Source organism: Amycolatopsis sp. NPDC005961, assembly GCF_040629235.1.
Classification (GTDB): domain Bacteria; phylum Actinomycetota; class Actinomycetes; order Mycobacteriales; family Pseudonocardiaceae; genus Amycolatopsis; species Amycolatopsis camponoti.
Genome location: NZ_JBEXVF010000054.1, coordinates 1 through 55080, shown reverse-complemented (window position 1 = coordinate 55080; position 55080 = coordinate 1). Strand labels below are relative to the sequence as shown.

General features: G+C 72.4%; 54 protein-coding genes (1 of these 54 only partly in view). 26 read left to right on the top strand and 28 right to left on the bottom strand.

Features of this window, described 5'->3' with window-relative positions:
• Both ABZ342_RS35545 and ABZ342_RS35540 read right to left on the bottom strand, forming a co-directional pair.
• A protein-coding gene (locus ABZ342_RS35545; RefSeq protein ID WP_360482650.1) for a TetR/AcrR family transcriptional regulator crosses the window boundary here: on the bottom strand, window positions 1-501 show its 5' portion. Its footprint begins 36 nt before the window's first position; 501 of the gene's 537 nt are visible here — the first part of the coding sequence; the start codon lies at window positions 499-501; its stop codon lies beyond the left edge, outside the window.
• Between the two features lie 76 nt (window positions 502-577).
• Complete coding sequence (locus ABZ342_RS35540) at window positions 578-937, bottom strand: VOC family protein (protein ID WP_360482610.1); 360 nt, start codon at window positions 935-937, stop codon at window positions 578-580.
• Between the two features lie 140 nt (window positions 938-1077).
• On the opposite strand from ABZ342_RS35540, the gene ABZ342_RS35535 reads away from it, so the two are divergent.
• A complete protein-coding gene (locus ABZ342_RS35535; RefSeq protein ID WP_360482607.1) occupies window positions 1078-1575 on the top strand; it encodes a sigma-70 family RNA polymerase sigma factor in 498 nt (165 codons plus the stop codon).
• Between the two features lie 20 nt (window positions 1576-1595).
• Window positions 1596-1898, top strand: coding sequence for a cupin domain-containing protein (locus tag ABZ342_RS35530; protein WP_155541539.1), 303 nt, complete (start codon window positions 1596-1598; stop codon window positions 1896-1898).
• Window positions 1899-1901: 3 nt separating this feature from the next.
• Here the strand turns inward: ABZ342_RS35530 and shbA are convergent, their stop codons facing one another.
• The gene (gene shbA / locus ABZ342_RS35525; protein WP_196425415.1) at window positions 1902-2531 is read right to left on the bottom strand and encodes an RNA polymerase sigma factor ShbA; all 630 of its coding nucleotides are present in this window, start codon (window positions 2529-2531) and stop codon (window positions 1902-1904) included.
• Between the two features lie 360 nt (window positions 2532-2891).
• Here shbA and ABZ342_RS35520 point away from each other — a divergent pair, with 360 nt between their 5' ends.
• Entirely contained in the window at window positions 2892-5423 is a 2532-nt protein-coding gene (locus ABZ342_RS35520) for a hypothetical protein (RefSeq protein WP_360482604.1), read from the top strand.
• A 3-nt stretch (window positions 5424-5426) separates the two neighbouring features.
• Here the strand turns inward: ABZ342_RS35520 and ABZ342_RS35515 are convergent, their stop codons facing one another.
• The gene (locus tag ABZ342_RS35515; protein WP_360482601.1) at window positions 5427-6218 is read right to left on the bottom strand and encodes a hypothetical protein; all 792 of its coding nucleotides are present in this window, start codon (window positions 6216-6218) and stop codon (window positions 5427-5429) included.
• Window positions 6219-6641: 423 nt separating this feature from the next.
• Complete coding sequence (locus ABZ342_RS35510; protein ID WP_360482598.1) at window positions 6642-7274, bottom strand: helix-turn-helix domain-containing protein; 633 nt, start codon at window positions 7272-7274, stop codon at window positions 6642-6644.
• Window positions 7275-7344: 70 nt separating this feature from the next.
• Between ABZ342_RS35510 and ABZ342_RS35505 the strand changes: the two genes are divergently transcribed.
• Both ABZ342_RS35505 and ABZ342_RS35500 read left to right on the top strand, forming a co-directional pair.
• Window positions 7345-8196 (top strand): SDR family NAD(P)-dependent oxidoreductase, encoded by an 852-nt coding sequence (locus tag ABZ342_RS35505; RefSeq protein ID WP_360482595.1) that lies wholly within the window; start codon window positions 7345-7347, stop codon window positions 8194-8196.
• 280 nt (window positions 8197-8476) lie between these two features.
• Window positions 8477-10783: an EAL domain-containing protein gene (locus ABZ342_RS35500; RefSeq protein WP_360482592.1), complete on the top strand. Its 2307-nt coding sequence runs from the start codon at window positions 8477-8479 to the stop codon at window positions 10781-10783.
• 39 nt (window positions 10784-10822) lie between these two features.
• Here the strand turns inward: ABZ342_RS35500 and ABZ342_RS35495 are convergent, their stop codons facing one another.
• A complete protein-coding gene (locus ABZ342_RS35495; RefSeq protein ID WP_360482589.1) occupies window positions 10823-11647 on the bottom strand; it encodes a cyclase family protein in 825 nt (274 codons plus the stop codon).
• 97 nt (window positions 11648-11744) lie between these two features.
• Here ABZ342_RS35495 and ABZ342_RS35490 point away from each other — a divergent pair, with 97 nt between their 5' ends.
• Window positions 11745-12167: a DUF5709 domain-containing protein gene (locus ABZ342_RS35490; protein ID WP_360482586.1), complete on the top strand. Its 423-nt coding sequence runs from the start codon at window positions 11745-11747 to the stop codon at window positions 12165-12167.
• Window positions 12168-12331: 164 nt separating this feature from the next.
• The gene (locus ABZ342_RS35485) at window positions 12332-13288 is read left to right on the top strand and encodes a LuxR C-terminal-related transcriptional regulator (protein ID WP_360482583.1); all 957 of its coding nucleotides are present in this window, start codon (window positions 12332-12334) and stop codon (window positions 13286-13288) included.
• 51 nt (window positions 13289-13339) lie between these two features.
• Here ABZ342_RS35485 and ABZ342_RS35480 read toward each other — a convergent pair whose 3' ends face one another.
• On the bottom strand, window positions 13340-13534 hold the full coding sequence (locus ABZ342_RS35480; protein ID WP_360482580.1) for a hypothetical protein: 195 nt from the start codon (window positions 13532-13534) through the stop codon (window positions 13340-13342).
• A 276-nt stretch (window positions 13535-13810) separates the two neighbouring features.
• On the opposite strand from ABZ342_RS35480, the gene ABZ342_RS35475 reads away from it, so the two are divergent.
• Window positions 13811-13945, top strand: a complete 135-nt coding sequence (locus ABZ342_RS35475; RefSeq protein ID WP_277875373.1) for a hypothetical protein — start codon at window positions 13811-13813, stop codon at window positions 13943-13945.
• Window positions 13946-13964: 19 nt separating this feature from the next.
• Here the strand turns inward: ABZ342_RS35475 and ABZ342_RS35470 are convergent, their stop codons facing one another.
• Window positions 13965-14333, bottom strand: a complete 369-nt coding sequence (locus ABZ342_RS35470) for a MerR family transcriptional regulator (protein WP_360482577.1) — start codon at window positions 14331-14333, stop codon at window positions 13965-13967.
• A 54-nt stretch (window positions 14334-14387) separates the two neighbouring features.
• Here ABZ342_RS35470 and ABZ342_RS35465 point away from each other — a divergent pair, with 54 nt between their 5' ends.
• Window positions 14388-15527: an MFS transporter gene (locus tag ABZ342_RS35465; protein WP_360482574.1), complete on the top strand. Its 1140-nt coding sequence runs from the start codon at window positions 14388-14390 to the stop codon at window positions 15525-15527.
• A gap of 51 nt (window positions 15528-15578) precedes the next feature.
• On the opposite strand, the gene ABZ342_RS35460 is transcribed toward ABZ342_RS35465, so the two are convergent.
• Window positions 15579-16811, bottom strand: a complete 1233-nt coding sequence (locus tag ABZ342_RS35460; RefSeq protein ID WP_360482571.1) for a glycoside hydrolase family 18 protein — start codon at window positions 16809-16811, stop codon at window positions 15579-15581.
• Window positions 16812-16958: 147 nt separating this feature from the next.
• Between ABZ342_RS35460 and ABZ342_RS35455 the strand changes: the two genes are divergently transcribed.
• Window positions 16959-17351: a hypothetical protein gene (locus ABZ342_RS35455; RefSeq protein ID WP_155541526.1), complete on the top strand. Its 393-nt coding sequence runs from the start codon at window positions 16959-16961 to the stop codon at window positions 17349-17351.
• Here ABZ342_RS35455 and ABZ342_RS35450 read toward each other — a convergent pair.
• Window positions 17345-18688 carry a pyridoxal-dependent decarboxylase gene (locus tag ABZ342_RS35450; protein WP_360482646.1) on the bottom strand — a complete coding sequence of 448 codons (1344 nt, stop codon included), beginning with the start codon at window positions 18686-18688 and terminating at the stop codon, window positions 17345-17347. The genes ABZ342_RS35455 and ABZ342_RS35450 overlap by 7 nt on opposite strands.
• Window positions 18689-18706: 18 nt before the next feature.
• Window positions 18707-19291, bottom strand: coding sequence for a YdeI/OmpD-associated family protein (locus tag ABZ342_RS35445; protein ID WP_360482567.1), 585 nt, complete (start codon window positions 19289-19291; stop codon window positions 18707-18709).
• Window positions 19292-19375: 84 nt separating this feature from the next.
• On the opposite strand from ABZ342_RS35445, the gene ABZ342_RS35440 reads away from it, so the two are divergent.
• The gene (locus ABZ342_RS35440; RefSeq protein ID WP_155541524.1) at window positions 19376-19909 is read left to right on the top strand and encodes a GNAT family N-acetyltransferase; all 534 of its coding nucleotides are present in this window, start codon (window positions 19376-19378) and stop codon (window positions 19907-19909) included.
• Here the strand turns inward: ABZ342_RS35440 and ABZ342_RS35435 are convergent.
• Both ABZ342_RS35435 and ABZ342_RS35430 read right to left on the bottom strand, forming a co-directional pair.
• The gene (locus tag ABZ342_RS35435) at window positions 19899-20366 is read right to left on the bottom strand and encodes a nitroreductase family deazaflavin-dependent oxidoreductase (protein WP_360482643.1); all 468 of its coding nucleotides are present in this window, start codon (window positions 20364-20366) and stop codon (window positions 19899-19901) included. The genes ABZ342_RS35440 and ABZ342_RS35435 overlap by 11 nt on opposite strands.
• Window positions 20367-20392: 26 nt before the next feature.
• Complete coding sequence (locus ABZ342_RS35430; protein ID WP_360482563.1) at window positions 20393-22369, bottom strand: glycosyl hydrolase family 28-related protein; 1977 nt, start codon at window positions 22367-22369, stop codon at window positions 20393-20395.
• A 142-nt stretch (window positions 22370-22511) separates the two neighbouring features.
• Between ABZ342_RS35430 and ABZ342_RS35425 the strand changes: the two genes are divergently transcribed.
• From ABZ342_RS35425 to ABZ342_RS35410, 4 genes are all read left to right on the top strand, one after another.
• The gene (locus ABZ342_RS35425) at window positions 22512-23141 is read left to right on the top strand and encodes a class I SAM-dependent methyltransferase (protein WP_360482560.1); all 630 of its coding nucleotides are present in this window, start codon (window positions 22512-22514) and stop codon (window positions 23139-23141) included.
• Between the two features lie 104 nt (window positions 23142-23245).
• Window positions 23246-24424, top strand: a complete 1179-nt coding sequence (locus ABZ342_RS35420; protein WP_155541520.1) for a PucR family transcriptional regulator — start codon at window positions 23246-23248, stop codon at window positions 24422-24424.
• A gap of 50 nt (window positions 24425-24474) precedes the next feature.
• The gene (locus tag ABZ342_RS35415; protein ID WP_360482556.1) at window positions 24475-24954 is read left to right on the top strand and encodes a DUF2975 domain-containing protein; all 480 of its coding nucleotides are present in this window, start codon (window positions 24475-24477) and stop codon (window positions 24952-24954) included.
• The gene (locus tag ABZ342_RS35410; protein WP_155541518.1) at window positions 24954-25160 is read left to right on the top strand and encodes a helix-turn-helix transcriptional regulator; all 207 of its coding nucleotides are present in this window, start codon (window positions 24954-24956) and stop codon (window positions 25158-25160) included. Before ABZ342_RS35415 ends, ABZ342_RS35410 begins: the two co-directional genes overlap by 1 nt.
• Here ABZ342_RS35410 and ABZ342_RS35405 read toward each other — a convergent pair.
• Window positions 25157-26272: an NAD(P)/FAD-dependent oxidoreductase gene (locus ABZ342_RS35405; protein WP_360482553.1), complete on the bottom strand. Its 1116-nt coding sequence runs from the start codon at window positions 26270-26272 to the stop codon at window positions 25157-25159. The two genes, ABZ342_RS35410 and ABZ342_RS35405, sit on opposite strands and share 4 nt — an antisense overlap.
• A gap of 60 nt (window positions 26273-26332) precedes the next feature.
• Here ABZ342_RS35405 and ABZ342_RS35400 point away from each other — a divergent pair, with 60 nt between their 5' ends.
• Window positions 26333-26764, top strand: coding sequence for a MarR family winged helix-turn-helix transcriptional regulator (locus ABZ342_RS35400; protein WP_360482550.1), 432 nt, complete (start codon window positions 26333-26335; stop codon window positions 26762-26764).
• Between the two features lie 18 nt (window positions 26765-26782).
• Here ABZ342_RS35400 and ABZ342_RS35395 read toward each other — a convergent pair whose 3' ends face one another.
• Window positions 26783-27286 carry a hypothetical protein gene (locus ABZ342_RS35395; RefSeq protein ID WP_196425188.1) on the bottom strand — a complete coding sequence of 168 codons (504 nt, stop codon included), beginning with the start codon at window positions 27284-27286 and terminating at the stop codon, window positions 26783-26785.
• A gap of 254 nt (window positions 27287-27540) precedes the next feature.
• On the opposite strand from ABZ342_RS35395, the gene ABZ342_RS35390 reads away from it, so the two are divergent.
• Entirely contained in the window at window positions 27541-28608 is a 1068-nt protein-coding gene (locus tag ABZ342_RS35390) for a DUF3068 domain-containing protein (RefSeq protein WP_155541515.1), read from the top strand.
• Between the two features lies 1 nt (window position 28609).
• On the opposite strand, the gene ABZ342_RS35385 is transcribed toward ABZ342_RS35390, so the two are convergent.
• Window positions 28610-29359: a class I SAM-dependent methyltransferase gene (locus ABZ342_RS35385; protein ID WP_360482546.1), complete on the bottom strand. Its 750-nt coding sequence runs from the start codon at window positions 29357-29359 to the stop codon at window positions 28610-28612.
• A gap of 97 nt (window positions 29360-29456) precedes the next feature.
• On the opposite strand from ABZ342_RS35385, the gene ABZ342_RS35380 reads away from it, so the two are divergent.
• Window positions 29457-30596, top strand: a complete 1140-nt coding sequence (locus ABZ342_RS35380; protein ID WP_360482640.1) for a glycosyltransferase family 4 protein — start codon at window positions 29457-29459, stop codon at window positions 30594-30596.
• Here ABZ342_RS35380 and ABZ342_RS35375 read toward each other — a convergent pair.
• From ABZ342_RS35375 to ABZ342_RS35365, 3 genes are read right to left on the bottom strand one after another with little or no spacing between them, the layout of a single operon-like run.
• Window positions 30563-31621, bottom strand: coding sequence for a hypothetical protein (locus ABZ342_RS35375; protein ID WP_360482543.1), 1059 nt, complete (start codon window positions 31619-31621; stop codon window positions 30563-30565). The two genes, ABZ342_RS35380 and ABZ342_RS35375, sit on opposite strands and share 34 nt — an antisense overlap.
• Before the next feature lie 4 nt (window positions 31622-31625).
• Window positions 31626-31808: a hypothetical protein gene (locus tag ABZ342_RS35370; RefSeq protein ID WP_155541512.1), complete on the bottom strand. Its 183-nt coding sequence runs from the start codon at window positions 31806-31808 to the stop codon at window positions 31626-31628.
• A gap of 3 nt (window positions 31809-31811) precedes the next feature.
• Window positions 31812-33494 (bottom strand): hypothetical protein, encoded by a 1683-nt coding sequence (locus ABZ342_RS35365; protein ID WP_360482540.1) that lies wholly within the window; start codon window positions 33492-33494, stop codon window positions 31812-31814.
• Window positions 33495-33564: 70 nt separating this feature from the next.
• On the opposite strand from ABZ342_RS35365, the gene ABZ342_RS35360 reads away from it, so the two are divergent.
• On the top strand, window positions 33565-34800 hold the full coding sequence (locus ABZ342_RS35360; protein ID WP_360482537.1) for a polysaccharide biosynthesis protein: 1236 nt from the start codon (window positions 33565-33567) through the stop codon (window positions 34798-34800).
• Between the two features lie 35 nt (window positions 34801-34835).
• Here ABZ342_RS35360 and ABZ342_RS35355 read toward each other — a convergent pair whose 3' ends face one another.
• Window positions 34836-38834 carry an alpha-(1->3)-arabinofuranosyltransferase gene (locus ABZ342_RS35355; RefSeq protein WP_360482534.1) on the bottom strand — a complete coding sequence of 1333 codons (3999 nt, stop codon included), beginning with the start codon at window positions 38832-38834 and terminating at the stop codon, window positions 34836-34838.
• Between the two features lie 109 nt (window positions 38835-38943).
• Between ABZ342_RS35355 and ABZ342_RS35350 the strand changes: the two genes are divergently transcribed.
• Entirely contained in the window at window positions 38944-39648 is a 705-nt protein-coding gene (locus ABZ342_RS35350; protein WP_360482531.1) for a class I SAM-dependent methyltransferase, read from the top strand.
• On the opposite strand, the gene ABZ342_RS35345 is transcribed toward ABZ342_RS35350, so the two are convergent.
• Both ABZ342_RS35345 and ABZ342_RS35340 read right to left on the bottom strand, forming a co-directional pair.
• The gene (locus ABZ342_RS35345) at window positions 39642-41384 is read right to left on the bottom strand and encodes a hypothetical protein (RefSeq protein ID WP_360482637.1); all 1743 of its coding nucleotides are present in this window, start codon (window positions 41382-41384) and stop codon (window positions 39642-39644) included. The two genes, ABZ342_RS35350 and ABZ342_RS35345, sit on opposite strands and share 7 nt — an antisense overlap.
• 11 nt (window positions 41385-41395) lie before the next feature.
• Window positions 41396-42976, bottom strand: a complete 1581-nt coding sequence (locus tag ABZ342_RS35340; RefSeq protein WP_360482528.1) for a substrate-binding domain-containing protein — start codon at window positions 42974-42976, stop codon at window positions 41396-41398.
• Window positions 42977-43235: 259 nt separating this feature from the next.
• Between ABZ342_RS35340 and ABZ342_RS35335 the strand changes: the two genes are divergently transcribed.
• From ABZ342_RS35335 to ABZ342_RS35325, 3 genes are all read left to right on the top strand, one after another.
• Window positions 43236-44036, top strand: coding sequence for a hypothetical protein (locus ABZ342_RS35335; RefSeq protein ID WP_360482525.1), 801 nt, complete (start codon window positions 43236-43238; stop codon window positions 44034-44036).
• 65 nt (window positions 44037-44101) lie between these two features.
• Window positions 44102-44455, top strand: a complete 354-nt coding sequence (locus tag ABZ342_RS35330) for a VOC family protein (protein WP_360482522.1) — start codon at window positions 44102-44104, stop codon at window positions 44453-44455.
• On the top strand, window positions 44440-44961 hold the full coding sequence (locus ABZ342_RS35325; protein ID WP_360482520.1) for a GNAT family N-acetyltransferase: 522 nt from the start codon (window positions 44440-44442) through the stop codon (window positions 44959-44961). Before ABZ342_RS35330 ends, ABZ342_RS35325 begins: the two co-directional genes overlap by 16 nt.
• Here the strand turns inward: ABZ342_RS35325 and ABZ342_RS35320 are convergent.
• Window positions 44956-46359 (bottom strand): PLP-dependent aminotransferase family protein, encoded by a 1404-nt coding sequence (locus tag ABZ342_RS35320; RefSeq protein WP_360482517.1) that lies wholly within the window; start codon window positions 46357-46359, stop codon window positions 44956-44958. The two genes, ABZ342_RS35325 and ABZ342_RS35320, sit on opposite strands and share 6 nt — an antisense overlap.
• Before the next feature lie 47 nt (window positions 46360-46406).
• Here ABZ342_RS35320 and ABZ342_RS35315 point away from each other — a divergent pair, with 47 nt between their 5' ends.
• Together ABZ342_RS35315 and ABZ342_RS35310 are read left to right on the top strand one after the other, a co-directional pair.
• Entirely contained in the window at window positions 46407-46865 is a 459-nt protein-coding gene (locus ABZ342_RS35315) for a carboxymuconolactone decarboxylase family protein (RefSeq protein ID WP_155541504.1), read from the top strand.
• On the top strand, window positions 46862-48226 hold the full coding sequence (locus ABZ342_RS35310) for an MFS transporter (RefSeq protein WP_360482514.1): 1365 nt from the start codon (window positions 46862-46864) through the stop codon (window positions 48224-48226). The genes ABZ342_RS35315 and ABZ342_RS35310 overlap by 4 nt, the downstream gene beginning before the upstream one ends.
• A 104-nt stretch (window positions 48227-48330) precedes the next feature.
• On the opposite strand, the gene ABZ342_RS35305 is transcribed toward ABZ342_RS35310, so the two are convergent.
• Complete coding sequence (locus tag ABZ342_RS35305; protein WP_155541502.1) at window positions 48331-49791, bottom strand: MFS transporter; 1461 nt, start codon at window positions 49789-49791, stop codon at window positions 48331-48333.
• A gap of 86 nt (window positions 49792-49877) precedes the next feature.
• Between ABZ342_RS35305 and ABZ342_RS35300 the strand changes: the two genes are divergently transcribed.
• A complete protein-coding gene (locus ABZ342_RS35300) occupies window positions 49878-50252 on the top strand; it encodes a MarR family transcriptional regulator (RefSeq protein ID WP_155541501.1) in 375 nt (124 codons plus the stop codon).
• 1 nt (window position 50253) lies between these two features.
• Here the strand turns inward: ABZ342_RS35300 and ABZ342_RS35295 are convergent, their stop codons facing one another.
• The 4 genes from ABZ342_RS35295 to ABZ342_RS35280 form a co-directional block, all read right to left on the bottom strand.
• Complete coding sequence (locus ABZ342_RS35295) at window positions 50254-51615, bottom strand: trypsin-like peptidase domain-containing protein (protein WP_360482510.1); 1362 nt, start codon at window positions 51613-51615, stop codon at window positions 50254-50256.
• A 112-nt stretch (window positions 51616-51727) separates the two neighbouring features.
• Window positions 51728-52258, bottom strand: coding sequence for a cyclodeaminase/cyclohydrolase family protein (locus tag ABZ342_RS35290; RefSeq protein WP_360482507.1), 531 nt, complete (start codon window positions 52256-52258; stop codon window positions 51728-51730).
• A 15-nt stretch (window positions 52259-52273) separates the two neighbouring features.
• Window positions 52274-54709, bottom strand: coding sequence for an FAD-dependent oxidoreductase (locus ABZ342_RS35285; RefSeq protein ID WP_360482504.1), 2436 nt, complete (start codon window positions 54707-54709; stop codon window positions 52274-52276).
• Between the two features lie 13 nt (window positions 54710-54722).
• On the bottom strand, window positions 54723-55080 hold a 358-nt coding region (locus ABZ342_RS35280), incomplete at its 5' end, for a formyltransferase family protein (RefSeq protein WP_360482501.1).

Genomic DNA, 55080 nt, shown 5'->3' with positions numbered 1-55080 from the left:
CAAATGCGCCGTGCGCGCTTCCCGGTCGGCCCCGAAATCGGTGCGCCAGAGGAAACCCACGAGCTGCAGGATATCTTCGGCGTCGACGTCCGGCCGCAGTGTCCCGGCCCGCTTCCCCGCGTCCAGCAGGAGCGTGATCGCCGCGCACGTCGGCGCGTAGTACTCCCCCGAGAGATCGGCGCGCGTCGCGGCTTCGACCGCTTCGCCGACGCCGTGCTTGATCCGGCCGTACGCCGCGAGCCGCTCGAACCACTGTCGCAGCGCTTCGGCCGGCGGATGCTCGGCCAGCAGCGCCGGGGCCACGTCGATCAGCTCCTCGACGTCGTGGCGGTAGACGGCCAGCAGCAGCGCCTCACGCGTGGGGAAGTGCCGGTAGAGCGTGCCCTGGCCGACGCCCGCCGCCTTCGCGATCGACTGCAGCGAGGCCGCGCTCGACGCCTTGAGCGCGACGCGCGCGACCTCGAGGATCCGCTCACGGTTCTGCTCGGCGTCGGCTCGCATCGGGGTCACGTCGCCAGCGTAACCAAGCGGACAAGTGTCCGGGTTGACCCGGCGCTGTTCGGCCACCACCGCACGATCACGCCGGCGTGAGGAACTCCAGCCGGTTGCCGAGCGGGTCGTGGGTATAGAAGCGGCGGTGGCCGGGGAAGCCGTCGTCCCATTCGACGGCCACGCCGTGCTCGTGGAGGCGTTCCGCCAGCGCGTCGAGGTCGTCGGCGAGGATGCCCGGGTGGGCCTTGCGGGCGGGCCGGAAGCCCGGCTCGACGCCGAGGTGGAGTTCGAGGCCGCCGGCCCGCAGCCAGAGCCCGCCGCGCCCGGCGAGCGCGGGCGGCTTCGGGATCTCCGTCAGGCCGAGGACGCCGGTGTAGAAGGCGCGGCAACGGTCTTCGCTGCCCGGTTCGATGGCCAGCTGGACGTGGTGCAGCCCGAAGGTCATGGTCCCAGCGTGCCACCCCGGCCACGGGATCGACGTTCCCGGCACCGGTTTTCCGGAAATAGCGGGGAGTTCGCCGCCGGCGGGGATGTCCGGGCGGAAAGTGGGTAGTTCCCCTCCCTGACGCGGAAGAGGGGAACTCCATGACCACCGCAGTGGAAGCTCCGGAGCGGCTGCTGGTCGCGGCGCGGCCGCTCGTCGTGCGCTACTGCCGCGCGCGGCTCGACGCGGGGCTGGCCGACGACGTCGCTCAGGAGGTCTGCATCGCGGTCCTCCGTGCGTTTCCCCGGCGGCCACCGGAACGGTCGCTTCCCGCGTTCGTGTGCGGCATCGCCCGGCAGCACGTCGGCCTCGCCCGCAAGGCCGCCGCGCGACCGCACGACGAACCGGTGGCCGAGATCCCCGACGAGGCCGACCCCTCGATGGACCCCGAGCACCACGCGCTGCAGCGCGAACTGGGCGAGCGCATGGGCCAGCTGCTGCGGGTGCTGCCGGAGAAGCAACGGGAGATCGTGGTCCTGCGCGTGGTCGTCGGCCTCTCCGCGGAGGAAACCGCCGACGTGGTCGGCTCGACGGCGGGCGCCGTCCGCGTCGCCCAGCACCGGGCCCTCGGCCAGCTGAGGAAGGCCGTCGTGGGCTGAACCGGCGCTACGCTGGTGGGGTGAGCGACAGCGAGAACTTCGAAGGACGCGACGTCGGGTCCGGGATCTCCGTCATCCGCGAAAGCAGCGACGTCGTCGGCTCCGGGCCGCGCCTGCACCGGCACCCGTACGCCGAGACGTTCGTCATCATCCGCGGGCGGGCCCGGTTCACCATCGGTGCCGAGGAGCGCGACGGCGGCGCCGGGGACGTGCTGGTCGTCCCGGCCGGCACCGCGCACAAGTTCGCGGTGCTCGGCCCCGGCGTCTACGAGGCCGTGCACATCCACGAGAGCGACCACTTCATCACCGAATGGCTGGAGTGACGCTCAGAGACCGCCGGCGGGGATCATCCCGCGCAGCTTCGTCAGCGCGCGGTACTGCGTGATGCGGACGTTGCCGGCGGAGATGCCGAGCGCGTCCGCCGTCTCGTTGGCCGACAGGCCGACGACGATCCGCAGGGTCAGGATCTCCTGGTGCAGCGGCGGCAGCGTCGCCATCAGCCGGCCCAGCCGGGCCCCGAGGTCCATGTCCAGCACGTGGCTCTCCGGCTCGTTGCCGCCCAGCGGCCGGTCCGGCAGCTCCGACACGGGCTTCGACCGGTCGCGCGCCACCGAGCGGAACGCGTCGGCGACCTTGTTCGCGGCGATGGCGCGCACCAGGTACAGGAACGAGCCGCCGCGGTCCTGGTAGCCGGGCAGCACCTTCAGCACGGCCAGGCAGACTTCCTGCGCGACGTCGTCGGCCGACAGGTACGACAGGTCGCGCCCGCCGATCCGGGCGCGGCAGTAGCGCGTGACCGTCGGCTTGATCAGCCGCAACAGCGCCTGGATCGCGTCCGGGTCGCCGGTGCGCGCCGCCGCCACGACCGGGTCGAGCTGCTCCTTCGTCAGCTTGCCGTCCGGACGCGGCAGCTCGTCGAGCACGACGTAGCCTTCGACCGCCGTCTCCGCCATCATGGTGTCCACGGGTTCCCTCCTCGCATCGTCCACCGGACCGCTGTCGGGTAACCCGTCGCCCTCGGAAGACCACACTGGTCCTCGGACGATTCTCCTGACGCTTCCCACGATTTCCCGGTCCGACAACCGGAGTAATCGAGGCGCTGACCAGCAACGTTGCAGGGGTGTGGTTCTTGTCCAGATATTGTCCGTTAATCAGAAACGGCCCAGTGGTGTTACCCGGCGGTCGTCCCCCGCGGGCGGGTCAAATAGTGGACAGATCCTGCCGTTCCGGGGTGTCCGGTAGCGAATTCGCGTTCCGTTCCGATCCTTGGCGCGTGACCCGATCCGACCGTCAGGAACCGAAGCCATGATCACCCATTGAACGCCACCGGGACCCCTGTGGAGGCCGCCGCCCGGTTCGACGTGTTCCTGTGTTCCGCGGCGGCCGATGAGGTGGAGAAAGCGCTGCGCGCCGGCGGGCTGCGCGTTTTCCGGGGTAATCCGTTCGACGATTTCGACCGCGGTGCGGCAGAACTGGCGGCCTCGCGCGTTCTGCTCGCCGATCTTCCGCCCGGTCTGGGCACCGAGAAGGTGCTGGCGATCCGTCCGGATGAATCGCTCCCGGAGCTCGTCGAACGGGTGCGTGCCGCCGCTTTCGGAAATCCCGGTTTCCCTTTGCTGCGGACCATCCACGCCGAGCTCGTCGCCCGGCGGGCGGTGCTGGTCCGCGGGCCGGCGGGCATCGGTAAGACGACGGTGGCCGAGCAGTACGCGTGCCTGGCCGGCCGGGTGTGGCGGACGGGCCCGTTCGGCCACCTCGACCCGGACGACTTCCTCCCCCAGTTCCACCTGGCCCTCGCGACGGCGGCGGGCACGTCCGGGCTCGCCCTGGCCCGGTTGCGCAAGCGGCTCGCGAGCCGCGTCGACGCGGCGGGCGAGCGGGTGCTGCTGCTGGTCGACGACGTCCCGGCCGGGCTGCCACCGGGCGTGCTGAACGGGGTGGTGCTGCCGTCGGACCGGATCCGCACGCTGCTGACGAGCCGAGCCGCCCGCTGGCCGGGGGCGACGGTGGAGGTGCCGGGCTTGGCGCTCGAGGAGGGGCTGCGCCTGCTCGGGATGCCGGACGCGAGTTTCGTGGCCCGCTGCGACGGCCATCCGATGACGCTGCGGGCCACGGCGAGGCACCGGGCCGGTGCCGCACCGGACACGGCGCCGCACGCGATCCGGGAGGTGCTGGTCCGGATGAGCCACCCGGCACGCGAGCTGCTGCGGCTGGGCACGGTGCTGGCCCCGGCACCGATCCCGCTCGCGGTGGCGCGGGCGGCTTCGGACGACACCGGGTTCGAGGCGGCGGTGGAGGAGCTGGTGTCGCTGGGGTTCGCGGCTTCGGTGGGCGAGGGTCTGCGGTTGCAGGGCCTCGCGGTGGAGGTGGCCGGCGGCGAGTTCGGGGAGCCGGCGGCGGAGCGGGTGGCGGAGGCGGTGCTGGACGCACTGACCGACAGTGCCGCGCCCGGCCGCGCCGACCCGGGCGAAAGTCGGCCGGCGCAGGACCGGGCGGCAGACGCCTTGCCGCACGAACCAGCCCACGGCGCCCCACCCGACCGCGCGGACGCGACTCAAGACTCACCGGCTCAAGACCGGGCGGCAGACGCCCTGCACCACGAACCAGCCGGCGGTGCGTCGCCCGGTCGCGCGGGCGCGGCCGAAGACCCGTCGGCTGGCGTCTGGATCGGCCGACCCCGGCCGCCAGCCGGAGACCTCCCGCCGTCCGCTCACGACACCGCGGCCCGGCGTCACCTCCTGCTTCACCACGCCCGCGCGCTCGCCGACCGCTGCCCCACCCACCGGGTCGCCCTCCTACGCCCCCTCGCGGCCGCTCACGAGGCCCACGGCGATCCCGCCACCGCCGGTGAAATCCACGCCGCCATCCTCTCGACCGGCGAAGCGACCTCAGCGGACTTCACCGCCGCGGCCCGGGTCGAACTCGCCTGTGGGTTCGATGCCGAAGCCCTCGGTCACGCCCGGCAAGCCCTCGGCTCGCCCGAAGCCGCCGTGATCGCCGCCCAAGCCCTGGACAGCCAAGGCGACTACGCCGAAGCCGACCGGACCTTCTGGGCCACCCACCGCCCCACCTCCGGCGAAGAACGGTGCCGGGCCGCGAAAGCCCGTCGTCTCCGCGGCCGCCCGCGGGAAGCCATCGCCCTTCTCGAACCCGCGCTCAGCGGCTCCGTCAGCGACGCGCTGACCCTCGAATACGCCCGGAACCTCTTCCAGGACGGGCAGCATCAGCGAGCCCGGGACGTCGCCGCCGGGATCGAAGACTGCCCGGACGCCGAGCTGATCCAAGCCGACGCCGACCTCGTGCACCGCGACGCTGCCGACCTCGAGAAGACCTACGCCCACCGGTACGGCGTCGAGAGTCCCCGCACCCTGACCGCGTCCGTCCACACCGGTCGGGCGCTGCTCGCGCGAGGGCGTCCGCGAGAAGCGCTGGCCGCCCTCGCCGAGACCGAGCGGACCGTCCGCCGCGTTCTCGGTGACGAACACCGGCTGCACCACCGGGTCCGCCACGCCATGGGGCTCGCGCACGCCCGGCTGCGCGCATTCGACCGTCAGGCCGAGCTGCTCGAGACCATCCGGGAACCGCAGCTCCGGATGCTGGGCCGGACCCACCCGGAGACCCTCGAGACCCAGCTCGACCTCGGGCTCGCGCTCGCCCTCGGCGGCCGCGGCCCGCTCGGGCGCGCCACCGGGCTCGTCGACGATGCCGCCCGCGACGCCGAAACCGCGCCCGGGATCAGCCCCGGGCTGTCCGCCAAGGCCCGCGCCGCCAAGCAGGTCGTGCGGCTGCCCGAGCCTTTCGTGTCCGCGCTCCACGCCCTCGAGCTCCTGGTCTGGCCCCGGGACTGAGGCTCACCCGGCGCCGACCGGCTGCCAGCGGATCCCGTACGCGAAGCCGGGCGCGAGATGGCGGAACCGGACGTGCACCTCGCCCGCGTCGTCGGTCTCCAGCACCGCGCCGCGCGGTGAGCGCGTGTCGTTCTGGAACGCCTTCTCCAGCAGCACGATCCGGTCCGGCACCCGGTCGCCGAACCGGACGTGCAGGTCGAACAGATCGCACGGGTGCCGCGGCACGCAGATGTAATGCGGTTCCCGCATGTTCGCCCGGAATCGCAGTCCGACGTCATGACGTTGACCGCGTCGCAGCGGCCCCGGCAACCGCAACGACAGCCCGATCCGGTCACTCGACTCCATCGCGCGGCCGGCGAGCACTCCGCCGTGGAACACATCGACGACGAGATCGGACTCGTGCACCGAATCGCCGGATTCACCGGCCGCCGTCAGCGTCAGTGCCAGGTCCAGCTCGGCGATTTCGTCCGCGTCCGCCACCACCCGGCGGAATTCGAACGCCTCGGCCACCGGCTGGTCGAGTGCGAGCGTGACGCGCAGTTCTTCGGTGTGCCAACTCCGGCTCGGATAGCCCGGCCGGAGATCCGGCGGACCGGCCGCCACGGCCATTGCCGCGACCTGCTCGATTCCTTCGTCGATCCGCCGTCGCACGGTCCGGTCGTCGCGGTCGAGCGTGATCGCCGCCCAGTGCACCCGTTCCTGGTAGAACGGCTTCCGCGCGCGCTCGTCCAATGCGAACGCGGCCCGCAGCGCGATCTTCAGATCATCCGGCAACGACTCGACGAGCGGGCGCAATCGGTCCGTGAGTTTACGCCGCACCTCCACGGAGTCGTCATCTTCCAAAATGCCACATGTGGCGCGCAAAGCGGGTCCGACGCGATCCGCGAGCGGTGTGGTGAAAATTCCCCTCCCTTTGCGCAAGACCTTCAGCTCGCCGACCACGTCCGCTGCACTGAGGTCCACCGTTCCTCCCTCGCCGTTCCCGCACGGGCATCAATATTCGTCAGCCCTGACGCCGCTGTCCAGTCGATCATGCGGCGGCAAACGGATCGTTATCCCGCGGTTTCCGGACCTGTCGTCACGCGAAACGGGAAACCTCTTCCCGGCGGCCGCATTCTTGGTGGCCGCACCGATTCCGCAACGGATAACGAAGAGCCGCACCACCCTCGCGCACCGGGTGTCGAAGTAGTCGAATGCGGGCAGTGGAACGGGACGGAGTCAGGCCGCCACGATGCGCGTCAGCACCGAGGGGACGGCCCGTTCGAGCTCGGCCGCGGCTTCCTCCTCGCCGGCCAGGTGCCGGAGCAGCGCCTGCTGGAAGAGGCCGTCGAGCACCGCGTACGCGACGGCCTTCGGCACGACGACCGGCACGGCGGCCAGCTCGGCGTAGCGCGCGACGACGTGGTGGATCATCTCCTCGCGGCGCCGGTCGATCTCGAGCACGTCGGCGCGGAAGGACTCCTCGAACAGGCTCTGGTTGCGCAGGTCGTACCAGAGCCGGTGCATCTTGGCGTCCGCGCGCAGCGTCGCGGCCATCGCCGCCGCGAAGTCGCGCTCCAGCTCGGCCGCCGTCCGCGCGCGGGCGACGAGCTCGTCGTACCGGGTGACGCACACTTCCTCGAACTGCCGCACGCAGTGGGTCAGCAAGTCGACCTTGTCGGCGAAGTAGTAGTGCAGCACGCCGTGCGAGAACTCCGAGTTCTGCGCGATCTCCCGCAGGCTGGTGCGCGCGTAACCGAGCTCGGCCAGCGTCCGCAGCGCCGACTCGGCGAGCTGGGCCCGCCGGTCGGCGAACTTGTCCACCCCGCGGCGCGAGATCCGGTCCCGGGTCCGCTCCTTGGCCTCTGTCACCTGCACCGTCCGTCACGTCGTGGTTGCCGGGTTCAGCATATCGAGCACTTGACCAGCTTTTCCTTGACGAGTGTCCAAGAGACTCTTGACGACCGTCCAGACCCCGGTGATGCTGGGCGCCGACCGGCTCGAGGAGGAGATGTCGATGGGGCGGCACGACCTGTCCGGGCGCGCGGCGCTGGTCACCGGCGGCGCCGGGGGTCTCGGCGCCGAAATGGCCGCGGCGCTGGCCGAAGCCGGGGCCGCGGTGGTGATCGCCGACGTCCGGGAGGACCAGGGCCGCGCGACTGCGGACGCGCTCAAGCAGACCGGCGCCGCCGCTGTCTTCGTCCGGCTCGACGTCACCGACGACGCGAGCTGGGAGCGGGCCGTCGGCGAGACCATCGCCGAACTCGGCGGCCTGGACATCGTGGTCGCCAACGCCGGCGTCGAGATCTCCGGCCTGATCGCCGACCTCGACCCGGCCGGTCTCCGGCGGATGCTCGACGTCAACGTCCTCGGCACCGCGCTCGCCGTCAAGCACGCGTTCCGCGCGATGCGCCCGGGCGGCCCGGCCGGGAAGGGCGGCGCGGTCGTCACCGTGGCGTCGGTCGACACGACCGTCGGCGGCGCCGGCTACTCCGCGACGAAGTCCGCGGTCGACCGGCTGACCCGCGTGGCCGCCTTGGAAGCCGGGAAGCTCGGCTACGACGTGCGCGTCAACTGCCTCTACCCCGGGCCGGGACCCACCGGGACGGGCCCGCGGCCCGCCCTCGGCGAGGTCACCGACCTGGCCGGCGCCGTCGTGTTCCTCGCCTCCGACGCCGCCCGCTTCGTCACCGGCGCCGGCCTGCCGGTCGACGGCGACCTGGGTCCCGTGACCGCTGAGCCGGTTGCCGGGGCCGGAGCTTCTCCGGGTTTCGCACCGCCCGGATCCGCCTGATCACACCGCCGCGCTCCGCCACCAGCTCGGGGCGGCCATTCACCGTCTGCTCGGCCGGCGTCATCGCCGGAACCCTGACCGGAGGGACCGATCATGCTGCGTGACATCCGGGCCGAGCTGACCAAGCAGGTCCGCCGCCCCGCGAGCCGGCTGCTGCACCGCCGCGACATCGCCTGATGAGGCGGTACCGGCCACCGGTGCGGTGAGCCGGTACCGCCGTGCGCGCGGTGTAGTGTTTGCCGGTCCGACCGGTGGGTGACCCACGTGAGGTGCCATGACAGTGCGGCGGTACCCAGTCGCGGCCCTGCTCGTCTTCCTCACGGTGGCCCTGGTCGTGGTCAACGGCTTCGCGTTTTGGGGCGACACCTTCGCCTTGTGGATCGACGACGCCATGCAGCTGAGCGCCGGGGTCGCGGCGGTCGTCTGCGGCGTCCTGGTCGCGCGCCGCGTTCGCGGGCACCAGCGCTGGTGGCGCGAGCTCGTCGCGGTCGGCATGGCCGGCTGGTCGCTCGGCCAGTGCGCCTGGTCGTATTACCAGCTGATCGACGGGCGCGGGCTGCCGTCGCCGTCGCTGGCCGACGTCGGCTACCTGAGCTTCCCGGTGTTCGCGCTCGCCGCCCTGTTCGTCCTGGCGCGGGCGCGGGTCCGGCCGGACCGCGAACGCTTCCAGCCCGCCCAGTGGACGGCGCACTTCGGCGTCGCGGTGGTGCTCGACGGCCTGATCGTCACCGGCTCGCTGTTCATCCTCACCTGGACCGCGGCGCTCGGGCAGCTGGTGCGGGCCACCGCACCGGACAAGCTGACCTGGGCCGTCGCCATCTCCTACCCGTTGTCGGACCTGGTGATCGTGGTCGTCGCCGTGCTGCTGGTCGTGTTCGACCGGGTGGACCGGCCCTACCGCACGAACCTGCTGCTGGCCGCGGTCGGGATCGTCGCGTTGGCCGCGTCCGACAGCGTGTTCGCCTACCTGGTCAGCATCGGCGCGGAAAGCATGAAGCCGTGGTCGGACGGCGGGTTCGTGCTCGGGCCGCTGTTCATCGCCTTCGCCCTGCTGGTGACGCCCGGCCAGCGGCGGCGCGACGAGGCCGGCTCGCCGGGCGGGGTCGACTGGTGGCAGCTGGCGCTGCCGTACGTCCCGGTGACGGCGGTGGCGCTGCTGATCACGGCGCAGCTGCTGGCGGGCGCCGGGCCGGACGGCGTCGAGGTGTTCGTCGGCGTGCTGGTGGTGTTCCTCGTGCTCGCCCGGCAGCTGCTTTCCTTGCTGGACAACAGGTTGCTGCTGCGCCGGGTCTACGACGGGCAGCAGCAGCTGACCCACCAGGCCTACCACGACCCGCTGACCGGCCTCGCCAACCGCGCGCTGTTCGCCGACCGGCTGGACCGGGCCGTGGAGTCCACCGATCGCACCCTCGTGCTGATCTTCGTCGACCTGGACGACTTCAAGGAGGTCAACGACCGGTTCGGGCACGCGGGCGGCGACGTCCTGCTGCACGCCGTCGCCCAGCGGCTGCTGAGCTGCGTGCGCGCGGGCGACACGGTCGCGCGCCTGGGCGGCGACGAGTTCGCGATCCTCCTGGAAGGCGAGCTGGACGCGCCGCAGGCGGTCGCCGACCGGATCCAGGGCGTGCTGCGGCGGCCGTTCGCGGTGCACGGCACGCTCGTCCCGGTCCGCGCGAGCATGGGCCTGGTGGTGCCGGACCCGGCGGAGCCGCTGGTGACGTCGGACGTGCTGCTGGGCCGCGCGGACACGTCGATGTACGCGGGCAAGCGGCTGGGCAAGGACACGACCGTCGTCTACCGGCCGTCGCAGGACGGCCCGCCGGACTTCCCGTCGGCCCTGCGCCGGGCTTCCGGCGGTATCCCGGAAGGCTTCGGCCTGGTGTTCCAGCCGATCGTCCGGCTGGCCGACGAGGTCCCCGTGGCGGTGGAGGCACTGGCCCGCTGGAGCACGCGCGACGGGACGGTGGTGTCGCCGGAGACGTTCGTCCGCTCGGCCGAAAGCGCCGGCCTCGGCGCCGAACTGGACGCGCTGGTGCTGGACCTCGCGTGCCGGGAGATCAGCGAGGCCGGGCTGGACCTGACGGTGCACGTGAACGTGTGCGCGAGCCGCCTCGGCGCGGCGGCGCTGGAGCAGAGCGTCGGATCGGCGCTGGAACGCTACGGGCTGCCGGCGTCCCGGCTGGTCGTCGAGATCACCGAGACGGTGCCGGTGCCGGACCTGGCGGCGGGCGCGGCGGCGATCCGGCGGTTGCAGGAGCTGGGCGTGCGGGTGGCGCTGGACGACTTCGGCGCGGGGTACAGCTCGCTGACGGTCCTGCACGCGCTGCCGGTCGACCTGATCAAGCTGGACCGGGCGCTGACGACGGGAGTCCAGCCCGAGCGGGACGCGGCGCTGTGCCGGTCGCTGGTCGGGCTGTGCGCGGACCTGGAGCTGGACGTGGTCGCGGAGGGGATCGAGACGGCCGAGCAGGCGTCGCTGGTCATCGCGGCGGGGTGCACCACGGCGCAGGGCTACCTGTACGGCCGCCCCGCGCCGCTTTCGGCGCTGCGCCTGCCGACGATCCCCGCCGCGGCTGGTCGTGAGTGAGAAACAGTGTTCTAACCCTGTTTCTCACTCACGACCTCCTCAGCCCACGCCGGGTGGGAGGACGCCGAAGATCGTCGCCGTCGAGCCGGCGCCCTTGCGGTTGATCGGGCCGCCCGCCAGCACCCACGCCCCGGTCGTCGGCAGGGCCTTCAGGTTCGCCAGGATCTCCAGGCTGATCCGGTGCCGCTGGTAGACGAGCTTCGACACCGTGTACGTCTCGTCGGTGCCGACGTCCGGGCTGAACGTGTCGGTGCCGGTGCCGCCTCGGCGGCCGAGCCGTCCCGTGTCGATCAGCCACTTGACCGCCGGGATCGAGAACCCGGGCTGGTGCAGCACCCCGTCGGCGTCGGTGTTCGGGTAGGCCGGGGTGCCCCACTTGGCGTCCCAGCCGGTCCAGAGCACGACGACGGCCTCGTCCGGGATGCGGCCGTGGCGTTTCTCCCACGCCTTGAGGTCGTCGATCGTGACGCCATAGTCGGGGTTCGCCGCGGCCTTCGCTCTCACGTCGATCTTCACCGCGGGCCGGAATAGATCCGCCGGGTCCATGTCGTCGGCCAGCGGCTGACCGGTGTTGAAGTGGCCGGGCGCGCCCCAGTGCGTGCCGGTGTGCTCGCCTTCGCGAACGAACTGGAGGTAGTAGCCGTCGTCGGGGATCGTGGCGATGGTTTCCAGCGTGAAGGCCGGGTCGCCGGGGAACACGTTGGTCGTGGCGGGGTCGTTGACGTGCGAGAGGTTGACCAGGTTCAGCTGGTCCAGCCGCACCGGCGGCGTCGCCGGTTGCGCGGCCTGGGCCGTCCGCCCGGACAGCGCGGCGCCGAACACCCCGGCCAGCCCCGCGGCCAGCACCCTGCGTCTCATCGGCATGGGGATCACCTTTCACCGGAACACCGCCCGTACGGCGGCCTGCACGGTGATATCACCCGAGCCGCGCGGGGCCAAGGAGTTGCGCGAGGATGAACGCATGGACGACGACATCGAAGACCACGCCGACGAAGGCATCCTGGACCCCGAAGACACTTTGGACGACCGCGACGAGCTGGCGGAGGGTTATTCACCGCCGGAACGCCCGCGGGGCACCGAAGAATGGGGCACCACCGCGCGCGAGGCCGCCGAAGGCGAGAGCTGGGAAGGCCGGCTGGCCCGCGAGGAACCGGACGTCGCGGACGAGGAGGGCGACGGTCTCGGCGACAGCGAGGACTCCGACGGCGAGCTGATCGACGACGAGGTCGGCGACGTCCGCGCGGGCCGCCTGGTGGCGACGGACGAGGGCTTCGGCGCGGACAGCGACGAGGAGCTGTACGCGTCCGACGCGGGCATCGACGGCGGCGCGGCGTCGGCGGAGGAAGCGGCCGTCCACGTGATCGACCCGTCGCGGCGCTGGTGACGTGACCGGCGCCCGCCACGGGGCCGGACCCACCCCCACGACGGGTCCGGCCCCGATTTCGCGAGCGGCCTAATCCTTTCCCCCGACCGGCGCGTGGGGTAGGCGGCAGAGCGGTCATGTCCGGATCCGGCCGGACCCGCCCGCGCTGCCGGAAGGGGACACCGATGCTCGAAGGGCTGCTGACACCCGGCGCCGGCGCGCTGTACGACGCGATGGTGCGCACCGGGCCGCTACCGCTGGACGACCCGCGGGCCGAGGGCCCGGAGATGCGGGAGCTGTTCGACCGCGGGTTCGTGCGCCGCGACTACCGCGACGACCCGGTGATCGCGCCGATGGAGCCGGTGCGCGCGGTCGACCACGCCATTCTCGGCGCGCAGCAGCAGCTGCTGGAGCAGCAGCGGCAGATCGTCGCCGCGCGCCAGCAGCTCGACGTGCTGCAGGCGGTGTACCGGGCGGCGAACGGTTCGGGCGGCAACGCGGCCGTCGAGGTGCTGACCGACCCGCGGCGCATCGGCTCGCTGTCGCTGGAGCTCTGCCTGTCCGCGCGCGAGGAGTTCCTGACGTTCACGACGCGCCACTTCAAGCGCAAGCCGGACGCGAGCACGGTGATGCGGCTGCCGGAGGCGGTGACCGAGCGCGGAGTCGCCTTGCGCAACGTGTACGAGCGGGCGGCGCTGGAGTTCGAGGGCGCGAAAGAGGTCGTCGACGCGAGCGTGGCCGCCGGCTGGACCATGCGCGTGGCGCCGGAGCTGCCGATGAAGATGGTGATCGCGGACCGCCATTCGGCGCTGGTCCCCCTCGACCCGAGCGGCATGGAGGGCGCGCTGTTCGTCCGAAGCCCGACGATCGTGGCGTCGTTGCGGATGCTGTTCGAGCTGGTCTGGAGCCAGGCGGTGGCGGTGCACGGCCCGGCGTCCCAGCCGCGCCACGGGCTGACGCCGACCCAGGCGAAGGTCTTGGACCTGCTGGCCACGGGCATGACGGACGGTGCGATCGCCCGCCACCTGGACGTGAGCGAGCGGACGGTTCGCAGACACGTCCAGGGGCTGCTGGAGGCCCTGCAGGCGGACAACCGGGTGGCGGCGGTCTTCGCGGCGACCCGGCTGGGCTGGCTGGGCTGAGCGACCGCGCGGGTGGGTTTGACCAGAGCCGCCCGGCTTCGGCCCGCGGTGCTACTCCAGCTTCTTGCACTGCGGCGGGCCGCCGGTCCAGATCCAGACGCACTGGCCGGGGGGCCGGACCGCGGGACCACCGTCACTCGCCGCGGCGGCGGTTGCTGGTGCGGCGGTTGCGGCGGTTGCCATCGGTGCGCCCAGCGTGCCGATGACCGCCGCCGCGGCCAGGCCTGTCAAGGCTCGCGTGATCATGGTCTTCCCTCCCGCGAAGTGATCTTCCGCCGCCAACCTAAGGCCGGGATGCCGCGCACCGGCAGGGGCGGGTTCGGCCACTGTCCGCTACCGGCCACGGCCGCCCTGCGGGCGCCGCCGGGCGGCGGCAGCCCGGCAAGCGGCGGCGGCCGGAGAGGCGGCCCGGCGGGCGCGGCCCGGCAGCGTCGCTGGCGAGCGCCGCTCGAAACCGGCCGGAACCGGACATGGCCGCCCTCGACCGGTGTGCTCGAGCGCGTCCCCTCCTACCGTCGAGGCATGGGCGACGAGCCACCTCCACGCTGGTGGGCCGAAGACGGCGCCCACCCCCGGCCGGACCCCGCGGGCTGGTGGCCGGAAGCCGACACCCTGCACTGGGTCCACGTCCGCCCCGACGACGACCCTCCCGGCTAGGCGTGCCCCCGTCGGCTCCTCAAACGCCGTTGTACTCGCGCACCGCGTCGAGGTACTCGGAGATCGCGTCCCGGTTGCGCAGCAGGCACTCCGCCCGGCGCGCCATCCGGTCGCGCTCTTCCTCCAGCGTCGCGATCATCTCCGGGGTCGCGTCCGGGAAGTAGATCGCGCGGGGCTTGTCGAGGCAGGGCAGGATCTGCTTGATGATGCGGGTGGGCAGTCCCGCGTCGAGGAGCCCGCGCACCTGGATCACGCGATCGACCGTCGCGGAATCGTAGTCGCGGTACCCGTTCGCCCCTCGGGACGCGATGATCAGGCCCTGCTCCTCGTAGTACCGGAGCAGCCGGCGGGACGTGCCGGTGCGTTCGGACAGCTCCCCGATGCGCATGTGCGCCACCTCACGTAGACCTTCACACGTATGTGAGGGTTCGAGCATAGCGGCATGACGCGCTCCCTCCTCGCCCTCACCACCGCCGCGTTCGTCACCGTGCTCACCGAAGCGCTGCCCGCCGGCGTGCTGCCCGGCATGAGCGCCGGCCTCGGCGTCGGTGAGGCGGCGGCCGGCCAGGCCGTGACGGTCTACGCCCTCGGCACCGCCCTCACCGCGATCCCCCTCTCCGCGGCCACCGCGGCCTGGCCCCGCAAACGCTTACTGCTGGCCGGCGTCGGCGGGTTCGCCGTCGCCAACACCGTGACGGCGCTGTCCGCCGCCTACCCGCTCACCATGGTCGCCCGGTTCGTCGCCGGGGTGGCCGCGGGCGTCGTCTGGGCGCTGCTGGCCGGGTACGCGCGCCGGCTCGCGCCGCCGGAACGCCAGGGCCGGGCCATCGCCGTCGTGATGGCGGGCATCCCCCTGGCCCTGTCGCTCGGGATCCCGGCCGGGACGTTCCTCGGCGGCCTGTTCGGCTGGCGCTCGGCGTTCGGCGCCATGTCGGCGATCGCCGTCGTGCTGCTCGGCTGGATCGCCTGGGGAGTCCCGGACCAGCCCGGGCAGGCCGGCGGCCGGGTGCCGGTCCGGCGCACGCTCACCGTGCCGGGCGTCGCGCCCGTGCTGGCCGTGACGCTCGTGTTCGTGCTGGCCCACACCGTGCTCTACACCTACGTCGCCGCGTTCCTCGGCCACGCCGGGATGGGCGACGTGGTCGACGTCGTCCTGCTGGTGTTCGGCGTCGCGTCGATGGCCGGGATCTGGGTCGTCGGCACGCGCATCGACCGCGCGCTGCGCACGCTGACGGTCCTCAGCACGATCCTGGTCGCGGTGGCCGCGACGATCCTGGCGACCGCGGCGGGCAGCGCGGTGCTGGTCTACGCCGCCGTCGCGCTGTGGGGCCTCGGCTGGGGCGGCGTCCCCACGCTCCTGCAGACCGCGGCCGGGAACGCGGGCGGCGCCGCGGCCGACAACGCGCAGGCCATGCTCGTCACGCTGTGGAACGCGGCGATGGCCGCGGGCGGCGTGGCCGGTGGTGTCCTGCTCGACGCCGCCGGGCCCGCGGCCTTCCCCTGGACGCTGCTCGTGCTCCTGGTCCCGGTGCTCGCCGTGGTGCTCGGCGCCCGGCGGCACGGGTTCCCGGTGGTGTCCTGAATGGACGAAGGGCCCGGGCGGGTTCGCGCCCGGGCCCTCCAGCTAGAGGTTTCAGCAGCGGCCGGCGATGGCCCGCAGCAGTTCGGCGTTCGCGGTGTCACCCGACAGCTCCCAGGCGAACACGCCACCCAGCCCCTGCGACTTCGCGTAGCCGGCCTTCGCCGACGCCGTTTCGGGCGTGTCGTAGCTCCACCACTGCGAGCCGCACTTCGCGTACGCCGTACCGGCGATCTTGCCGTTGGCCGGACACGTCGTCTTGAGCACCTTGTAGTCCTCGACGCCCGCTTCGTACGTGCCCGGAGCCGGGCCGGTCGCCGTGCCGCCGGGCTGCTTCTGCGTGACGCCGTCCCAGCCGCGGCCGTAGAACCCGAGGCCCAGCAACATCTTCGACGACGGGACGCCCTGGTGGCGCAGCTTCTGGATGGCCGCGTCGGCGTAGAACCCGGCGGTCGGGATGCCCGCGTAGGAGCGCAGCGGGGAGTGCGGCGCGGTGGGTCCGGTCGGCTGGCCGCCGGCGACGAAGTAGTCGTACGTCATCACGTTGTACCAGTCGAGGTAGCGGCTCGCCCCGGCGTAGTCGGTGGCGTCGATCTTGCCGTTCTTCGAGCCGTCCGCGGTGATCGCGGCCGTGACCAGCTGGTGCCCGAACTTCGCCCGCAGCGCCTTGACCAGCGCCGTGAACGCCTTCGGCCCGCTTTCGTCGCAGGTGTTGCCGCAGGCGTTCGGGTACTCCCAGTCGACGTCGATGCCGTCGAAGACGCCCGCCCAGCGCGGGTCGTTGACGAGGTTGTAGCAGGACTCGGCGAACGCGGCGGGGTTCTTCGCCGCCTCGGTGAAGCCGGCCGACCAGGTCCAGCCGCCGAAGGACCACAGCACCTTGAGCTTCGGGTTCAGCTTCTTCAGCTGGAGGATCTGGTTGAAGCTGCCGTGCAGCGCGCCGGGCTCGGCGCTGTCGGCCTGGCCGCTGACGCTCATCGTGGCGTCGTAGGGCATGTCGTGGTCGGCCCACGGGTCGCCGACGGCGCAACCGCCGCCGGTCACGTTGCCGAACGCGTAGTTGAGGTGGGTCAGCTTCGCGGCCGAACCGGACGTCTCGATGTCCTTGACGTGGTAGTTGCGGGCGTAGACGTCCCAGTCGGCGAAGTAGGCCATCACCTTGCCCTGGGAGTGACCGCCCCCGGACGGCCCCGCTTCGGCGGCGGGCGGCGCGACGACGGCGGCACCGGCGAGCGCCAGCGCTGCGGTGGCGAAGGCGCCGGCGATGCGTTTTCTCATGCGGAGCACGAAATTCTCCTTCGGCGAGCCGACCGGTCGGACGCGCCGAGACTAACAGGTCCAGACCACTGCGGACCAGAGCGAAACGTTGTGGCCAAAGGGTTTCTCGGTACCCCCGGAGCCGGGTGCGGATTCACGGCGTGCGATGATCGGTCGATGACCGAGTTCGGCTGCGCGCGCTGCTCGGGCGAAGACGCCCTGACCGCGCTGGCGTTCTGCACGACCCGCCTGCGTGAAATCCACCGCCTGGTCGAGAAGTCCCACTTCAGCATCGCGCTACGGGTTTGCCCGGAATGCCGGCAGGCGTTCGCCGCGATCTTCACGGAGTTCGGCGACGGGACCGGCGGCGAAGACGCGCAGTACTTCGACTTCGTCCCGCTCACCCCCGCCGAAGTGACCACAATGGCCGCACAGGGGTCCCGAGTGGATCTCGTCCGGCTGGGTGCGCTCGGCAGCCTCCGGCGGCGGCTTTCGTCGAGCTGGCCACGCGGCAAGGAGAAGCGGATCGCGTGGCGGACGGACACCCTTTCGGTGCGCGAAGGCTACTGAGCCAGCCGGAGGATCGCGGCGGCCGAACGGTCGACGTCCGCTTCCGTCGTCATCCAGTTGGACACCGAAATCCGTAGGTACCGGCGGCCGCGCCAGGTGGTTCCGCCGAGCCAGCAGGTGCCGTCGCGCTGAATCCGGTCGATGACCGCGTCGGTCCGGGCGTCGTCGCCGAACGACACCAGGACCTGGTTGAGGACGACGTCGTTCGCGATCCCGGCGCCACCGGCCGCGAGGGTTTCCGCGAAGCGGCGCGCCAGCCGGCAACAGCGGTCAACGAGCTCGGCGACGCCGTCGCGGCCCAGCTCCCGCAGCGCCGCCCAGACCGCGAAGCCGCGGGCGCGGCGCGACGACTCCAGCGTCAGGTCGCCCATGCCGGACACCTCGCCGGCGCCGGTCAGGTAGGCGGCGCGGTAGGCGATCGCCTCGGCGTGGACCTCGGGGCGCGCGCAGAAGACGAACCCGGAGTCGTAGGGGACGTTGAGCCACTTGTGGCCGTCGCAGGCCCAGGAGTCGGCCAGCTCGACGCCGTCGAGCAGGCCCGCGGTCCCCGGGTTGGCGGCGGCCCAGAGGCCGAAGGCGCCGTCGACGTGGATCCAGGCGTTCTCCGCGACCGCTCGGGCGGCCCTGAGGTCGTCGCAGGCGCCGGTGTTCACGTTGCCGGCCTGCAGGCAGACGATCGTGGGGCCGTCGCCGGCCTTCCGCGCGAGGTCGTCGAGGTCGATGGCGCCTTGCGGCCCGGCCTTCACCGGCTCGACGGCCCGCGTGCCGAACCCGAGCAGCCTCAGTGCGCGGTCGACGGTGGCGTGCCGCTCCTCGCTCGCGAGGACGCGGACACGCGGGGCACCGCCGAGCCCGTCGCGCTCGACGTCCCATCCGGCCTCGGCGAGGACGTGGTGCCGCGCGGCGGCCAGCCCGACGGTGTTCGCGGCCTGTCCACCGGTGACGAAGCCGGCGGAGGCGGTGGCGGGGATGCCGAGCAGCTCCTTGAGCCAGGTCCCGGCGGCCTCTTCGGCGGCGGCCGCGGCCGGGGAGAGAACGGCGTTGAAGCCGTTCTGGTCCCAGCCGGTGGCCAGCACGTCCGCGGCCGTGGCGGCGGGCAGGGCGCCCCCGATGACGAAGCCGAAGAACCGCGGGCCGGCGGTGGCGACGAGGCCGGGCTCGGCGGCCCGCGCGAGTTCTTCCATAACGGCGCCGGGCGGGGTCGGGCCGTCCGGGAGCGGGCCCCCGAAGGCGGCCTTCAGGGCGGCGGCGTCGACGGCACGGGCGACGGGCCGGTCGGCGAGGGAAGCCCGATGGTCGGCGGCCAGCTCGGCGGCGCGGGCCAGGAGGTCACGCAGTTCGTCCACGGCCCGACTCTAGGCCGCCTTCGGGTGCGCGGCCCGCACGTTTTCCCGGGCCAGCTCGACGGTCGTCGCGATGCGCCGCCGCCGCGTCTCCTGGCGCTTGGCCTTGGCGATCCACTCCAGGATGAGCCGCTTCGACGACGGCGGGAACGCCGCGAAGTGCCCGGCCGCGACGGCGTCGAAGGCCCGCTCGAGGTCCGGCGGGATGACGCCGTCCTGCGCTTCGGCCAGCGCGTCCCAGGTCCCCGTGCGCCGGGCGAGGTCGACCATCGCCTGGCCCGACGGCGTCATCAGCCCCGCCGCGGTCAGCCGCTCGACGCGGTCGCGGTTCACCCGGCTCCACGTGCTCTTCGGATTCCGCGGGGTGAAGCAGAGGTACGTGCTTTCCGCGTCCCGCTTCAGCGCTTTGCTGTCGATCCAGCCGAAGCACAGCGCCTGCTCCATCGCCTCGTGGACCAGCACGCCGGGAGCGCCGCTGTGCTTGCGCCGGATGACCAGCCACACCGACGACGCCGTGCCGGACGACGACGTCAGCCACTCCCGCCACTGCCCGGCCGACGTGACGTCCACCACCGCGATGCCTGCCAAAGTCTCCATGCCCACATCGTCGGGGGTGAAGTGTTCATCTTCTGAGCACTTTCACCGGGAACAACCGAGGGCCGCCCGGCGTAGCGTCCTGGTATGGAGACTCCGTTGAGCACCGACCGGCTCGTGATCCGGGACTGGACGGTGGACGACGCCGAAGCCGCGTTCGAGATCTACGGCGCGGAGGACGTGACGCACTGGCTGACCCCGGCCATGGATCGCGTCGGCGACGTCGGCGCGATGCGCGCGGTCCTGCAGGCCTGGGCCGAGGTGCAGCCGAACCTGCCGCCGCCGCGCGGCCGGTGGGCCGTCGAGCGCAAGGAGGACGGCGTGGTGATCGGCGGCCTCGGCATCCGGCTGCTGCCGCCGTTCGAAGAGGACCTCGAGCTGAGCTGGCAGCTGAGCCCGGGCGTCTGGGGCCAGGGCTACGCGTCGGAGGCCTCGACCGCGCTGATCGAGTGGGCGTTCACCCAGGACACCGACGAGCTGTTCGCCGTGGCGCGGCCGAACAACACGCGCGCGATCGCCGTCGCGAAGCGGCTCGGCATGCAGTGGGTCGGCGAGACGGAGAAGTACTACAACCTGCGGCTCCAGGTGTACCGGATCCGGCACACCGACCTCATCGGCTGACCTGCTCCAGCAGGAAGACGCGGATTTCGCGGTCGCCGGCGCGCACGGCGTAGCGGTCGTAAGCCGGCCAGTACGACGCGACGGCGTCCCACATCTCCTGACGCTCGTCACCGGTCAGGAGCCGTCCGGTGACCTCGACGGTCCGGCCGCCGATCGCGACCGTCGCCTTCGGCTGGGCCAGCAGGTTCCCCGACCACGCCGGGTGCGCCTCGCCGCCCCAGTTGGAGCCGATCACGACGTACCCGCCGGCGCGCTCGACGTACAGGAGCGGCACCTGCCGGGGTGCACCGCTGCGGCGCCCGACCGTGGTGAGCAGCAGCGTCCGCAACCCGACCGCCGCGCCGACGCCGACCCGGCCGCCGCTGATCCGCAGCAGCACCCGGTCGGCGGGCACGAGCGCCCGCCCGAGCACCGCGAACGCCTTGCTCTTGCCGAAACCGGCGAACACCCCGCGCAACCCAGCCACGGCCGAACCCTAGCGGCTCACCACGCCGAGGGCGCGGGCGGCGGCACGACCGGCGGCCGGTCGTCGCAGGTGATCGTGTTCGGCAGCAGCCAGGGAGCCAGCCAGCTGCCGTTGCCGCCGAGGTCCGTCAGCGCGAACTCCGATCCCGTTGGCGGGAAGGTGAACGAGCCGCAGTTGTTCACGGCCACCGCGCCGACGTTGCGCGCCTCGACGTTCCGGAACGACGCCGACCCCGCCGAGCGGGCGCTGAGCACCGACGTTCCGGTGCCGTCGACGCGCAGGTCGGCGAACTTCAGCCCGGTGATCGAGTACTTGTCCTTCACCGGGAAGTCGCTGACCAGCATGATCGCGTTGTAGGTGGTGTCGAGGAAGTGGTCGCCGGTCACCGAGACGTCCGCGGCGATGTCCTTCTCCAGCGCGTAGAACCAGATCGCGCCGAGGCCGATCTTCCAGTTCAGCTCGAACGTCCCGGCCCGCACCGTCGTGTTGTCCGCGATCCGCAGCGTCCCGGCGAACGGCTCGGCGCCGAACCGCGACCCCACCTGGATCGCGCTGCCTTCGCGGATCGGGTCGGCGATCAGGTTGCCCGACACCGTGTTGTCGACGCCGCCGTACAGCGCGATCCCGTTGGCCAGCACCGGCGTCTGGACGGTGTTGTGGTCGACCGTGTTCCGCGCGTCCTGGGTCTTCTCCGACCACAGGGCCAGTCCGTCGTCGCCGGTGTTGCGGACGAAGTTGTTCGCCACCACCGAGTCCGTCACGCCCGTGTGGAAGTTGAGGCCGTCGGCGACCTGGTCGGCGATGACGTTGCCCGTGATCTTCGTGCCGCGCATCGGCCCGTCGAACCACAGGCCGACCTTCGTGTGGTGGAGGTACAACGAGTCCACAGTGGAGTCGCTGAGCGCGCCACCGATCGCGTTGACCTGGTCGGTGTCGACGCGTTCGCGGACGTCGCCTTCGATCGCGAAGCCGGACAGGTGGACGTGGTGGCTGCCCCCGGCCGAGGCGGGCTTGCCGTAGAAGCCGACGCCGGTGTGCACCGACCCGTCGGGGTCGGGCGTGCCGAGCGCCACCTCGTGTCCCTTGACGATCGTGTACCAGCTGCCGGCGCCCTCGATCGTGACGTCGTCGACGACGATGTGCCGGTTGACCTGGTACGTCCCGGGCGGCAGGTACACCGCGAGGTGAGCGCGCCGGGCGAAGGCGATGGCGCGGTCGAGGGCGTCGGCCGAGTCGCGGCGGCCGGTCGGGTCGGCGCCGAAGAGCAGTGCGTCGGCCGCGAAGGGAACGACCCGCGGCGGTGCGACGAGTTCGGAGTCGAGCAGGTCGACGACCGTCCACGCGGCGGCGCTCCCGGCCGGGACGGTGAGCCGGACCTTGTCCCCCGCCCGGTAGGAGCGGCCGAGCAGGAGCCGCTGCTCGTCGTAGAAGTGGCTGGGGCGGAACGGCTTTTCGACGACCGGCGCGGGCGTGGTCGCCGCGGGCACGCACGAGCACTCGGTGATCCACCAGTCCGGGTGCAGCAGGCCCGCGTCCGGGTCGTTGCTGAACGGGTACTGGTTGTACAGCCAGGAGTACTGCGAAGTCAGCGTCATGCGCTGCCGGTGGGCGCCGTTCACGGTGACGTCGAGCGGCGCGGTGATCCCGCCGCCCCGGGGCGCGTCCGGGATGCTGTAGCGGACGGTGATCGCGTTCGCGGCGGCGGGCAGCGTGAACTCGACGTACTGCCCCGGCGTCACCTTCACCGCCCGGCGGCCGGAGGCTTCGGACGGGAGCGTGTAGGCCGAGCGGTCCGGGCCGATCACGACACCGTCGGTGCGCGCGTTCTCCGCCTCCTGCTCGAGGAAGCCGACGTTCGCGCCGCGCCCGGCGACCAGCGCCGGATCGAGCGCGGCCCGCGTGACGACGGGCCGCCCGGCGGCCGACGCGGGAACGGCCACCGCGAGCAGGGTGATGACCGCGGCCAGCACGGTTCCGAAGGTGCGTCGCGCCATCGCGGACCTCGATTCTCGAGTGGAGTGCCGCGGAAGATTAGGTCGCCACGTGCCTGAATCACAAGGTTTTGCCAGAACTTACTCTGAAATTGCACACATCCGTACGGATGTTGCGCAACCGAACGTCTGACAGAGTGGGCCCATGACCGGTCCCGCATCCGCCGCCGAGGTCTTCGACGCGCTCGGCAAGGACTACGAACACGCCTTCCGGAACCTCGCCGAGCAGCGAGCCGCGATCACCGCGCTGGCCGAGCGGCTGCCCGCGGGCGCGGCGGTGCTCGACGTCGGCTCGGGGACCGGCCGCCCGGTCGCGGACCTGCTCACCGCGGCCGGCCACGCGGTGACCGGGTACGACGTCGCGCCGAAGATGGTCGAGATCGCGCGAGCACAGGTGCCCGCGGCCCGGTTCGAGGCGGGCGACATGCGCGAACTGTCCTTCGAAGCCGGGACCTGGGACGCGATCACGGCGTTCTTCTCGATGCTGCAGCTCCCCCGCGCCGACCAGGACACGATGATCGGCCGGTTCGCGGGCTGGCTGAAACCCAGTGGCCTGCTCGTCTTCGCCACCGTGCCCGCCGACGTGGACGGCGTCGACATCGTCTTCATGGGACACCCGGTCCGCGCGAGCAGCTTCCCCGCCGAGGTCCTCGCGGAGAAGCTCCGCGCGACCGGCCTGGAGATCGTCCGCGAAGACCAGGCCCTGTTCGTGCCGGATCACCCCGGGGCCGGACCCGAGCCGCACGTGTACTTCACCGCACGCAAGCCTTCATGAGTCGATCGTGGCGTCAACCCCTCACCGGGCCGATCACTCAGTGGACATGAATTTTGCTCAAGTTCGTGCGTGTCCCGGGCCGCGGACCCGAGCTAAAGTGAGGGATGGGCATTGAAGCTCTCGCCAGGCCGGTGCCTCGCGAACACCGCGAGCTGGTGCGCGAGATGCTGGCCAGGCTGCCCGAGTTCGCCGACCGGCTCGCCCGCCTGCTCAGCGAAGAAGACGAGTTCTACCGCCAGGTCGAGCACGTCGCGCCGGGCGAGCTGCGCCAGGTCTGCCAGGCCAACCTCGAGCGCGCGCTGACCGCGCTGGTCGAGGGCCGCGGGCTCGCCCTCGACGCCGCCCGCAAGACCGGGCTCGTCCAGGCGCGGCAAGGCATCCCGCTGCCCGCGGTGCTGCGCGCCTTCCGCATCGGCGGCACCTTCGTCTACGAAGCCCTCCTCGAGCTCGCCGGCCCGGAGTTCCTCAACCCGACCCGGACGATCGAGATCAACTCCTACGTCTGGAAGGCGATCGACCTCTACTCCGACGCCCTGACCACGGCGTACGAGCAGGTCGCGGCCGAGCCGTCGCACGCCGACGCGCGGCGGCTGGACGACCTCTTCCGCGGCCGGCTCACCAGCCAGGCCGACATGGAAGCCGCCGCCCGGGACCTGGGCCTGCCGACCGCGGGCATGTTCGTCGTCGTGGTGACCGAGCGCGTCGAGCCCGACGAGCAGGACACCGTCGAGGCGCTGCTGCGCGCCCGCCGCTGGCGCTCGGCCTGGCGGCCCGGCGGCGAAGCGGGACTGGTCGCGATCGACCGCATCGAGGACGTCCGGCGGCTGCGCGAAGTGCTGGGCTCGCTGCCGGTGGCGGCCGGGATGAGCAAGCCGTTCAGCGGGTTCCCGGACGTCCCGGACGCGCTGCACCGGGCCCGGATCGCCCGCCGCTCGCTGCCCACGGCGACCGCGGGCGTGGTGGTGTTCGGCGACTCGCCGGTGACGACGCTGGTCGCCGCCGCGCCGGGAATGGCCCGCGACGTCGTGCGGTCCGCCCTGGCCGGCGTGCTCGCGCTGCCCGGCGCGGAACGCAAGGTCATGCTCGACACGCTGCTCGCGTGGTTCGCCGGTCACGGGTCGGCGAAGGAGGCCGCGGACCGGCTGTTCGTGCACCCCAATACCGTTCGCTACCGGCTGCGCCGCGTGCAGGACCTGACCAAGCGCGACCTGACCGACCCGGTCGACATCGGCGAGCTGTACGTCGCCCTCGAATCGGTGCGGCTCGATCCGGAGACATCGTAGATCGACACCTACCGATTGACTTTCGATAGATATCCGGCGATAGTCGTCGCATGTTGACCGAAAGACGCGCGGTCGCCGCGCTCCGGGTGTTCCTCGTGGTGCTGTTCGCCGTGCTCGTCGTGTTCCAGACGCTTTCGCTGCCGGGCGGGATCGCCTACCACACGCAGCAGAACCCGCACGACGCTCCGCTGCGCTGGCCGCTGACCGCCATCGCGGTGTTCCTCGTGCTGTGCGTCCAGGTGGTGGTCGTCGCGACCTGGCAGCTGCTGACGCTGGTCAAGAAGGACCGGATCTTCACCCCGGCGTCGCTGAAGTGGGTCGACGCGATCGTCTGGGCGATCGGTGCCGCGTGGCTGGTGTTCGTCGGCATGCTGGTCTTCGTCGGCTTCAACGCGGACGACCCGGGGATGCCGATGCTGCTGTTCCTGGTGACCGTGGGGATCACCGTGCTCGGCCTGCTGATGGTGGTCATGCGCGCGCTGCTGCGGCAGGCCACCACCCTGCGGACCGACCTGGAAGCGGTCATCTGATGGCGATCGTCGTGCGCATCGACGTCGAACTGGCCAAGCGCAAGCTGAGCGTCGGGGAGTTCGCCGAGAAGGTCGGGCTGACACCGGCCAACGTCGCGGTGCTGAAGAACGGCCGCGCCAAGGCGGTCCGGTTCAGCACCCTCGAAGCCATGTGCCGCGTGCTCGGCTGCCAGCCCGGCGACCTCCTGGAGTGGGTCGACGACTAGAACTCGCCGCGGTGGCGCCGGGCGGCATCGGCCGCCGCGGCGAACCCGTGGTCGAGCATCTCCTTCTCGTACTCCGCGACGGCGTCGGGCAGCCGTACGCCCGAGACCAGCCGGCCGGCGAGCAGGCCCGCGTCGTGCAGCGCGACCCCGGCGCTGATGCCGGCGGGCGGCATCGGGTGCGCCGCGTCGCCGGCGAGGGTCACCGGGCCCGGTGCCCACGGCTCGGGCCGTTCGGACGTGTGGACGTTCGACGGCACGACGTACGCCGGATCGCCCAGCCGGATCAGCTCGGGCAGCGACGGGTGCCAGCCGGCGAGCGTCTTCGCCGCCAGGTCGATCAGGTCCCCGGCGGCCAGCCGGAAGAGGTCCGGGCCGAACCGGCCCGACGGGGCGGCGACGGCCCACATGACGTAGTCCCGGCCCGGTGGGAAGCCGAACTCGGCCGGGTCGCGCCGGAAGCGCTGCGCGGCGAGGGCGAGCCCGCGGCCGTCCCCGTCGTTCACCCCGAGGAAGCCTTCGAGCGCCGCGTCCGGTGTCAGGTCGCGGGCGTCGCCGGTCAGCGGCGTGCGGCCGTAGATCAGCCGGGTGTCCTCGACGGTCACCGGGAACTCCGGCAGCAGCTGCCGCCGGATGCCGGAGCCGACGCCGTCGGCGGCGACGAGCAGGTCGCCGTCTTCGGTGGTGCCGTCGGCGAACCGGACCCGCACCCGGCCGTCGTCCAGCAGGCGGTAGCCGGCGAACCCGGCACCGAAGCGCGTGCGGCCGCCGAGGTCGCGCAGCATGATCCGGCGCAGCGTCAGCCGGTCGACGGTGATCCCGGCGTAGGCGTTCGGCGGCAACGGGATCTCGGTGAACGTCCCGAGGCCGGGGCCGGCCGTGGTGACCCCGCGGCCGGTCACGCAGGACGTCGCGGCGGCCTGCTCGTACACCTCGGACGGCAGCCACTCGCGCAATGCCGCGTCGCCTTCGCCGCCGATGTGGATCCGGTAGCCCTGCGCGCGGGCGTCGACGGCGGCGTCCCGTTCGAAGAGCAGGACGTCGATGCCGTGCCGGCGCAGGCCGTGGGCCAGGCACGGGCCGGCCAGCCCGGCACCGCTGATGAGGACTCTCATGACTACCCCCGTGATGAGATGATCTCAGTTGAGACCATCTCAGATGCTAGCATCACCGTCATGGAGGCTCAACCAGTCGATCCGGCGGCCATCGGGATGCTGCTCAACCGCGCCCACCGGCTGGCCCGCGCGCACGCCAACGACGCGGCGCGGCCGACCGGCATCGAGCTGCAGCACGCCGGCGTGCTCACGGCGGTCCGGGCGGGCGGGGTCCGCAGCCAGCGCGAGCTCGGCGCGGCCCTCGGGGTCGACAAGTCCACCCTGGTCCGCATCGTCGACGACCTGGAGCACCGGAACCTGGTGCGGCGGCAGCGATCCGCGAGCGACCGGCGGGCGTACGAGATCGTGATCACCGAGGAAGGCGAGCGACGCCTCGACGAGGCGGGCGACCTGTTCGCGGAGGCCGTGGCCGGGCTGCTGAAGGTGTTCGACGACGCGGACCAGCGCCGGCTGCACGAGCTGCTGACCCGGTTCGTGGCGCAGGAGGACTGAGAGGACTGACCGGACGGGCTAAGCCGCGTCCGCCTCCACCAGCCTCGCCAGTTCCAGCAGCGTGCCTTCGAAGCCGGGGCCCGCGCTGAGTGCCACCGTCAGCGGTCCTCCGCGGCGGCCGGTTCCCACCGGGAGGGTCACCGCCGGCTCCGTCCACTGGGGACGGTCCACACCGGCCGAGACGACGACGTCCGGGCGGGGCGGCGGGCGGCGGCCGGCGTCGAGGTCGAGCACCACGTTGCCGTGCAGGGAAAGCAGGGCCGCCACGTCGGCGACGGCGTCGCGCAGCTCGCGGTCGGCGATCGAGTCCGAATGGGCGCCGATCGCCGCCCGGGACGGCTCGCCGCCGAGCCTCGGCACGATCACGGCGAGGTCGCCCGGGGTGCAGGCGAGCACGCGGATGCCGGGGACACCGGCGAGCGGGTCGGTCAGCGTGATTCCCGCGCTCGCGGCCGCCGCCACGATCCGGGCCCGCCAGCGCGCGGTGGCCGCGATGGCGACCAGCGAAGGGTCCTGGGGCAAAAGGGGGTTTCCTTTGCGGTACGGCGCGGCGGAGGGAGGATCGTCCGATGGTGGGCCCATGCCCGTTGTGCCCGGGAACAAACTTGTTTGGTCACTTGGTCCGAACGGCGGCGCACATGCGGCTGTCCGGTCGCACCGGGTGGCTGTGACCGCCGGTCACACTTTGACGCGCGGCGTGGCGCGGGCCACTATCCGCAGCACCTGATTACCGCCGGGTAATTTGGGTGTCGACGAAGACTGACCCAGGAGGACCGTTGCGACGTGCTTTCGGCCTGATCTTGCTGGCACTGGGCGTTTTCGCGGTCGCCGGGGCGGTGCTCCTCCCCACGTACGTCTACCCGAAGCTCGCCAAGGTGCCCCTCGACCAGGACTCGACGTCGGTGCTCGAAGGCACCGCGAGCAAGGTCCTCGCCGTGACCGACGACGGGTCCGGCCCGGTCTCGAACATCCGCGAGAACGCCAAGCTGACCGCCGTGGGCCACGTGCAGGCGAACTTCGCCGCGCCGGAGATGCAGGCGGACACCGACTACGCGGTCTGGCTGCTGGCGGTGCAGGTCACCGACGACGCCGACGGCACGGTGCTCAGCGCGAGCAAGCGGCAGGTCTGCTTCGACCGGCGCACCGGCGAGGGCTACGAGCCGCGAGGCAGCAACAACCCGCAGTGCGACGCCAGGAGCAGCTACGTCACCGAGCTGAAGGACAAGGCCGACAAGGACGGCCAGAAGCCGCCGGAGACGAACGTCGAAAAGGCGCAGCCCGGCCTGAACTTCAAGTTCCCCTTCGGCACCGAGCAGAAGGACTACAAGGTCTACGACGACAACACCGAGGCGGCCGTCACCGCCCGCTACGCCGGCACCGAGACGGTGAACGGGATCGAGACCTACAAGTTCGTCCAGGACATCCCCGACACGAAGCTCTCCTCGAAGAAGGTGCCCGGCTCGCTCGTCGGCTCCGACCAGTCCTCGGTGGACGCCGACCTCTACTACCGCGGTGTCAACACGATGTGGGTGGAGCCGGTCACCGGGATCGAGGTCAAGCAGCAGCAACAGCAGCACCAGGAGCTGCGCGTCGGCACCAGTGGCAGCTCGACGGTCGTGTTCGACGGGACGCTCGCCTACAACGGCCGGACCATCGCGCAGATGGTCGACCAGGTGAACGCGAACAAGGGCAAGCTGGAGTTCCTGTCGAGCACCGGCCCGCTCTGGCTCGGCATCGGCGGCGGCGTGCTGATCATCGTCGCGATCGTCCTGCTGGCCCGCCGCCGCCCGCCGGAGCCCCCGACGTCGCACCGGCGGCGGCAGGTCGCTTACGCGGGTAGCTGAGTCAGCGCTTACGCAGGACCAGGACCAGATTCCAGGAAGCGATTTCGCGAAGGCCGGGAATCCGCACGATCCACATCGCCCAGCTCGGGTGGTACCGCGGGTACCCGGCCACGAAATCGGCGAGCGGCGTCGCCTTCGCCCAGCGGAGCGCGGCGCCGACCGAAACCGGGAACAGGCTTTCCCCGAATTTGTTCTTCGGCTGCTTCCCCAGTTTCCGGGAATAGCGCCGCCGGGCGTAGTGACCGCCGAAGAAATGCCACGGCGCGGTCTCGTGGCCGCCCCACGGCGAGTACCACGGCGTGAACGACGCGAAGACCGTGCCGCCGGGCTTGGTCACCCGGCACATCTCGTCGAGCATCACCCACGGCTCGCTGACGTGCTCCAGCACGTTCGACGAGTAGCAGACGTCGACGGAACCGCTGCGCACGGGCAGTTCCGTGCCGCTGGCGCGGATCATGTTCTCGCCGTACGCGCCCCGCGCGGACAGCTCGCCGACGTCCGGGTCGAGGCCGAGGTAGACCGCGCCGGCCGCGCGGAACGCGTCGGAGAAGTACCCCGGCCCGCCGCCGACGTCCAGCACCGTTCGCCCGGACAGCGGAGTGTGCGCCGCCAATTGCCGGACCGAGTCGGCGGCCAGCGCGGAATAGAAGCCGTCCGGGTCGGTCTGCTCGGTGAGGAACGTGCGGAACAGCGTGACGGAACGCCCCAGCGTGGCCTGATGAGGTCGGTCGATGACCGGATTACCTACCATTGAACCGTCGCTTTCCCGAATACGTTCCTCTACTGTGTACGCACCGGTAACCTAGCATCGTCGCTACAGTTTGGATAACCCGATGGAACGACCTCGTGTGCTCCTCGTCAACTGGCGCGACACCGGCCACCCCGAAGGCGGCGGGTCGGAGCGGTACGTCGAGCGGATGGCCGAAGGGCTCGCGAGAGCCGGGTACCGGGTCGAAATCCAGTGCGCCGCCTACGCCGGCGCGACCGACGGGGAATGGCGCGACGGCGTCCGCTACCGGCGGCGCGGCAACAAGTTCGGCGTCTACCTGCACGCGCTGCGCGCCATTCGTCGAGCCCGCGCCGACCTGGTGGTCGACGTGCAGAACGGGATGCCGTTCTTCGCCCGGCTGGTCGCCGGCTGTCCCGTGCTGGTGCTCGTGCACCACGTCCACAAGGAACAGTGGATCAGCGCCCTCGGCGAGACGCTGGGCCGGGTCGGCTGGTGGATCGAGTCGCGGCTGGCTCCGTGGCTGTTCCGCAAGTGCCGCTACGCGACGGTTTCCGAGGTCACCAAGGCGGAGCTGGCGGGGCTCGGGGTCGAGCGCGAGCGCGTCACCGTCGTGCCCAACGGCCTCGACGCGCCGCCGCCGTGCGCGTCCGAACGGGACGCTTCGCCGACGCTGGTCGCGGTGAGCAGGCTGGTGCCGCACAAGCGGATCGAGCACGCCATCGACGTCGTCGCGCGGCTGGCGCGGCGCTGGCCGGAGCTGCGGCTCGAGGTCGTCGGCCAAGGACCGTGGGACGAAGTGCTGCGGGCGCACGCAGCTTCGCGGGGGGTCGCCGACCGCGTGGTCCTGCACGGCTGGGTCGACGAGCAGGCCAAGCACGAGATCCTCGCGCGGTCGTGGCTGCACCTGTGCCCGTCGGTCAAGGAGGGCTGGGGCATCGTCATCATGGAGGCCGCGGCGCACGGCGTGCCGTCGGTCGCCTACCGCGCCGCGGGCGGCGTGGCCGAGTCCATCGTGGAGGGTCGCACCGGGCTGCTGGCCGAGGACTTCGAGGACTTCACCGCCCAGGTCGACGGCCTGCTCGCCGACGGCCTGCGGCGCGCGGAAATGGGCCTGGCCGGCGCCGAACGGGCCGGGCGGTTCAGCTGGGACGCGAGCGTCGGGCAGTTCGAGTCGCTGGTGCGGGACGTCTCCGGCCGGCCGGCACCCCGGCCGCGGGTCCTGGATCAGGTGGCGCGCGGCTCGGCGCTGGCGTCCTGAACGGCGTCCCGGAACTCGTCGAGCAGCCGTCCGGCGGCAGCCGCGTCGAAGTCCTTGCGGCGGGCCCGCACGGTCAGCGTCGTGGTGCCGCCGGTCGTCGCCGCGCCGAACGCGACGCCTGAGCGGCCGCTCGCCGCCGGGTAGAACGCCAGCGAGCGCACGGTGTCCCCGGTGGACACCACGCCGAGGTTGGACACCAGGAACGTCGAGCCGAGCCGGCTCGCCAGCAGCCGCGTGCCCAGCCGGGCGAGCTTGCTGCTGCGAGCGGGGAAGTCCGGCTCCGGCAGCTGGTTCCCCAGCACCGCGGCGACATCGGCGCCGGGACGCAGCCGCAGCCGGAAGAACGCGCTGTCGTGCACCGGTTCCGGTGCGGCACCCGAGCGCCACGACGCGCCCAGCGCGGCCACCACGCGGGCGGTGCGGGCGCCGTGCGCGCGGTTCCAGGCTGCGGTGGCGCGGGCGGCGGCCGCGACGAACCCCGCGGCCCCCAAGCGCAGCAGCGGCTCGTGGCGGGCGGCGAAGACGTCTCCCGCGGCCTCGGCGCGCCGGCCGGGCGTGATCCGGCCCGGGGGCGCGAAAAGCGCCTCAGCGAGCCGCTGGACGGCCGAGAGGGCAAAGGGTTTGCCGCCGGTGCGTTCACCGATCCCCTTCGCCCCCGAGGAAACCGGGACGTCGAGGAGGATGCCGAGCAGCGAGAGCAGCCCCAGGCCGTCGAGCGCGCCGTGGTGCGCCGCGACGAGCAGCGTGGACTCGCCGACGGCGACGCGCAGCAGCGGCGCGGTCCGTTCGTAGGGCGCCGAAGCGAACCGGTCGCGCGTGGCCGGCAGGTCGTCGGCCCGCTCGATCTCCGGCACGGCACCGAGGTGCGGGTACTGCTGGACGGCGGCCGCGAGCCGGGCCCGGAGCTTCTCCGGTTCGGGAGCGGCCGTGCCGAGGTCCGCTTCGAGGAGGATGCTCCAGGAAACGGTGGGGTCGCCGTAGAGCCCGACGACGCGGTGCGCGTGGTCGGAGGCGAGCCGGGTCACCGGGTCAGCGGTTCCCGTAGAGCTTGGTCGGGTGGTCGGCCGGGTTGTACTTCACCTGCGCGTTGAGCTTTTCCTGCACCTGGGCGGAACTGTCCGGGTCGCCGCCCGTGGTGAGGACGAACCCCGCTCCGGTCGCCAGACCGCCTCCGATGATGACGGCGGCGACCACGCCGATGATCGTGCCCACGTGTCACTCCTTCTGCGGCGGGGAACTCCTGCCGCGGCCCAATGTACGCATCGGTAACATGAGGCACAACAGTGCGACGCACAGCGACGCGAGCGCTACTCCGTTCGCCAGCAAGGCGGGCGTCCACGAGATCGCTTTCACCGCGGGCACACCCGGGGTCCGGTAGAGCGTCAGCCACTCACCCGACCACACCGGGGTCGCGTCGGCGAGCAACCGCGTGTCGACGTAGCCGGGAGTCCCGTGCTCGACGAGGATCCAGCCGATGCCCGCGTCGGTGAGCTCACGGGCGGACGTCGCCGCGCGGACGTCGCCGATGCGCGGGTCCTCCCCCGCGACGCGGTCCTGTCCCACTTGGAGCGTGTCGTCCATCAGCACGGGCTTCGGGAGGACGCGGGGTGCCGGGTCGAGCTGCGTGCGGTCGTCGTTCCAGGCGAACCCGCGGAACGCCGACAGCGGCAGCGTCAGCACGTCACCGGGGCGGTCACCGAGCACTTCGGACACTGCCCGCCAGTCGGCCGGGTACTGCGCGGTGCCGAGCCGTCCCCAGCCGCCCCAGGCCAGGTCCGGCAGGGTGAGCAGGGGGAAGACGGCCGCCGCCGTCACGAGCGCGACGCGGCCGCGCTCGCTCTTCAGCTTGGCCGCGGCGACCTCGATGGCCAGCGCGAAGCCCAGTGCGAGCGGCAACGCCCACCAGGCGACCCACTTCTGGGCGTCACGCAGGAGCCCGGCGCCGGGCAGGTGCCGCGTGGCCGCGGTCAGCAGCGCGTCGCCGCCCGGCAGCGTCGCCAGCGACGCCAGGAGGACGCCCGCGACGCCCAGGCCGAACAGCGAGCGGGCCGGCGCCTTCCCCCACCGCCCGGTGAGCGGCGCGAGGCCGGCGACCGCGATGGCGACGACGGTGAGCGTCAGCACCGGGATGAGCGGCAGGGACCGGCTGCCGGGAACCGTTTCGGCGTTCCAGATGCCGCCCAGGCCGAGCACGCTGAGCAGCGCGGGTCCCCAGCTTTCGGCGCGGGCGCTGAACGCCGTGACGCCCGCCGGGTCCGAGTAGGTGCCGCCGGCGTGGAGGAACGTCGGGACCAGCCACGGCAGGTTGAGCACGACGGCGATGGCGATCGTCTGCCAGAGGCGGCGGGAACCGGCGGCGACGGCCATGACGACGGCGGCGAGCACGCCACCCGGCGGGGTCAGGACGGCCGGGGCGCACGCGAGCACCAGCTTCGGCAGGGCGTTCGGCTCGTGCTCGCGCGTCTTGAGTCCCGCGTCGACGATCCAGGGCAGGCAGGCGTACGTCAGCAGCAGCGGCCAGTGGCCGATGAACAGCCGTTCCGCGACGTACGGCGTCCACGCGTACGCGGTCGCGGCGACGAGCCGCGTGCCCAGGTGCTCGGTCGGGACCAGCCGGCCTGCCCCCAGCGCGGCCCCGAAAACGGCCAGCAGCAGGACGATCTTCTGGACGATGTCGCCGGGCAGCACGGTGGTCGCGAGCGCGACGGCGGCGTCGGCCGGGACGGACCGCGGCAGCGTGTCCCCGATCCCGAAGGCGTCCGGCACGAAGTACTGCCGGGGCGCGAACACCATGTCGTAGGACAGGACGAACCCGCGGCCCAGCAAGGGCGCGCAGACGGCGAACGCCAGGAGGGCGGACACGACCGGGAGCGCGAACCGCCTGCTCGGTGCGTCCACTGCCCTTCCTTTCCGCTGTCCGCGCGGTTATGGTCCCTGGAAATTACCCGCCGGTAATGGGAGCCCGCCGTTGAGCGTAGACACCGAAGTGCCGGCCCGGACCGGCAACCGGGTCGCGGCGATCCTCGTCTCGCTCGCGCTCGCGGGCAACAACGCCGGCAGCTACGTGCTGAGCCTCGCGGCCGCGCGGATCCTCGCGCCCGGGGCGTTCGGGGAGCTGAGCTCGCTGCTGGCGGTGCTGGTGATCGGCGTCGTCCCGGCGATGGGGCTGCAGACGGTCGTCGCACTGCGGGTCGCGCGCTCGCCGTCGCTGGCGCGGGGTTCGCTGTTCGCCTTGGGGCTGGTGACGAGCGCGATCGTCGCGACGGCGGCGTTGACGCTCAGCCCGTTGCTGGTGCTCCTGCTGCACCTGGGGTCGCTGACCCCGGCGCTGCTGGTGACGGCCGCGCTCGGGCCGTTGACGCTGCTGGGGGTCTTCCACGGGATGCTGCAGGGCGGCCACCGGTTCGCCACGCTGGCCGGGCTGATCGCCCTGGAGGGAGCGGGCAAGGTCGGCGGGTCCCTGGTCGGCCTGGTCGTCTCGGGCTCTCCCACGGGGGCGCTGGCGGGCACGGCGCTCGGGTCGCTGGCGGTGGTCGTCGCGGGCTGGTGGGTCTGCGGCCGTCCGCGTCCCCGCTGGGCCGACCGCCACGGCGCGGAAGTACTCCATACGGCGCAAGCGATGCTGGCGCTGGTGCTGCTGGTGAACCTGGACCTGGTGCTGGCGCGGCACACGCTGCCGTCGTCGTCCGCCGGGGAATACGCGCTGGGGGCGATCGTCACGAAGATCGCGTACTGGCTGCCGCAGGCGGTGGGGGTGCTCGTGCTGCCCCGGTTCGCCGCTTCGGCCGGCCGGCGCCGGGTGCTGCCGGTGGCGTTGGCGGTGTGCGCTTTCCTGGACGCTTTCGTGCTGCTGGCTTCGGTGGTGCTGGGGCCGTCGCTGCTGTCGCTGATCGGCGGGGCGAAGTACGCGGGGAGCACGATGCCGGTGTGGCCGTTCGCGCTGGCCGGGTCGATGCTGGCGCTGGTCCAGATCCTGCTGTACGCGCGGCTGGCCGACGGCGATCGCCGCGTCGCGGTGCTGATGTGGGCGGCAGTGGGGGTGGAGGCGCTGCTGATCACGACGTGGCTGCACGCGTCGGCGACCCAAGTGGTGACGGTCGCGGCTTGCTGCGCCGGCGGCCTGGCGGTGGCGGGCTTCGTCCTGGAACTCCGAGCCCGCCGAGTAGCCGGTCGCCAGGACGTCGTGAGTGAGAAACAGGGTTAGAACACCGTTTCCCACTCACGACCGCCGCGGCAGACTCAGGTGGCCGGGTCCTTGCGGGTGAACCAGTCCACGCACGTCGCCACCATCGCGGCCGCCGCCAGGAGCAGGGCCGCCTGGGTCACCGGGCCGTACGCCCACTCCTGGCCGTGGCCCAGGACGCGGCCGGTCACCGACACCACCGCCGCCACGGCCATGCCGCCGAACGCCAGGTACCGCGGGGCCCGGTCCCAGAACTGGCGCGCCAGCAGGCACGCGATCAGCAGCACCACCGGCAGCATCCCGCCCAGCGCCACCAGCAGCACGATCAGCGCCACCGGCACCAGCGAACCCCCGGGCACCACCCGGAACGACCGCCGCCGGGCCGGCCAGAAGACCCCCGCGAGCATCAGCAGCACCGCGAACGCGCCGATCAGCAACGCCGTCCGGTACGCCGAGTCCGGGGTGAACGCGAGCGATACCAGCCCGCCCGCGCCGGCCGGGACGATCCACGCCTGCTGCCAGCCGTCGACCCGGGTGCGGGCCAGCTCGCGACCGTCCAAAGTGGCCACCCAGCCCGCGTTCGCGTTCTCCGGGACGGCCAGCACCGCCTCCTCGCCCGGCGCCACCTTCACCGACCGCGACGCCGCGTCCCACTTCTCCACCTGCACCGCGCGGTGCACGACCGGAGCCGCCGGCACCGAAGGACGCAGCCACAGGTCCTGGACGACGAACGCGTCCGACCGGTCGGTCCGCAGCTCGTGCCCGCCGGACGGCAGCGAGATGCCGCCCTCCGAGTCCCGGCACATCGTCAACGCCAGCGGCCGGTGGGCGGTGATGTCGGCCAGCGTCCCCCGCACCGACGTCCGGTAGTCGAGCCCGTCGAGGTGGACGTTCGGCCCCGACCCGCACGGCACCGTGAACGCCGGGTCCGGCCCGGGCAGCAGCCCGTCGGTGCCGGACAGCTCCAGGCTGCCGATCCCGACCACCGCGCGCGCGGCGGGGTCGTCGTCGTCCCCGGGCAGCACGATCTGCAGCTGGTCGGTGTCGAGGGGTTCGAAGGACGCCGACCCGCTCGCGTCGAGCTCGACCGTGCGCGCGCCCGCGCGCCCCACCAGTTGCACCTGCCGCGGCGCGCGAGCCCCGCTCGAGGGCGAAACCCCGATGTGCAGCCCGGAAATCCGCTTCGGGCCGGTCCAGCCGAGGGTGAGCGCCGGACGCAGGTCGGTCGCGTCGGGACGCCACGTCGTGCCCGGGTCGCCGTCCACCGCCGCGAAGCCGCCCGCGGCCGGGTCGCCCGCCAGCTGCGACGTCGACGCCACCGTGACCCCCGGCAGCTGCACCGGGTTCTGGCCGCCGCCGGCGGGCAGCACCGAGCCGCCGACGAGGAACGTCTGCTCGGCCGGGGTGCTGAACAGGCGCCGGATGCCGTCGGGCTCCTCGCCGTCACGAGCGGCGGACGCGTCGCACCGCACCGCACCGCCGTCGGGCAGGCACGCGTACCGCGGCTGCGCGCCGCGCGTGAACGCGAACCCCGGCGCCGGCCCGGCGGGCAGGTCGGCCGGGACTTCCAGCGCGCGCTGCGGCTCGGTGCCGGGGATCTTCAGGTCCGCGATGCCGACGTTCCCGTCCTGCCGCCCGACCACCAGCGACAGCAGCGTGATCCGCACCTTGCGGGTGACCCCGGCGGCGACGCTGTAGGTGTGCGACCCCGCACCGCGGATCACCTGCTGGTCGACCGAGCCGTTGTCGGTGGTGATCCGGATCCGGGTCGGCGGCCAGCCGACGCGGAGGTCGTCGACCATCTGCAGGTCCACCGAGTTCACCAGCCGCGGGGTGTCCAGCTCCACCTCGAGCCACTGCCCGACCGGCCCGGTGAACGACGACGAGTGCCACGCCGTGCGCGGGTCGCCGTCGATCGCCGCGAACGGCTGGTGCCCCGGGTCGGACCCGCCGAACGCGTCGGCGAACGAAGCGGCCGTCGACGCCGTCACCGCGCGGATGCCCCGGTAGGCGGCGACGGTCTGGTGCTCCTCGCCCGGGAACGGCAAGACGTCACCGGCCGCCCGCTGCTGCCGGAACGCCTCCCCGGCGGTCAGGGTCTGGCTGAGGTTGTCCCGCACGCCGCCGACGTTCCGTTCGGCGCGGCGCAGGCCGTCGGTCACCAGCCGCGGCCCGCCGGGCGAGCCGCCGTCGCCGGTCAGCACGGTCGGCACCGCCGGGTCGAGCTGGCCGGAGCCGATCAGCGGGAGCAGGTTCTCCGGGCCGCCGCTCACCGTCGGGACGTCCTTTGTGGACGTCGCCGTGGCGAGCGGCACCGGCTGCCGCACCTCGTAGATCTCGAGCGGCCCGAACGCCGCCGCCTTGGCGATGCCGGGCGAGCCGGCCAGCCCGGCCCGCAGCGTCGCGATCGGCGGAGCGGTGTTCCGGTCCCGGTCGATGTCGTTGCGCAGCAGCAGGAACCGGTACCCGGACCGCGCGAGCACCGCGGCGAGCCCGGGATCGCCGCGGCCGTCGGCGAGCGCCGCGTCGACGGAGTCCATCAGCCGGGTGTTGCCCTCGGACCCCAGCGGGACCTGGTTGCGGACCGCCCACGGGCTCTTCGCGATCGCCTGCGCGGGCTCGTCGACCGTGCGGCCCCAGTCGTACTCGCCGAACCCGGTGGCCGGCAGCAGCAGCGTCCGCGCGTTCGGATCGGCCTTGGCGACGTAGCCCATCGCGTCGTACCAGTACCCGGGCACCTCGTCCCAGCCCGGCCCGGACCGCAGGTTCAGCAGCCACGCGGGCGCGGCCATCACCAGCACGAGCAAGAGCCCGAGCGCGGGACGCAGGAACCGGCGCGCGGACGTCACCCGGACCGGGCCGGAGATGCCGTGCACGAACGCCAGCATCAGCGGCAGCCGCAGCACCGGCTCGAACTTGTGGACGTTGCGCAGGGGGGCGAGCGGCCCGTCGAGCAGGTGCCGGACCTGCTCGGCCAGCGGGCTGTCGAGCGTGCCGACGTACCCGATGGTCAGCAGCGTCAGGCCGGTGAGGACGCCCAGCACCAGGAACCGGCGCTCGGGCAGGCCGCGCCGGGTCAGCCCGAGCAGGCCGACGCCGGCGACGAGCCCGGTCGCCAGCATCAGCACGGGGTTGTCGATCAGCGACCAGCCGCCGGGCCACCACGGCGTGCCCTGCACGACGTAGGCGACCCACTGGTTGGTCCCGCGCAGCACCTCGAACAGCGACATGGGCGCGGTCGTGTTCGTCGCGGACTCGATGTAGTCCAGGAACGGCAGGCTGTACTCGCCGAGCAGCAGCAGCGGCAGGATCCACCACAGCGTCGCGCCGACGACGAAGACGAACCACCACAGGACCAGCTCGACGTGGTGGCGGGTCCACTTGCGGGTCAGCAGCCACAGTCCCGGCAGGACGAGCGCCATCACGACCATCGCGCCGTTGACCCCGCCCATGCACAGGACGGCGACCGCGGACAGCCCCGCGGCGCGGCGCGGGGAGCCGATCGTGCCGGCCCGGACCAGCGGCACCAGCACCCACGGCAGCAGCACCGCGGGCAGCATCTCCGCGGACAGACCGCCGATTTCGGTCAGCATGCGCGGCGCGAGCGCGTACCCGAGCGCGCCGATCAGCCGCGTGCGCTCGGTGCCGAGCTTCATCGCCCGCGCCAGCAGCAGGGCGCCGCCGAACGCGGCCGAGAGCAGGACCGCGCCCCACAGCCGCTGGGCGACCCACGCCGGCATCCCGACGGCCTGGCACAGCGCGAAGAACGGACCCATCGGGAAGAGGTAGCCGTACGCCTGGTTCTGCAGCTCCCCCGCCGTGGCTTGCGGGTTCCACAGGTGCAGCGCGCGGCCGAGGAACGCGAGCGGGTCGACGGCGAGGTCGAGCTTGGTGTCGAACGTCGTCTTCCCCGGCATCTGCAGGAACGACAACGTGGTCAGCGCCAGCACGATCCACGTGCTGGGCCGCCGGAAGAACGCGCCCACCGAGAACTTCCGGGCGCCGCCGGAGGGCGGGGCGTCGTCCCGGGACCGTTCGCGGGTGGCGGTTACCATCCGGTAGATACTAGGCGGAAACCTGGCTACGATGTGCCGACAGTTTTGTAGAAGGCAGAGTTCCCGGGTCCCCCCAACTCCAGGCAGGTGCGCCATTCCGGACGAACTGGTGGCGGACGGCTTCGCCGACGCGTGGGCTCTCGCCGAGCCCGTCAAGGGCTGGATGACGCGCGCGCAGGGCGAAGCGCTGTGGCAGGCCGCCCGGCGGCTCGAAAAAGGTGACGTCGTCCTGGAAATCGGCAGCCACCAGGGCAGATCCACGATCGTCCTCGGCGCGGCCGCCCGCACGGTCGGCGCCACGGTGATCGCCGTCGACCCCTTCGTGGACGGCAGGCTGTTCGGCGGATCGCCGACGCGGCAGCTGTTCGAGCGCAACATCCGCCAGGCCGGGCTGGACGACGTCGTCGAGCTCGTCGCCGGTTACAGCACGGAACTGCAGCCTCACTGGGACCGGCCCATACAGCTGCTTTACATCGACGGCAAGCACGACTACTGGACCTACACCGACGACCTGCGCTGGTCCGCGCACCTGCCGCCGGGCGCGGAAATCCTGGTCCACGACTGCTTTTCCTCGATCGGCGTCACCCTCGGCACGATCGCGAAGGTCCTCTTCGGACGCCGGTACACCTATGTGGACCGGGCGACGTCGCTGGCGCGGTTCACGCTGAAGCCACCGTCCACGGCGGACCGCGTGCGCGTGCTGGCGCAGCTGCCGTGGTTCCTGCGCAACGTCGTGATCAAGGTGCTGCTGCGCCTGCGGCTGCGGCCGGTCGCCCGGCTCCTCGGCCACGACAGCCCGTACGACCCTTACTGAGCAACCGGTTTCCCGACCTCGACCCGCGCGACGCACACCGGCGCGCCCGGGCTCGACAGCTGCACGCCGATGTGGTCGAAGAGGCCGTCCACTGGCAGGTACAGCGAATGCAGCCCGGCCTGGAACCACACCGGCGTCCGGTCGACCAGGCCTTCGCCGCCGTCGGAGGTGAAGTAGTCGATCTTCAGCAGGTGCCGGCCCAGCACCGGTGCGTCGAGCGGGACGCGCACCTGCGTCTCGCCGACCGTGTACCCGCAGTTCGGCACCGGTCCCGGCACGCCACGGGATTCCGCCGCCACCCCGGTGATCAGGTGGGGCGTGCCGGTGGCGTCGAGCTGGTGCATCCGGTTCGTCGGCTGGTCGAAGTGCGTGCCGGGCACCAGGCCGGCCACCCGGGACGCCCGCGAGTCCGCGCCGAACCACTCGTGGACCACATCGGACGGCACGAACGTGTCGTAGAAGACCAGATCCGGGTCCTCCGCGACGGCCGCCCGGACGTTTCCGAGGTACTGCGCGGAATGCTCGAACCGCAACGCCGGCGCCAGCCGGGAAAACCCCACCGCCGAACCGACGAGCAAAAGCACGCACACGGTTAGCGCGATCGGCCGCTCACGCTTTCCGCCGGACGGCGCAACTTCGCCGGGCGTCAGGAAAGCGAACGCTCCACAAAGGGCGGCCGCGAACGCGAGCTCGGCGAGGTACCGCGGGTCGTCCCCGGCGGCCGGGCCGACTTCGCGCAACCGCGTCAGCGCCAGCAGCCCGACGTCCAGCGCGAGCAGCAGCCCGAACAGCGCCCACGCCCGCCAGGCCCGGCGGCCGCCCACGCGCACGCCCGCGAACAGCAGCGCCAGTGCCGCGGCGAACAGCAGGACGACGACCGCGAACGGCGACGGCGCCCAGGTCGCGCCCGGTCCCGGCCCGGACCACGGCCCGCCGGCGAGCCCGGGCAGCAAGGTGTCGCCGAGCGTCCGGCCGGTCAGGTCGGCGACGGTCCCGGCGGTCATCGGCGGGCCGCCGGAGGCGACCTGGCTCGACGTCAGCGCGAGGTAGCCCACGACGAACGCGACGAGCAGCGCCGCGTGCCCCGCCCAGTAGCGCCACCGCTCCCGGAAGGACTGTCCGAGCAGGACGGTCACCCCGGCCAGCAGCACCGGGACCACCACGGCCTTCTCGTAGAACGCGAGGCCGAACAGCGTCCACGCGAACGAGCCGATCCACCACCGGCCGCCGTCGCGCAGGTAGCGGACGTGCCAGTACAGCGCCCCGGTGGCGGCGAGCACCACCGGGACGATCTGGATGCCGTACGCCCACCACAGCGTCGGGACCAGCAGCAGCGTCGAGGCCGTGAACACGGTGAACGGCACCAGGATCGCCCAGCGACGGCCGAAGCAGCGCACCAGGAGACTCCAGAACAGCACCGTCGCGGCGGCGCGCATCAGCAGCAGCGGCAGCACCATGAGCGGGAAGTTCAGCGGCGCCCACCACGTCAGCACGGCCACGACGAAGAACCCGCCGGGCGTGAGGTGCCCGTGGTAGTCCTGGAAGAGGAAGCCGAGGTCGAACGGCCCGGCCACGGCGGCCCGGTAGGTCATGACGAAGTCGTCCTGCGCGAGGTTGCCGTGCAGCGCCGCCCAGGCGTGGAACGCGAAGGGCACCACCCCGGCGACGAACGCGGCGAGCACCAGCGCGGACGGTCTTCGGATCACCCGTGGCGCGGGCTTTTCGGTCTCCACCAACACGGGTGCCCTCACTTCTTGCAGGCCGGCGGCTGGCACATCAGCGTGCTCAGCGCCTGGTAGAAGACGTCGGAGATCTTGCGCGGGTCCGGCGTGGTGAACGACTCGCCGCCGGTTGCCGCCGAGACCTGCTTCAGCTCGCTCGCGTCGATGTCGGGGCCGATGCCGATCCCGATCACCGGCAACGGTTTCCGCGGGTCCTGCAGCCGGGCCAGCTCGCTGAGCAGGCCCGGCAGTCCGACGGAGTCGCTGTCCTCGTTGCGGCCGTCGGTCAGCACGACGACGACGTTGATCCGGCCGAGCTGCCAGTTCTGGCGGGCGTTCTGGTACGCGGCGAGGATCGAGTCGTACAGCCCGGTCGCGCCGCCCGCCTTCGGCTTGACCGCCTGCAGCGTCGCCACGCCGCCGCCGGCCAGCTGCTGCTGGATGGTCCGCATCGGCAGCAGTTCCTTGTAGTCCTTGTCGCCGTCGAGCTTGGTGGAGAACAGCCACAGGCCGATTTCCGTGGTGGGCTTGAACAGCCCGAGGCCCTGCGTCGCGGCTTCCAGCGTGAGCGCCATCCGGCTCCGGCCGGTGCCGGGGACGGTGGCGGCCATCGAGCCGGACACGTCGAGCAGCACCTGGACGCGGGCGCTGAGGTTCGCCCCGGCCCACGCCTGCAGCACGCCGTACATCGCGTCCGGCGCGGGCGGCCCGGCCGGGCGCGGCGCGGCGTTCGTGCGGGTGTCCCGGGGCCGGTCGCCGAGCAGCTGCCCGGCCGGCGTCCGGAACCCGGCGTCGGCGAAGCTCTTCGTCGCGGTCTGGTCGAGCAGCAGCCGCAGGAACCGCTCGGCCGCCGAGCGCGAAGCCTCCGACGCGCGCGGCAGCACGACGTACGGGTAGTCGAAGCTCGGCACGCCGGCCGCCGGGTACGCGGCGACGAGCTTGCGCGCCAGCACGGACTGCTCCGACGCCGGCGACGCCGTGAACGGCTCCTTCACCGCGGACAGCTTGCGGATCTCCTCGGTGAACGCGGCGGCGGGATCGGGCGCGTCCTTCGTCAGCTGCTGCAGGCCGATCAGCGCGGCGATCCCGGCCGGGTCGCGGCTCGGGTCGGGCAGCCCGACCGGGCTTCCCGCGAGGACGTCCGACCAGGACGGTGACTTCCCCGGCCAGCCGGCCTGCTTCGCGACGTCGTCGGTCAGTGCCAGCACGACCGGCGAGCTCGCCACCGACTGACCGGACTCGGGCAGGTTCCACGCACCGCCGTCGCGGGCCTGCAGCAGCCAGGTGCTCGACTCCGGCACCCAGACGTCGGGGCCGTTCGCGCCGTTGGCTTCCAGCGCCGCCGCGGTGGCCGTCGACGCGGACGCCGTCACCTCGACGGTGTAGCAGTCCGGCGCCGGCACGGACCGGGCCAGCGCGGTCAGCACCGGCGCGACGTCCGGCGCCGCGGTGATGTGGACCGGCGTCGTGGTGTCGCAGCCACCGGCGGCGAGGCGGTCGCGCAGGTAGTCGACGCCGAACCAGGCGAGCAGGGCGACCACGAGCAGCACGCTCAGGACGACGACCCGCGCGTCGAAGCGCCGGGCCCGCGCCGGGTGTGCCGCCATGCACGTACCTTCCGTCGTGAAGTCCTGGCAGCTTGCCAGCCGGGTGAGCGGGAAGCCAGAGCCGATAGCGGAAAGTCACCATCGCCGCGTGATCCCGAGGTGAAGGAATTGCGCGGTGCGGCCGTCTCGGTGACCGTACGAAACTGCGTAACATTGTCGCTTGACGCCCGTCCCACATGGGTAACAGCACGATGGCGGATCGCGGAGACGATTTCGCCGTCCCCGAAACGGCGAACGGCACCGAACGGAGACGTAACCCGTGCGCACGATGTACGACGCGGTCACGGCCGCGAACATCCCCGCCGGCGCGCAGATGGTCGCGGGATACATCGACAAGATCCAACTCGAACCCTGGTCGGCCGCCGACTGGGCGCGCTTCCCGAACGCGGTCAAGGTCACGATCGTCAAGAAGGCATCGACCAACGACGGTCACGTCCTGGACGTCGAACCCGGCGACGCCGGCCCGGGCGAGGCACCGGGCTGGGTCCGGATGCGCCGGGCCGCCGGCGCGGACCCCACGATCTACTGCAACCTCTCGACCTGGCCCACGGTGCGCTCGGCGTTCTCGTCGGCCGGCGTCGCCGAGCCGCACTACTGGATAGCGCACTACAACGGCGATCCCGCCATCCCGGACGGCGCGATCGCCAAGCAGTACCGCGGGGACGTCGCCCCGGGCTACGACGTCTCGTCCGTCGCCGACTACTGGCCCGGTGTGGACGGAAACGGGTCCGCCTCGACTGGAGTGGAGATCATGGAGCGCATCACCGTCACCCCGCCCAACGCCAACCAGAACACCGTGCGGGTGTTCCTGTCCGGCAGCCCCGGCGCGGCGATCGTCATCCGGCCGCGGCTCGGCGGTGACGGCTTCTCGAAGCCGATGTGGGTCGGCGACATCTTCGCCTGGGGCAACGACCACCAGGGCGTCGGCCACAACCCGACGCAGGTGGCGGGCTACAACAACAAGCTGACCTCGCACCGGCGCTACGACCTGCCGGGCGCGGTCTGGGCCGACATCAACTACAGCGCGGCCGACCCGTTCGAGCTCGACATCGTCGGATAGCACGGGGTCCGGGGCCGCCCCGCGTGTCGGCGGCCCCGGATTCCCGGCCGTGGCAGGATCGCGGCATGGAACGCGTGCTCGGCATCGGTGGGTACTTCATCCGCGCGGCGGACCCGGCGGCCGTGGGTGCCTGGTACCGGGACTGCCTCGGCCTCGACGCCGGCTCGGCCGAAGTGTGGCAGCAGGAGGCCGGGCCCACGGTCTTCGCGCCGTTCGAGGCCGCGACCGACTACTTCGGCGCCCGGTCGCAGCAGACCATGCTCAACTTCCGGGTCCGCGACCTCGACGCGATGCTCGCACAGCTTCGCGAGAACGGCGCCGACGTGGCCGAGGAGACCCAGGACATGGACGGCATCGGCCGGTTCGGCTGGGTCACCGATCCCGAAGGCAACCGCATCGAGCTGTGGCAGCCGTCCTGATCGTGCCCGGCCACGAGCGGATGCCGTGCCACCTCGAGACCGAGCGGCTGATCCTGCGGCCGTGGACCGAATCCGACGCCGGCGCGCTCAGCGCCCTGCACGCCGAACGCGGCAACGGGACACCGGAGGTCGAGGACATCCGGGCCCTCATCGCGAAGCAGCTCGCCGCGACGGCGAAGACCGGAATCGCCCTGCTGCCGGTCCGGCGCCGGGACGAAGGCGACTTCATCGGCTACTGCGGGTTGATCATCGGCCGTGCCACCCTCGAGGAGCCCGAGATCGCGTACGAGCTGTTCCGGCGCGCGCACGGGCGCGGCTACGCCACGGAGGCCGCCGAAGCGGTGCTCGGCGCCGCGAAAGCGACCGAGCGGCAACGGCTCTGGTCGACCGTCGGCGCCGGGAACACCCCGTCGCTCCGCGTCCTCGAAAAGCTCGGGTTCGAGCGGGATCACGTTTCCACCGAGGACAACGGTGCAGTGGTCCGGCTCACGCGCTCGCTGCTATGACGCGGGCGGGAGTGCGCGGCACAGCGCGTCGATCGCCGCCGGGTACGCGTGTTCCGGCGGCGTCGCGTAGCCGACCACCAGTCCGTCCATTGTGGACATGGTGCTGCCCGGGTGCCGGAACGCCGCCAGGCCGTCCAGCGCCAGCCCTTGCCACGCGGCGGCTTTCAGCGCGGACCGCTCGGTGCCGGGCGGCAGCCGCAGCACCGCGTGCAGCCCCGCGGCGATGCCGGTCGGCACCACGTGCGGCGCCCGTTCGGCCAGCGCCTCGACGAGGACATCGCGACGGCGGCGGTACCGCTGCCGCATCCGCCGGATGTGCTTGTCGTACGCCCCCGATCCCAGGAACTCGGCCAGGGTGAGCTGGTCCAGCACCCCCGCCCACGCCTCGCGCTCCCCCTTCACCGCCAGCACGGCGTCGACGAGGTGCTCCGGCAGCACCAGCCAGCCGAGCCGCAGCGCCGGGGAAAGGCTCTTGCTCACCGAACCGGCGTAGACGGCGTGCTCGGGGGCGAGACCCTGGACCGCGCCGACGGGCTTGCGGTCGTAGCGGAACTCGCCGTCGTAGTCGTCCTCGATGAGCACGCCGCCGGTCGCGCGGACGTGGTCGGCCACCGCGGTGCGGCGGTCGTGGTGCAGCGGGCCGCCGGTCGGGAACTGGTGCGCCGGCGTCAGCAGCACCGCCGGCGCGTCCAGCTCCTCGATGCGGGCGCCTTTTTCGTCCAGGGCAAGGGGAATCGTCTCGACGCCGGCCGCGGCGAGGATCGAGCGGTGGAACGCTAGGCCGTACGCCTCGACGGCGAGCGGGCCGCGCAGCACCGCCGGGAACAGCAGCCGCAACGCGTGTGCGAAGCCCGAGCACACGACGATCCGCTCCGGTGACGTCCGCACGCCGCGGGCTCGCGCGAGGTAGCCGGCCAGTGCTTCCCGCAGTTCGCGCCGCCCTCGCGGGTCGCCGGGTCCGAAGGCGTCGTGCGGGGCGACGCTCAGCGCCCGGCGCGCGGCGGTGAGCCATTCCGGACGCGGGAACGACGTCGCGTCCGGCTGGCCCTGCCGCAGGTTGTGCCGCGGCACCGGAGGACCCGGCGCGTTCTTCGGCGCCCGGGCGGCCGGGAGCGGTTCGGCCCGCGCGGCGACGCGGGTGCCCGAGCCCTGGACGGCGGTCAGCCAGCCCTCGGCGACCAGCTCGGCGTACGCGTCGGCGACGGTGTTGCGCGCCAGCCCGAGGTCGGCGGCCAGCGACCGGTAGGGCGGGAGCCAGGTGCCCGGGGCGAGGCGCCCGGCGCGGACGGCGTCGCGCAGCGCGGTGATGAGCGCGGCCCGTTTGCCGCCGGTGCCCGCCAGCTCGAGGTGCAGGTCGGCGCCGAGCCGCTCCCCCAGATTGACCCATGATTCCGGCACGGAAATGCACCCTACACGGAGGTCAACCGGGCCCTAGATTTCTGGTCATGACGAACTCCCGCCTCAACTTCGCCAAGTCCGCCCCGAAGGCCTTCAAGGCCCTGATCGGCTTCGACGCCGCCGCCCGCGCCGGCCTGGACCCCGCGCTGGTCGAGCTGGTCCAGATCCGCGCGTCGCAGCTCAACCGCTGCGCCTACTGCCTGCACATGCACACCTCCGACGCCCGCAAGGCCGGCGAGAGCGAGGAGCGGCTGCACATGGTCGCCGTGTGGCACGAGGCCGGTCACTTCTTCAGCGAAAAGGAACAGGCCGCGCTGGCCCTCACCGAAGCGGTGACCCTCATCTCCGGCGGCGTCCCCGACGACGTCTACGCCCGCGCCGCCGGCCAGTTCGCGGAAGACGAACTGGCGCAGCTGCTCGCGCTGATCTTCACCATCAACACGTGGAACCGCATCGCCATCACGACGGCGAAGGTGCCCGGCACGGACGAGCGGGTGGCCCGGTGACCCGCCGCCCGGGCGCGGTGCTGGCGCTGCTGGCGTTCGCGCAGCTGATCATCTCCCTCGACTACAACATCGTGTACGTGGCGCTGCCGGACATCGGCCGCGAACTCGGCTTCTCCGCCCAGAGCCTGCAGTGGGTGGTGAGCGCGTACGCCGTGGCGTTCGGCGGGTTCCTCCTGCTGGGCGGCCGGGCGTGCGACCTGTTCGGCCCGCGCCGGGTGTTCGCCGCCGGGTGCACGCTCTACGCCGGGTCTTCGCTGGTGGGCGGGCTGGCCGGGGATCCCGGCCTGCTCGTCGGCGCCCGGGCCGGGCAGGGCCTGGGCGGGGCGCTGCTCTTCCCCGCGACGCTGACACTGGTCGGCACGCTGTTCGCGGCCGGCCGTGACCGCAACCGCGCGTTCGCGGTGTGGGGTACCGCGGGCGGCAGCGGGATGATCCTCGGTTCGCTGCTCGGCGGCGTGCTGACGCAGGTCTCCGGCTGGGCGGCGGTGTTCTTCGTGAACGTCCCGTTGGCCGCGGCGGCCGCGGTGCTGGCCTTCGCGCTCTTGCCCGGCGACCCCGCCCGGGCGCCCGGCCGCCGGTTCGACCTCGGCGGCGCGCTGACCGCGACGCTGGGGACGACGTCGGTGGTGTTCGCGCTGGTCGAAGGCCCCGAGCTGGGCTGGGCGTCGGTGGTGGTCCCGGCTTCCGCCGGTTTCGCGCTGCTGGCCGCGTTCGCGGTGATCGAGCGCCGCAGCCGCGACCCGCTGCTGCCGTTGCGGCTCCTGCGGGAGCGCAACCTCGGCACCGGCGTCGTCGTGACGTTCCTCTACATGGGCACGTTCGGGACGCTGCTGTACTTCCTCACCGCGTACTTCCAGGGCGTGCACGGCTACGGTGCGCTGGCGACCGGGCTCGCGTTCGGCGTCCCGATGGTCGCGATCGCGGCGGGTTCGCAGGCGGCCGGCCGGCTGGCCACCCGCTACGGCACGCGTCCGACGCTGGTGGTTTCGCTGGTCGTCGGCGGAGCCGGGGCGGCGCTGCTGGGGCTGTCGATGACGGCGGAAGCGTCGTACCTCGCGGTGGTCCCGGCGCTGGTGGTGCTCGGGCTGGGCCAGGGAGCGGGCTACACGCTGATGTTCGGCGCGGCGGCCGCCGGGATTCCGGTGTCGGCGCAGGGAATCGCGTCCGGAGTGGCGTCGACGGCCCAGCAGGTCGGCGGCACGGTCGGGCTGGCGGTGTTCGTGGCCGTGGCCAACGCGGGAACGTCCGAAGTGGATGGTCTGCGCACGGCGGTGCTGCTGGCCGCGGCGGGCATCGCGCTGACCGCGCTGGCGGCGCTGCGGTTCCGCGGCTCCCGGCCGGGGGTGGCGATCCCGGCCTGAGCAGCCCCCGTTTTCCATGCTAGCCGAGGGCACCGACAGGATCCGGTGCCGTTCGGCCGCGGAAGAGCCACCATCCCCCGCGATGGTGGCTCTTCCGCGTGGTTTCAGTCCGCGAGAGCCAGCAGGTCTTCCGGCTCCAGGACCGGCTCCTCCGCCTCCCGCTTCCGGGCCACCAGGCCGCTGATCGCGATCAGCAACCCCAGCACCGCGATGCCGGTGACCACGCTCAGCGCCGGCGTCAGGCCGGTGAGCAGGGCTGCCGGGGAGGCCTCACGGCCGCCGTTGGCAGTCAGGACCGCCGTCACCACCGCGAGCCCGATCGCGCCGCCGACCTGGAGAGACGTGTTCAGCAAGCCGCCCGCCAGCCCCTGCTCGCTGTCCGAAATCCCGGCCGTGGCCTGGATGTTGAGCGAGGAGAACGCCAGCGTGAAGCCGATGCCGAGCAGGATCATGCTGGGCAGCACGAACGCCGCGTACCCCGAGTGCTCGTCCACCCGCAGGAACAGCGCGTAACCCAGCACGTGCGCGACGACGCCCGCGAAGATCGTGCGCGGCGTGCCGACGCGGTCGATCAGCGGCTCGATGCGCGGTGAGCCGAACGCCACGATCAGCGCCGCCGGCAGGAAGCCGAGCGCGGTCTGCAGCGCCGACCAGCCGAGCACCCGCTGCAGGTACAGCATCACGACGAACTGGAACCCGATGTACGCGCCGAAGAACAGCGCGCCGCCGAGGTTCGCCCTCGCGAGCGGTCCCGAGCGGAGAATTCCCAGGCGCAGCAACGGGTGGCTGCTGCGCTTCTCGATGACCACGAACGTCACCAGCAACGCGAGCGCGACGGCGAACGTGATCAGCGTGCGCGGCGCGGCCCAGCCGATCTCGGGTGCCTCGACGACGCCGAACACCAGCAGCAGCGAGCCGGCGGCGCCGGTGATGGCGCCCGGGAAGTCGTAGCCGCGGCCCTCTTCCTTCGCGTAGCTCGGAATCAGCTTCCACGCGGCGACGAGGGCGACCAGCGCGATCGGCGCGGGCAGCAGGAACGTCCAGCGCCAGCCGACCTCGGTCAGCAGGCCGGAGAACACGAGCCCGGCGGAGTAGCCGCTCGCGCCGAACACGGCGAAGATGCTGATCGCCTTGTTGCGGGCCGGGCCTTCCTGGAACGTCGTGGTGATGATGGACAGGGCGGCCGGGGCGGTGAACGCGGCGGCCAGGCCCTTGATGAAGCGGCTCGCGATGAGCAGCGCGCCGTCGTCGACGAGGCCGCCGAGCAGCGAGGCCAGCGCGAACACGGCGACGGCGACGAGGAACACGCGACGCCGGCCGAGCAGGTCGGCGGTGCGCCCGCCGAGCAGCAGCAGGCCGCCGTAGCCCAGGACGTAGCCGCTGACGACCCATTGCAGCGCGTTGGTGGACAGGCCGAGGTCGGCCTGGATGGCGGGGAGCGCGACCCCGACCATCGACACGTCGAGCGCGTCGAGGCCGATGACGATCGAAACGGTGAGCAGGACACCCCAGAGACGTGCGTCCCACCGGGTCGAGGTGGTGGACAAGGACACGGAAGAGCTCATGTCGGCGACAGTACATGCACGCGCATCTAATGTCTAAGCATTTAATGTATTTGCATCTGATGTCCGTGCATGCTAGGTTGGTCGCCGTGAGCGACGTCGCTGAGCAGGGTCTGGTCCAGGAGTGGCACGAGTTGCTGGCCCGCTACTCGGCCGTGTTCACCACGCTCGAGTGCCGCCTGCAGGAGCGCCACGGGATCGGCGCGAACGAGTTCGAAGCCCTGGAACGGCTCGCGACCTGCGACTTCAAGTGCCGCTCGGCCGACCTCACCGGCGCCATCCACCTCAGCCAGAGCGCGACGTCCCGGCTGGTCGCCCGCCTCGAGAAGGAAGGCCTGGTCGAGCGCGCGCTGTGCGAAGTGGACCGGCGCGGCATCTTCGTGACCCTCACCGACGCCGGCCGCGAGCGCTACCTCGCGGCGAAGCGGACGCACCGCGAGGTGCTCAACGAGACCCTGCGCTGACTCAGCCCACGGGCCCCTCGGCCGCCGTCACCTGAACCTGCCGCTGCCCGCCCCCGGCACTGGTCACCGTCAGCGTCAGCTTGTCGCCCGGGTGGTGGGTGTCCATCACGTTCGTCAGCGTCGTCGCCGAGTCGATCGGCTTGCCGTCGATGGCCGTGATCACGTCGCCGGCCGCGAGGCCCGCCCGCTGCGCCGGCCCGCGCGCGACGACGTCGCGGATCCGGGCCCCCTGGCCATCGGAGACCGAGACGCCGATGAACGCCGTCTTGCCGATGTGGATCTTGTCCGACGCGGTCCCCGCGACGATCCGGTGCGCGATGTCGACGGCCTGGTTGATCGGGATCGCGAAGCCCTGGCCACCGGCGCCGCTGCGGCGCCCGTTGAGCTGGTAGCCGGTGGACGCGGCGGTGTCGACGCCGATGACCTGCGCGTTCGCGTTGACGAGCGGGCCGCCGGAGTCACCGGACTCGATGTTCGCGCGCACCTGGATCAGGCCGGTGAGCTGCTCGGACGACCCGCTGGACTCGTCGGAGGCGGTGATCGACCGGTCGAGCGCGGTCACCGTTCCGGGCGCCGGGACGGGGTCGCCGCCCTTGCCGCCGGCGTTGCCGAGGCCGAGGATCTGGTCGCCGACCTTCACCGTGGACGAGTCGCCGATGCTCGCGGTGGGCAGGCCGGACGCGTCTTCGAGCTGGATGACCGCGACGTCCTCGCTGCGGTCGTACCCCACGACGTGCGCCTGGTACGTGTCCCCGGTGCCGATGCTGGTGACCTTGATGCTGGTCGCGCCGGCGACGACGTGGTTGTTCGTGAGCACCTCGCCGTCGGCGGTGAGCACGATGCCGGTGCCCGCCGCGGCCGCGCCCTGCAGGCCGAGCTCGGTGTTGATGTTGACGATCGCCGGGTTGACCTTCGCCGCCACGGCGTCGGCGTCGAGCGCGGTGGCCGACGCGCTGGGCTGGCCGGAGAAACCGAAGTTCTGGTTGCCGCTCGCGCTCGGGGTGGTCGAGGCGGAGATGAGGTGCCCGATGCCGAGCCCGGCGACGACCGCGATGGCCACCGCGACGACGGCGAAGGTCAGCGCCCGCAGCGGACGCCGTCGCGGCGGCTGCGGGACGGGCGGCGGGTAGCCGTACCCCGGTTGGCCGTAGAACCCCTGGGGCTGGGTGTACTGCGGCGGGTACGGGCGTCCCCACTGGTCACGGGCCTGGCCGTACTGGTGGTCGTAGGGCTGCTGCCCGTAGTACTGCTGCCCGCTGGGGGGCTGCTGGTCGTAGTAGCCCTGGCCCTGCGGGTATTCGCCCTGGCCGTAGCCGTACGGGTACCCGCCGTCGCCCTGCGGCCCTCGGTCGTACTCGCTCATGCACAGCTCCAGCCCTCGACAAGCCTCCGGCCGTTCCAGGAAACCCCGCGATCCTGAGAATTTCCTGGCGCGGTTCCATGGAGTTGCTGTGGATTACCCGGCGAGGTCGAAGCTATCCCTCCCGGAGGGCCGTGGTGAGGCGATCGGCCCGGGCATGGATCGCGGCGACCGTCTCGCGCAGGACCGCGTCCTCCGGCAGGCCCGCGGAGAGCACCTCGATGCTCACCCCGGCGGTCGCCGCCGCGGCACGGGCCGCTTCCGCCGCGGCCGCGAGATCGGTCGCGACCCGCGGCCCCGGCGGCACGCGCTCGGCGAGGTCCAGCACCACCGTCGCCCCCGCGATCACGTCCGCCGGCGGGACGCGGGCGCCTCGCCGGGCGTCCGTCAGCGCGCGGTCGCGGAGGTCGCCCGCCGGCTGCCGCTCGGCGCGGGTGACCGTCTTGGCCGCGTGCGCGTCCTTCTCCGCCAGCCGCAGCGCGTGCATGCTCAGCGCCTCCGCTTCGGCCACCACCGCACGCTCCTCGGCGCAGCGGGCCACCAGCGCCGCGGCCTGGGCGACGTGCAACGCGGCCGTCACGCCCCCGCCCGGGGAGTCGGGCGAAGCGAGGGCCTTGAGGAAGTCGGTCATGGTCTGGTCACGCATCGCCGTGCCTTCCGTCTAGCGCCGGATCCGTTCCATGCCGGGGTCGACCAGCGGCTCGGCGGCCACGGTGGCCGCGACCCGGCGGCCGAAGTACTCGATTTCGACACCGCTGCCGACGTCCGCCGACGCCGGCAGCCACGCGTACGCGATCGGCCGGCCGATCGTGTAGCCGTACGCCGCGCTCGTGACGTAGCCCGAAGCGACCCCGTCGACGAACACCGGTTCCTTGCCCAGCACGACCGTGCGGCCGTCGTCGACCGTCAGGCACCGCAGCCGCCGCGACGCCGTGTCCTCGCTCCGGCCCTCGATCGCGGCGCGCCCGAGGAACTCGCCCTTCGCCGGGCGCACGGCGAAGCCGACGCCGGCTTCGTACGGGTCGTGCTCGGTCGTCATGTCGGTGCCCCACAGCCGGTAGCCCTTCTCCAGCCGCAGGCTGTTGAACGCCGCGCGGCCGGCCGCGATGACGCCGAGGGGCTGCCCGGCCGCCCACAGCGCGTCCCACAGCCGCAGGCCGTTGTCCGCGCTCGTGTAGATCTCCCAGCCGAGTTCGCCCACGTAGGACAGCCGCATCGCGACGACGGGGACACCGGCGATCCGCGCCTTGCGGGCCCGGAAGTACTTCAACCCGGTGTGCGAGAAGTCTTCCCGGCTCAGCGGCTGCACGAGGTCACGCGCGAGCGGGCCCCAGACGCCGATGCAGCACGTCCCGCCGGTGATGTCCCGGATCCGGACGCCGTCGGGCGCGTGCTTCACGAGGTGGTCGACGTCGATGTTCCCGTTGATCCCGGCCTGGAACAGCTCCGGCCCGAGGCGCGCCACCGTGACGTCGCTGCGGACGCCGCCCGCCTCGTCCAGCATCAGCGTGTAGGTGACCGACCCGACCGACTTCTCCAGCTGGTTCGTGTTCAGTGACTGCAAGAACTCCAGTGACCCACTTCCGCTGACCTCGACGCGCTTCAGCGGCGTCATGTCGTACAGCGCCACGCCGTTGCGCGTGTGCCACGCCTCGGCCGCCGCGATCGGCGAGTGGAACTGCGCCGACCACGCGTCCCGCGCCGGCGGCAGCGCGTCGTGCGGCAGCTTCTTCAGCAGCGGCGCATTGGCCTCGAACCAGTGCGGCCGCTCCCAGCCACCCGCCTCCAGGAACACCGCGCCCAGCTCGCGCTGCCGGGCGTGGAACGGCGTCACGCGCAGGTCGCGCGGGGAAAGCTTGGGCTGCAACGGGTGCAGGATGTCGTAGACCTCGACGAAGTTCTGCTGCGCCGTCTCGCTCACGTACGACGGCGCGAGCTGGACGTCCTCGAAGCGGTGGACGTCGACCTCGTGCAGGTCGGTCTCCGAACGCCCGTCGACCAGCAGCTCGGCGACGGCCTTGGCGATGCCCGCGGAGTGCGTCACCCACACCGCTTCGGCGAGCCAGAACCCGCGGACGTCGGCGGACTCGCCGACCAGCGACTGGCCGTCGGGGGTGAACGAGAAGATCCCGTTGAACCCCTCTTCGACCTTCGTCTGCCGCAGCGCGGGCAGCAGCAGCTTGCTCTCCTCCCACGACGGCGCGAAGTCGTCCTCGGTGAAGGGCAGCATCGACGGCATCGCCGTCTCCGTCACCGAGTTGTCCAATGTGGACTCCTCGACCGGCATCGGCCGGTGCGCGTAGGAGCCGATGCCGATCCGGTCGACGTGCTCGCGGAAGTACAGGTCCTGGTCCTGGTGACGCAGGATCGGCAGGCTCGCTTCGACTTCCTCGGTGTTGCGGCCGACCAGCTCGTCGACCCGGCCGGTCTTGACGTACTGGTGCGCGAGCGGCAGCAGCGGGACGTCCATGCCCACCATCGCGCCGATCTCACGGCCCCAGAACCCGGCGCACGACACGACGACGTCGGCCGGGAAGTCACCCTGGTCGGTCCGGACCCCGGTGACGCGCCCGCCCTCATGCAGGACGTCGGTCACGCGGGTCGACCCGACGAACCGAGCACCCCGCGAGGTGGCCCGCTCGGCCAGCACTTCGACGGCCTTCGCGGCCCGCGCCAGCCCGTCGGTCGGCGTGTGCAGCGCGCCGAACACCTGCGAGCCGTCGAGCAGCGGCCACCGGCGGACGCACTCCTCGGCGTCGATGATCGAGCCCGGGACCCCCCAGGACGTCGCCCAGCCGTGCTTGCGCTTGAGGTCCTCCCAGCGCGCCGGCGTCGTCGCGACCTCCATGCCGCCGACCTGGAGGAAGCAGTCCAGGTCCAGGAGCTTCCCGACGGTGTACTTCGCGAACTCCGTCATGCTCTTGGAGGTGTTGGTCTGGAACACCAGGCCGGGCGCGTGCGACGTCGAGCCGCCGGTGCGCGGCAGCGGGCCCTGGTCGAGGACGGTCACGTCGGACCAGCCCCGGGTAATCAGCTCGTCGGCCAGGTTCGCGCCGACGATGCCGGCGCCGATGATCACGACTTTCGGTGCGCTCATGGCGGGACTCCTTCTACCGGAACACAACAGTGCTGTTGCCGTTGAGCAGGACGCGGCGTTCGCAGTGCCAGCGGACCGCGCGGGAGAGGGCGAGGGCTTCGGCGTCGCGGCCGACGGTCACGAGCTCGCGCGGCGAGTACGTGTGGTCGACGCGCTGGACCTCCTGCTCGATGATCGGGCCCTCGTCGAGGTCGGGCGTGACGTAGTGCGCGGTCGCGCCGACGTACTTGACGCCCCGGTCGTAGGCCTGGTGGTAGGGCTTGGCGCCCTTGAACCCGGGCAGGAACGAGTGGTGGATGTTGATCGCGCGGCTACGACCCCCTCGGCGCCGTCGCGAGCATCGACGCGGCCCTGGCGGACGAGACGCTGCT

What these genes read in the sequence shown, in the direction of transcription:
- ABZ342_RS35385 (WP_360482546.1), bottom strand. Translation starts at nt 29,359, where the DNA reads ATGGTAGGTAATCCGGTCATCGACCGACCTCATCAGGCCACGCTGGGG.
- ABZ342_RS35315 (WP_155541504.1), top strand. Translation starts at nt 46,407, where the DNA reads ATGACGAACTCCCGCCTCAACTTCGCCAAGTCCGCCCCGAAGGCCTTC.
- ABZ342_RS35340 (WP_360482528.1), bottom strand. Translation starts at nt 42,976, where the DNA reads ATGGCGGCACACCCGGCGCGGGCCCGGCGCTTCGACGCGCGGGTCGTC.
- ABZ342_RS35465 (WP_360482574.1), top strand. Translation starts at nt 14,388, where the DNA reads ATGACGCGCTCCCTCCTCGCCCTCACCACCGCCGCGTTCGTCACCGTG.
- ABZ342_RS35485 (WP_360482583.1), top strand. Translation starts at nt 12,332, where the DNA reads ATGCTCGAAGGGCTGCTGACACCCGGCGCCGGCGCGCTGTACGACGCG.
- ABZ342_RS35415 (WP_360482556.1), top strand. Translation starts at nt 24,475, where the DNA reads ATGTTGACCGAAAGACGCGCGGTCGCCGCGCTCCGGGTGTTCCTCGTG.
- ABZ342_RS35355 (WP_360482534.1), bottom strand. Translation starts at nt 38,834, where the DNA reads ATGGTAACCGCCACCCGCGAACGGTCCCGGGACGACGCCCCGCCCTCC.
- ABZ342_RS35470 (WP_360482577.1), bottom strand. Translation starts at nt 14,333, where the DNA reads ATGCGCATCGGGGAGCTGTCCGAACGCACCGGCACGTCCCGCCGGCTG.
- ABZ342_RS35495 (WP_360482589.1), bottom strand. Translation starts at nt 11,647, where the DNA reads ATGCCGATGAGACGCAGGGTGCTGGCCGCGGGGCTGGCCGGGGTGTTC.
- ABZ342_RS35400 (WP_360482550.1), top strand. Translation starts at nt 26,333, where the DNA reads ATGGAGGCTCAACCAGTCGATCCGGCGGCCATCGGGATGCTGCTCAAC.
- ABZ342_RS35425 (WP_360482560.1), top strand. Translation starts at nt 22,512, where the DNA reads ATGACCGGTCCCGCATCCGCCGCCGAGGTCTTCGACGCGCTCGGCAAG.
- shbA (WP_196425415.1), bottom strand. Translation starts at nt 2,531, where the DNA reads ATGATGGCGGAGACGGCGGTCGAAGGCTACGTCGTGCTCGACGAGCTG.
- ABZ342_RS35440 (WP_155541524.1), top strand. Translation starts at nt 19,376, where the DNA reads ATGGAGACTCCGTTGAGCACCGACCGGCTCGTGATCCGGGACTGGACG.
- ABZ342_RS35305 (WP_155541502.1), bottom strand. Translation starts at nt 49,791, where the DNA reads ATGAGCTCTTCCGTGTCCTTGTCCACCACCTCGACCCGGTGGGACGCA.
- ABZ342_RS35480 (WP_360482580.1), bottom strand. Translation starts at nt 13,534, where the DNA reads ATGATCACGCGAGCCTTGACAGGCCTGGCCGCGGCGGCGGTCATCGGC.
- ABZ342_RS35445 (WP_360482567.1), bottom strand. Translation starts at nt 19,291, where the DNA reads ATGGAGACTTTGGCAGGCATCGCGGTGGTGGACGTCACGTCGGCCGGG.
- ABZ342_RS35285 (WP_360482504.1), bottom strand. Translation starts at nt 54,709, where the DNA reads ATGAGCGCACCGAAAGTCGTGATCATCGGCGCCGGCATCGTCGGCGCG.
- ABZ342_RS35290 (WP_360482507.1), bottom strand. Translation starts at nt 52,258, where the DNA reads ATGCGTGACCAGACCATGACCGACTTCCTCAAGGCCCTCGCTTCGCCC.
- ABZ342_RS35475 (WP_277875373.1), top strand. Translation starts at nt 13,811, where the DNA reads ATGGGCGACGAGCCACCTCCACGCTGGTGGGCCGAAGACGGCGCCCAC.
- ABZ342_RS35295 (WP_360482510.1), bottom strand. Translation starts at nt 51,615, where the DNA reads ATGAGCGAGTACGACCGAGGGCCGCAGGGCGACGGCGGGTACCCGTAC.
- ABZ342_RS35420 (WP_155541520.1), top strand. Translation starts at nt 23,246, where the DNA reads ATGGGCATTGAAGCTCTCGCCAGGCCGGTGCCTCGCGAACACCGCGAG.
- ABZ342_RS35535 (WP_360482607.1), top strand. Translation starts at nt 1,078, where the DNA reads ATGACCACCGCAGTGGAAGCTCCGGAGCGGCTGCTGGTCGCGGCGCGG.
- ABZ342_RS35405 (WP_360482553.1), bottom strand. Translation starts at nt 26,272, where the DNA reads ATGAGAGTCCTCATCAGCGGTGCCGGGCTGGCCGGCCCGTGCCTGGCC.
- ABZ342_RS35330 (WP_360482522.1), top strand. Translation starts at nt 44,102, where the DNA reads ATGGAACGCGTGCTCGGCATCGGTGGGTACTTCATCCGCGCGGCGGAC.
- ABZ342_RS35455 (WP_155541526.1), top strand. Translation starts at nt 16,959, where the DNA reads ATGACCGAGTTCGGCTGCGCGCGCTGCTCGGGCGAAGACGCCCTGACC.
- ABZ342_RS35490 (WP_360482586.1), top strand. Translation starts at nt 11,745, where the DNA reads ATGGACGACGACATCGAAGACCACGCCGACGAAGGCATCCTGGACCCC.
- ABZ342_RS35430 (WP_360482563.1), bottom strand. Translation starts at nt 22,369, where the DNA reads ATGGCGCGACGCACCTTCGGAACCGTGCTGGCCGCGGTCATCACCCTG.
- ABZ342_RS35410 (WP_155541518.1), top strand. Translation starts at nt 24,954, where the DNA reads ATGGCGATCGTCGTGCGCATCGACGTCGAACTGGCCAAGCGCAAGCTG.
- ABZ342_RS35540 (WP_360482610.1), bottom strand. Translation starts at nt 937, where the DNA reads ATGACCTTCGGGCTGCACCACGTCCAGCTGGCCATCGAACCGGGCAGC.